General features: G+C 37.1%; 49 protein-coding genes and 1 rRNA gene (1 of these 50 running past the window's edge). 28 read left to right on the plus strand and 22 right to left on the minus strand.

The features are described from left to right. Positions 1-135 precede the first annotated feature (135 nt). Positions 136-244: ribosomal RNA gene (gene rrf, locus AEQU1_RS12885) — 5S ribosomal RNA — on the plus strand. Between the two features lie 123 nt (positions 245-367). Here rrf and AEQU1_RS12890 read toward each other — a convergent pair. Next, positions 368-1,621: a kelch repeat-containing protein gene (locus AEQU1_RS12890; protein WP_111881759.1), complete on the minus strand. Its 1,254-nt coding sequence runs from the start codon at positions 1,619-1,621 to the stop codon at positions 368-370. A gap of 145 nt (positions 1,622-1,766) precedes the next feature. Between AEQU1_RS12890 and AEQU1_RS12895 the strand changes: the two genes are divergently transcribed. Further along, positions 1,767-2,888, plus strand: a complete 1,122-nt coding sequence (locus AEQU1_RS12895; RefSeq protein ID WP_111881761.1) for a sensor histidine kinase — start codon at positions 1,767-1,769, stop codon at positions 2,886-2,888. Then, entirely contained in the window at positions 2,885-3,580 is a 696-nt protein-coding gene (locus AEQU1_RS12900; RefSeq protein ID WP_111881762.1) for a LytTR family DNA-binding domain-containing protein, read from the plus strand. The genes AEQU1_RS12895 and AEQU1_RS12900 overlap by 4 nt, the downstream gene beginning before the upstream one ends. Before the next feature lie 43 nt (positions 3,581-3,623). Here AEQU1_RS12900 and AEQU1_RS12905 read toward each other — a convergent pair whose 3' ends face one another. From AEQU1_RS12905 to AEQU1_RS12965, 13 genes are all read right to left on the minus strand, one after another. Then, positions 3,624-3,848: a DUF6095 family protein gene (locus tag AEQU1_RS12905; RefSeq protein ID WP_111881764.1), complete on the minus strand. Its 225-nt coding sequence runs from the start codon at positions 3,846-3,848 to the stop codon at positions 3,624-3,626. Continuing rightward, on the minus strand, positions 3,841-4,656 hold the full coding sequence (murQ, locus tag AEQU1_RS12910; RefSeq protein ID WP_111881765.1) for an N-acetylmuramic acid 6-phosphate etherase: 816 nt from the start codon (positions 4,654-4,656) through the stop codon (positions 3,841-3,843). Before murQ ends, AEQU1_RS12905 begins: the two co-directional genes overlap by 8 nt. 30 nt (positions 4,657-4,686) lie before the next feature. After that, on the minus strand, positions 4,687-5,484 hold the full coding sequence (locus AEQU1_RS12915) for a DUF4249 domain-containing protein (protein WP_111881767.1): 798 nt from the start codon (positions 5,482-5,484) through the stop codon (positions 4,687-4,689). Positions 5,485-5,488: 4 nt separating this feature from the next. Continuing rightward, on the minus strand, positions 5,489-7,849 hold the full coding sequence (locus AEQU1_RS12920; protein WP_111881768.1) for a TonB-dependent receptor: 2,361 nt from the start codon (positions 7,847-7,849) through the stop codon (positions 5,489-5,491). 64 nt (positions 7,850-7,913) lie between these two features. Next, positions 7,914-10,142, minus strand: coding sequence for an NADP-dependent isocitrate dehydrogenase (locus tag AEQU1_RS12925; protein WP_111881770.1), 2,229 nt, complete (start codon positions 10,140-10,142; stop codon positions 7,914-7,916). Positions 10,143-10,965: 823 nt separating this feature from the next. Next, entirely contained in the window at positions 10,966-11,316 is a 351-nt protein-coding gene (gene rplS / locus AEQU1_RS12930; protein ID WP_111881772.1) for a 50S ribosomal protein L19, read from the minus strand. A 137-nt stretch (positions 11,317-11,453) separates the two neighbouring features. Further along, a complete protein-coding gene (locus AEQU1_RS12935) occupies positions 11,454-13,253 on the minus strand; it encodes a DUF885 family protein (RefSeq protein ID WP_111881773.1) in 1,800 nt (599 codons plus the stop codon). A gap of 52 nt (positions 13,254-13,305) precedes the next feature. Then, positions 13,306-13,980: a tRNA (guanosine(37)-N1)-methyltransferase TrmD gene (gene trmD, locus AEQU1_RS12940; RefSeq protein ID WP_111881775.1), complete on the minus strand. Its 675-nt coding sequence runs from the start codon at positions 13,978-13,980 to the stop codon at positions 13,306-13,308. Positions 13,981-14,050: 70 nt separating this feature from the next. Further along, positions 14,051-15,226 carry a DUF748 domain-containing protein gene (locus AEQU1_RS12945; RefSeq protein WP_111881776.1) on the minus strand — a complete coding sequence of 392 codons (1,176 nt, stop codon included), beginning with the start codon at positions 15,224-15,226 and terminating at the stop codon, positions 14,051-14,053. 123 nt (positions 15,227-15,349) lie between these two features. Continuing rightward, positions 15,350-16,783: a cadherin repeat domain-containing protein gene (locus tag AEQU1_RS12950; protein ID WP_111881778.1), complete on the minus strand. Its 1,434-nt coding sequence runs from the start codon at positions 16,781-16,783 to the stop codon at positions 15,350-15,352. A gap of 10 nt (positions 16,784-16,793) precedes the next feature. Next, on the minus strand, positions 16,794-18,227 hold the full coding sequence (locus tag AEQU1_RS12955; protein WP_111881780.1) for a cadherin repeat domain-containing protein: 1,434 nt from the start codon (positions 18,225-18,227) through the stop codon (positions 16,794-16,796). A gap of 99 nt (positions 18,228-18,326) precedes the next feature. Beyond that, on the minus strand, positions 18,327-19,775 hold the full coding sequence (locus AEQU1_RS12960) for a glyceraldehyde-3-phosphate dehydrogenase (RefSeq protein ID WP_111881781.1): 1,449 nt from the start codon (positions 19,773-19,775) through the stop codon (positions 18,327-18,329). Between the two features lie 138 nt (positions 19,776-19,913). Beyond that, positions 19,914-21,302, minus strand: a complete 1,389-nt coding sequence (locus AEQU1_RS12965) for a trypsin-like peptidase domain-containing protein (RefSeq protein ID WP_111881782.1) — start codon at positions 21,300-21,302, stop codon at positions 19,914-19,916. A 262-nt stretch (positions 21,303-21,564) separates the two neighbouring features. On the opposite strand from AEQU1_RS12965, the gene dapF reads away from it, so the two are divergent. From dapF to AEQU1_RS12985, 4 genes are all read left to right on the plus strand, one after another. After that, entirely contained in the window at positions 21,565-22,338 is a 774-nt protein-coding gene (dapF, locus tag AEQU1_RS12970; RefSeq protein ID WP_111881785.1) for a diaminopimelate epimerase, read from the plus strand. After that, entirely contained in the window at positions 22,335-22,859 is a 525-nt protein-coding gene (locus AEQU1_RS12975) for a GNAT family N-acetyltransferase (RefSeq protein WP_111881787.1), read from the plus strand. The genes dapF and AEQU1_RS12975 overlap by 4 nt, the downstream gene beginning before the upstream one ends. 8 nt (positions 22,860-22,867) lie before the next feature. After that, positions 22,868-23,911, plus strand: coding sequence for an endolytic transglycosylase MltG (gene mltG, locus AEQU1_RS12980; protein ID WP_111881788.1), 1,044 nt, complete (start codon positions 22,868-22,870; stop codon positions 23,909-23,911). A 161-nt stretch (positions 23,912-24,072) separates the two neighbouring features. Continuing rightward, entirely contained in the window at positions 24,073-24,720 is a 648-nt protein-coding gene (locus AEQU1_RS12985; protein ID WP_111881790.1) for a peptidoglycan-binding protein LysM, read from the plus strand. A 5-nt stretch (positions 24,721-24,725) separates the two neighbouring features. On the opposite strand, the gene AEQU1_RS12990 is transcribed toward AEQU1_RS12985, so the two are convergent. From AEQU1_RS12990 to dnaA, 4 genes are read right to left on the minus strand one after another with little or no spacing between them, the layout of a single operon-like run. After that, positions 24,726-25,439 carry an SAM-dependent methyltransferase gene (locus tag AEQU1_RS12990; protein ID WP_111881792.1) on the minus strand — a complete coding sequence of 238 codons (714 nt, stop codon included), beginning with the start codon at positions 25,437-25,439 and terminating at the stop codon, positions 24,726-24,728. 7 nt (positions 25,440-25,446) lie between these two features. Beyond that, a complete protein-coding gene (locus AEQU1_RS12995) occupies positions 25,447-26,826 on the minus strand; it encodes a PQQ-dependent sugar dehydrogenase (protein ID WP_111881794.1) in 1,380 nt (459 codons plus the stop codon). A gap of 52 nt (positions 26,827-26,878) precedes the next feature. Further along, on the minus strand, positions 26,879-27,331 hold the full coding sequence (locus AEQU1_RS13000; protein WP_111881795.1) for a low molecular weight protein-tyrosine-phosphatase: 453 nt from the start codon (positions 27,329-27,331) through the stop codon (positions 26,879-26,881). 54 nt (positions 27,332-27,385) lie between these two features. Continuing rightward, a complete protein-coding gene (gene dnaA, locus AEQU1_RS13005) occupies positions 27,386-28,813 on the minus strand; it encodes a chromosomal replication initiator protein DnaA (RefSeq protein ID WP_111881797.1) in 1,428 nt (475 codons plus the stop codon). A gap of 203 nt (positions 28,814-29,016) precedes the next feature. Between dnaA and AEQU1_RS13010 the strand changes: the two genes are divergently transcribed. Beyond that, a complete protein-coding gene (locus AEQU1_RS13010; RefSeq protein ID WP_111881799.1) occupies positions 29,017-29,421 on the plus strand; it encodes a thioesterase family protein in 405 nt (134 codons plus the stop codon). On the opposite strand, the gene AEQU1_RS13015 is transcribed toward AEQU1_RS13010, so the two are convergent. The 3 genes from AEQU1_RS13015 to ribD are packed head-to-tail and all read right to left on the minus strand — an operon-like array spanning position 29,418 to position 31,947. Then, positions 29,418-30,035: a YigZ family protein gene (locus tag AEQU1_RS13015; RefSeq protein ID WP_111881800.1), complete on the minus strand. Its 618-nt coding sequence runs from the start codon at positions 30,033-30,035 to the stop codon at positions 29,418-29,420. The two genes, AEQU1_RS13010 and AEQU1_RS13015, sit on opposite strands and share 4 nt — an antisense overlap. Then, positions 30,029-30,901 carry an EamA/RhaT family transporter gene (locus tag AEQU1_RS13020; protein WP_181566773.1) on the minus strand — a complete coding sequence of 291 codons (873 nt, stop codon included), beginning with the start codon at positions 30,899-30,901 and terminating at the stop codon, positions 30,029-30,031. Before AEQU1_RS13020 ends, AEQU1_RS13015 begins: the two co-directional genes overlap by 7 nt. Further along, entirely contained in the window at positions 30,898-31,947 is a 1,050-nt protein-coding gene (gene ribD / locus AEQU1_RS13025) for a bifunctional diaminohydroxyphosphoribosylaminopyrimidine deaminase/5-amino-6-(5-phosphoribosylamino)uracil reductase RibD (protein ID WP_181566774.1), read from the minus strand. Before ribD ends, AEQU1_RS13020 begins: the two co-directional genes overlap by 4 nt. Before the next feature lie 28 nt (positions 31,948-31,975). Here ribD and AEQU1_RS13030 point away from each other — a divergent pair, with 28 nt between their 5' ends. The 20 genes from AEQU1_RS13030 to AEQU1_RS13125 all read left to right on the plus strand — a co-directional run bounded on the left by AEQU1_RS13030 (position 31,976) and on the right by AEQU1_RS13125 (position 57,298). After that, positions 31,976-32,461, plus strand: coding sequence for a GNAT family N-acetyltransferase (locus AEQU1_RS13030; RefSeq protein WP_111881804.1), 486 nt, complete (start codon positions 31,976-31,978; stop codon positions 32,459-32,461). Positions 32,462-32,463: 2 nt separating this feature from the next. Further along, positions 32,464-33,318, plus strand: coding sequence for a peptide chain release factor N(5)-glutamine methyltransferase (gene prmC, locus AEQU1_RS13035; RefSeq protein WP_111882054.1), 855 nt, complete (start codon positions 32,464-32,466; stop codon positions 33,316-33,318). Next, positions 33,311-33,901: a TIGR00730 family Rossman fold protein gene (locus AEQU1_RS13040; protein WP_111881806.1), complete on the plus strand. Its 591-nt coding sequence runs from the start codon at positions 33,311-33,313 to the stop codon at positions 33,899-33,901. The genes prmC and AEQU1_RS13040 overlap by 8 nt, the downstream gene beginning before the upstream one ends. Positions 33,902-33,997: 96 nt before the next feature. Further along, positions 33,998-34,702, plus strand: a complete 705-nt coding sequence (locus tag AEQU1_RS13045) for an MIP family channel protein (RefSeq protein WP_111881807.1) — start codon at positions 33,998-34,000, stop codon at positions 34,700-34,702. A gap of 82 nt (positions 34,703-34,784) precedes the next feature. Then, a complete protein-coding gene (ligA, locus tag AEQU1_RS13050) occupies positions 34,785-36,779 on the plus strand; it encodes an NAD-dependent DNA ligase LigA (RefSeq protein ID WP_111881809.1) in 1,995 nt (664 codons plus the stop codon). Positions 36,780-36,837: 58 nt separating this feature from the next. Next, on the plus strand, positions 36,838-37,356 hold the full coding sequence (locus AEQU1_RS13055; protein WP_111881810.1) for a DUF6913 domain-containing protein: 519 nt from the start codon (positions 36,838-36,840) through the stop codon (positions 37,354-37,356). A gap of 2 nt (positions 37,357-37,358) precedes the next feature. Beyond that, positions 37,359-38,234, plus strand: a complete 876-nt coding sequence (gene dapA / locus AEQU1_RS13060) for a 4-hydroxy-tetrahydrodipicolinate synthase (protein WP_111881812.1) — start codon at positions 37,359-37,361, stop codon at positions 38,232-38,234. Between the two features lie 136 nt (positions 38,235-38,370). Continuing rightward, complete coding sequence (locus AEQU1_RS13065; protein ID WP_111882056.1) at positions 38,371-39,180, plus strand: outer membrane protein assembly factor BamD; 810 nt, start codon at positions 38,371-38,373, stop codon at positions 39,178-39,180. 11 nt (positions 39,181-39,191) lie between these two features. Continuing rightward, positions 39,192-39,521, plus strand: a complete 330-nt coding sequence (locus tag AEQU1_RS13070) for a DNA-directed RNA polymerase subunit omega (protein WP_111881814.1) — start codon at positions 39,192-39,194, stop codon at positions 39,519-39,521. 76 nt (positions 39,522-39,597) lie between these two features. Further along, positions 39,598-40,809, plus strand: coding sequence for a bifunctional phosphopantothenoylcysteine decarboxylase/phosphopantothenate--cysteine ligase CoaBC (gene coaBC, locus AEQU1_RS13075; protein WP_111881816.1), 1,212 nt, complete (start codon positions 39,598-39,600; stop codon positions 40,807-40,809). Continuing rightward, on the plus strand, positions 40,802-41,692 hold the full coding sequence (locus AEQU1_RS13080; protein WP_111881817.1) for a DUF4835 family protein: 891 nt from the start codon (positions 40,802-40,804) through the stop codon (positions 41,690-41,692). The genes coaBC and AEQU1_RS13080 overlap by 8 nt, the downstream gene beginning before the upstream one ends. A 105-nt stretch (positions 41,693-41,797) precedes the next feature. Further along, positions 41,798-43,450, plus strand: a complete 1,653-nt coding sequence (gene recN / locus AEQU1_RS13085) for a DNA repair protein RecN (RefSeq protein ID WP_111881818.1) — start codon at positions 41,798-41,800, stop codon at positions 43,448-43,450. A 64-nt stretch (positions 43,451-43,514) separates the two neighbouring features. Beyond that, entirely contained in the window at positions 43,515-44,333 is an 819-nt protein-coding gene (locus AEQU1_RS13090) for an enoyl-ACP reductase (RefSeq protein WP_111881820.1), read from the plus strand. Positions 44,334-44,481: 148 nt separating this feature from the next. Further along, positions 44,482-48,621 carry a T9SS type A sorting domain-containing protein gene (locus AEQU1_RS13095; RefSeq protein WP_181566775.1) on the plus strand — a complete coding sequence of 1,380 codons (4,140 nt, stop codon included), beginning with the start codon at positions 44,482-44,484 and terminating at the stop codon, positions 48,619-48,621. Between the two features lie 316 nt (positions 48,622-48,937). After that, entirely contained in the window at positions 48,938-52,204 is a 3,267-nt protein-coding gene (locus AEQU1_RS13100; protein ID WP_111881823.1) for a T9SS type A sorting domain-containing protein, read from the plus strand. 144 nt (positions 52,205-52,348) lie between these two features. Beyond that, entirely contained in the window at positions 52,349-53,350 is a 1,002-nt protein-coding gene (locus tag AEQU1_RS13105; protein ID WP_111881825.1) for a glycosyltransferase family 2 protein, read from the plus strand. 26 nt (positions 53,351-53,376) lie between these two features. Beyond that, positions 53,377-54,327, plus strand: a complete 951-nt coding sequence (locus AEQU1_RS13110) for a CdaR family protein (protein ID WP_111881826.1) — start codon at positions 53,377-53,379, stop codon at positions 54,325-54,327. A gap of 31 nt (positions 54,328-54,358) precedes the next feature. After that, positions 54,359-54,934 carry a dephospho-CoA kinase gene (coaE, locus tag AEQU1_RS13115; protein ID WP_111881827.1) on the plus strand — a complete coding sequence of 192 codons (576 nt, stop codon included), beginning with the start codon at positions 54,359-54,361 and terminating at the stop codon, positions 54,932-54,934. A gap of 83 nt (positions 54,935-55,017) precedes the next feature. Beyond that, entirely contained in the window at positions 55,018-56,577 is a 1,560-nt protein-coding gene (locus AEQU1_RS13120) for a sensor histidine kinase KdpD (protein ID WP_111881829.1), read from the plus strand. 4 nt (positions 56,578-56,581) lie between these two features. Beyond that, positions 56,582-57,298, plus strand: coding sequence for a response regulator transcription factor (locus AEQU1_RS13125; protein WP_062620724.1), 717 nt, complete (start codon positions 56,582-56,584; stop codon positions 57,296-57,298). A gap of 41 nt (positions 57,299-57,339) precedes the next feature. Here AEQU1_RS13125 and miaA read toward each other — a convergent pair whose 3' ends face one another. Next, a protein-coding gene (gene miaA, locus AEQU1_RS13130; RefSeq protein ID WP_111881830.1) for a tRNA (adenosine(37)-N6)-dimethylallyltransferase MiaA crosses the window boundary here: on the minus strand, positions 57,340-57,671 show its final stretch. 586 nt of this gene lie beyond the right edge of the window; the window shows 332 of its 918 coding nt (coding positions 587-918); its start codon lies off the right edge, out of view; its stop codon occupies positions 57,340-57,342.

The raw sequence follows: 57,671 nt of genomic DNA on the forward strand, positions 1-57,671 counted from the left end.
TCACTTTTCTTCTATTGTTTATTTCCTGATATGTCAAGATATTTGTTGCGCACAGCGCAACGCTTTAGGCTCTAAGCCTTAAGCCACGGGCCCTAAAAAGCCTACAGCTTATAGCTTGTGGCCGATTGCTAAAACTAAGGTGGTTATAGCGACGGGGCTCACCTCTTACCTTTCCGAACAGAGAAGTTAAGCCCGTTTGCGCCGATGGTACTGCATCCTGTGGGAGAGTAGGTCGCCGCCTTCCTTTAAAACCCCCTCCATTTAATTGGAGGGGGTTTTTTTATGTGAAAAAGTAAAGGATTGCCACCAAAATAAAAATTGATTGTGATCGAATTTGAAGTTAGCAATGTAAAACATTTATCCTTCTTTAATTATATACCAACATTTTCTTTGTTTGGGAAATTCCATTTTGAAAAACAGTACAAAAATACAAACCGTTAGAAATATCTAATTCTTCGATTAAAATTGTGTTGTTTCCTAAAGAGATAGTATTGTAGTCTATTTTTTTCACAATTCTTCCTTGTCCATCCCAAATTATTATTTTTAGAGGTCCTTCTTCGGTAAGGCAAAGACTTAGTTTTACTATATGACCTCTCAAGATTTTAAAATTCTCAATACCGCAATCCTTTTCCGAATAATCATTTATTGAAAGACTCCCTTCCTGTGAATAAATCTCGGTCTCAAAAAGATAATCTGTCTGAAAGCCTGAAGCACAGATTAGTTTTGATGTATTTCCAATAAAGACTGAACCGCTGTTTCCTGTTAACCAAGATGTTGGTTTTGGTGCTAATTGCTGCCAATTATCTGTGTCTGGATTATAGAAATAGGTTTCATCAGAGAAGGTTTCAAAAGTATTGTCTGTACTACCACCTGTCATAATCACCCCGTCACGCCAAGTTTGTGCTTCGAAAAATGTCCTGGTCTGTCCGGGAAAAGAGGTTTTTTCTTCCCATGTAATTATAGAACGGTCGTTGGCGTCAATTGTTCCAACCCGGACGGTATTCCAATAATTAGGGGATAAAAAAGCATCGCTGCCACACATATACACCAGTTTATTATTGTGAATTGCAAAGCCTCCCCAACTTATACTAGTTCCGGGAGGCAACATTGGCGTTGCTTCCCGCCAACGATTGTAATTGCTATTGTACAAATAGGTTTTGTGCTGATATCCACCAACAACATAAATTAAACTATCTTGATATGATACTGCTCTGGCATCAACGATATTTCGAGGAAAGTCTGCGGCATCAGTCCATGTATCAGTTGCGATATTGTATTTGCGTACTTTTTTTATAGCATTTCCTGGCGTGGTCAACAGACCACCAATCATATAAATAGTATCTTTCAGAACTGCTATCGACCCGCCCAATAACTGTGTTGGTGGGGGAGCAACATTTGTCCAAGTATCATTACTTAGCTGATACCGCTGTGTAATTGGTGTAATTATACCATCTTGATTTCTACCTGAAACCATATAAAGATATCCGTCACCAGCTTTGCTGTAACCAATTGTTTGCCCTGCACGTATTCGCTCTGGAATATCGGCACCGGAGATCCATTGCGCGGTCATATTTGGAATTGTGAGTAAAATGAATACAAGGTAAAATAGATAAGTTTTCATAATGATTGTTTTAGAATTCACTTAAAATTAATTCATTATAAAGCTCAAAATTTCAGATAGTTACAGACACACGCTATTAATCAATGAAAAGCATTTTAACGTTTACAAATGGTCGTTGTTCTTAATAATTTAAACAAACACGTCATTGGGAGATACAAATACGTTGTTTGTAGCAACTTATGAAAATCTAAATGCAAAACCGTATTTTTATGCCATGCAAAAAAGATGGACAAAACACGTTTTCTTTTGGTTGGCGTATCATTCCTTTGAAGTTTATACAGATTTTTTATGGATGCTGAACCAATACAGTCTTTCAGTTTGGGAAGCTTTCAAAATGTCCTCTATCGCAGAAACTGTAATTCTCTTGGCAATCAAGTTGCCAATGGTTTATATAATGTTTCACTTTCTTTCAAAATATACTGTAGAAAAACCGAATCGATTTAAATTGATCTTTTCGCTCAGCACAGTACTTATTTTGTTCAGCATTTTGGCACAGTTCATTATAGTGTATCTGTTCTTGCCAACTATTTATAAAAACGTTGATGTAGCGGAAACATTTGCTTTCCAAGGGATAATCAACTCATTTATGGACAAGGTATTTATAGCGTGTTTGGCGATTGCGCTAAAGCAAATGTCCAACAGTCAAAGGCTTCGCGAAAGAGAGGGATTGCTGGTAAAAGAAAAATTGAAAACCGAATTGAACCTTCTAAAATCTCAAATAAACCCACACTTTCTGTTCAATACATTAAATAATATCTATTCTCTGGCGCGGAAAAAATCTGATAAAACTCCTGAAGTTGTACTGAAACTTTCAAAACTCCTTCGGTTTGTAATGTATGAAACACAGCATCAATACATACCTATAAAGAAGGAATTAGATTTTTTAAAGGATTATATTGAATTGCACAAAATACGTTATAACGAAAGGCTAAGAATTGACTTTAACTATGAAGTGGATGATTTAAGTACGCAAATAATGCCACATATTCTTACTCCTTTTGTTGAAAATGCATTTAAACACGGGGCAAGTCAGTCTACGGAAGCAACATTGATATCAATTGAATTGAAAATTTATCAAAATCAATTGAATTATAAGGTGGAAAATTCATTCGAACCAACGCATTTGGATAATGAAGAAAACGGCATTGGATTAAGAAACTTACAGCGCCAATTAGAATTGATGTATAAAAATTTTAGTATGGAGACAAAAAATAAAAATCAAAGGTTCATTGCAGAACTTTCAGTGAATTTAATCCAAAAAGTATGACTATTAGATGCCTAGTTGTAGAGGACGAGCCATTGGCTACCGATGTGATGGTTGATTTTATTAGCCAAGTTCCATTTTTAATTTTAGAAAAAACGTGTACAGATGCCCTTGCAGCAATGAAGATTTTGAATGAACGGAAAATCGATTTGATATTTCTCGATATCCATTTGCCAAAATTGAAGGGGTTGGACTTTTTAAGCACACTAAAAAACCCTCCAATGATTATTATAACAACTGCATATCACGAATTTGCGCTGAAAAGTTATGATTACCATGTGCTGGATTACCTTCTAAAACCAATCGAGTTTAGCAGATTTATGGTTGCGGTACAAAAAGCTGCAAGCCAAACCAATAAAGAAGTCTTTACGATTGAAGAGACGGCAAAAGACGGATTGTTTTTTACCGTCAACAAAAAGAAAGCACGCGTGGCCTTTCATTCAATCATTTATATTGAAAGTCAACGCGAGAATGTAAAAATTGTGACTGAAACGAACATTCTCCAAACTAGAATCGCCATTAGTGAATTGGAAAAACAACTGCCCGATAGCTTTGTTCGCATTCATCGGTCATACATTGCGTCAAAACAAAAAATAGATTTTGTGGAGGGACAGGAAATTGAAATTCGCGGAAAGCGTTTGCCGATTGGTAGAAGTTATAAAAATGAAGTCCATTCGGCTTTGGGCATTAAATAAAGCGATGTCTTAATTTTTTGAAGGATAAATAAAAGAATCAAGATTAAAAAATAGATTTTAAAATTGTATTTATTCCTTTAAATAAAAGATAAATTGCCCCGGCACCAGCAACTATTCCAAAGAAAAGAAACACGAAAAACATAAAGGTTTCTTTATTTAGAAAAGATAGGGTTAATAAATAAGGACTTAAAAAAAGTAAAGGCAAAGCAAAAGCCATAAATTTTAGGCCTTTTTTCAATATATCAAAATCTGTATGTTCTTTACCCATTTTGAAAATTATTTATAGCGTTCCGAACATTTTTATGTTTTTCCAAAAGTATTTGAGCCTCAGTTTCCGAAATATTTAGTTCTTCCATGATCATTCGTATACCGCGATCCACGAGCTTATTGTTGCTCAATTGCATATCTACCATTTTATTTCCTTTTACTCTTCCCAATTGAATCATCGCAGCGGTTGAAATCATATTGAGCACCAATTTTTGAGCAGTTCCTGCTTTCATTCGTGAGCTTCCGGTAACGAATTCTGAACCTACAATTACAACAATAGGAAATTGTGCCGTTGTAGCCAACGGACTTCCTTCATTACAAGTTATACAACCTGTGGAAATATTTTTTTCATTACATTTTTTAAGTGCTCCAATTACATAAGGAGTAGTTCCTGAAGCTGCAATGCCTATAACAAAATCTTTTTCTGTGATATTTTCTTTTTGGAGATCTTCCCAGCCTTGATTTTCAGAATCTTCTGCAAACTCTACTGCCTTTCTAATGGCGATATCGCCTCCCGCAATTAAACCAATAACTAAATTGTGAGGAACTCCAAAGGTGGGGGGGCATTCACTGGCATCAACAATGCCTAAACGACCACTGGTTCCTGCGCCAATGTAGAAAAGTCTTCCGCCAGATTTCAATTTTTCAATAACTTTTTCTGTGAGTCTTTCTATCTGTGGAAGTGATCTCTCAACAGAATCAGCAACGGTTTTGTCTTCGCTATTTATCTTTTGAAGCAATTCAGAAACGTTCATTTTTTCTAAATGATTGTATTTTGAATTCAATTCGGTCGTTTTTATAAAAGGCATAGTCAAATTTACGATTTTGAAATAAATTAATTACTGTACAGTATAATTAAGTGTTGACACTTCAGAAACCTTAAAATATCCCAATGGATAATTATCTGGATTTGTTTGGTTCACAATATTGCCACGTACAGTAGCTGGCTGTGTTTCAAAAGGGCCACCACCGCCGCCAGTTTGTTGTAAAAGGATAAACATAAAATTATAATACGCTTCACTTACACCGTAAATATTGAATTGTACTTCATCTCCCGGCGCCAAATCTTCCACCAAGTAATATCCAAAAATAGTATTACCATCAAAAAATTCATCGTTATAAACATCAAGAGCGTCACCTCTTTCAGAAAGACCTTCAAAAAAATAAAAATTTTGTTCTCCAGCTGGATCGGTAAAAAATGCTTTTAGTTCAATGTCTTCTCCTGTAAAACCTCCATCGTCACGTTGCTCAACAAATTCTAAAGGAGAAACGGTGTAAAGCGTTTCTGTGGCGGAATATGTTTCTTCTTTATATACTATGTTTAAAGTGTATTCCACATTAAGTTGTGGCGAGAGGTTGGAGTTGTAGATTCCGTTTTGGGAATACATAAACGGATATATTAAGCCGTTCTCATCAGTAACGGTAATTTCTGCGTCTGTAACAAAAGGAATGTTATTGTCAAAAAATGGAGCAGTAGTAGTTAGTCTAACTGCACTGCTAGCATTGCCGTTTTCCCAAACATTTAAATTTGCTTCAATTACTAGTCTGGGAGCGGCTTCATTAAGTTCAACATCAATAACATCTTCACAAGAAGTTACTATTCCGAAGAAAAACACCATTAAAAATAACTTCTTCATATTCTTAAAATTTAAAGTTATAGGTTACTGAAGGAATTATCCCAAAAATTGAAAGTCGCACAGCTTCGTTTTGTCCAATATCTGTATTTTCTCGAAACGAAACTGAAGCAGCATTCTTTCTATTGTACGCATTATAAATGCTAAAAACCCATTCGCCTTTCCAGCGTTTGGTACTTTCGGGTTTTGGTGTCCAAGTTGCAGAAAAATCCAATCGGTTATAAGATGAAAGTCTACTGCTGTTGCGAGCTTCATAAACTGGAACTACCACGCCGTTGTATTCATATTGTCCTTCTGGATAGGTGGTAGGTATTCCTGTTTGAAAGATAAAATTTGCGCCAAAAGACCATTTTTTTGAAAGTTCATATTGGCCCGTAATTGAAATATCATGCGTTTTGTCCCACGCTGAATTATACCAATCGCCATTATTTATTCCGCTTTCAATAGAAGTTCTTCCAGGGGTGCGTTGTTCACTTTTGGAAAGCGTATATGCCATCCATCCCTGTAGTTTTCCAGTATTCTTTTTAAAAAGAATCTCCAAGCCATATGCTCTTGCTTCCCCATTTAAAAGAATTTGCTCTACGGCATCGTTGGCTATTAAATCGGCATCATCAATATAATCCAATCTGTTTTGTACTTTCTTGTAGTAGGTTTCTACTTCTAAGGAATAATTTTTAAAATTCCTGAAATATCCCAACGCTACTTGATCTGCCAATTGGGGTTCAATATACTTGCCGCTCGGGGCGTAAATATCAAACGGAGTGGGGGAAGTAGTGTTGCTAATTAAATGTATATATTGAGTCATTCGATTATAACTAGCTTTGATTGAAGTATCGTCATTCAGCAAATAGGAAATAGCAAATCGCGGCTCTAAATTAGCAAAGGACTTTATGGTTTCACCTCTACTAAAAGAAACAGTATCATTTGGTTTTGCTTTCTGGTAAATATCTAAGCTTTGATTGTAAATAATTGGGTTGTCATTTTCATATAAAAAGAATTCATCTTGTCCCAAACGATTGAAAGTTGATAACCGAAGTCCTGCCTTTACAGAAATTTTATCAGAAAGTTCAATTTCGGCATCTACATAAGCAGCATTTTCCCAAGCATATTTATCGGTCAGTTTGAAAGCGTTAATTCCAGAATCTTGTGTTGTTGGTGTTACATTTCCGGGATTGAATTTGTAATAAATACTATTTATACCGTAGCGCAAATCTATATTTTCTGAAATGTAATTTGTAAAATCGTATTTCAGATTAAGATTGCGTACACCACTATCAAAATTAAATTCAACAAATTTCAGTTCCAAGCCGTAATAGTAATCGGAATAAATCACCGATAGGTTTGAAAACAATTTATCTGAAAAAAGATGGTTCCATCGAAGGTTGAGTGTGGTGTTTCCGAAGCTATTCGCGAAGCTGTCCGATATTTCAAACACATCCCTTCCAAAGTATCCTGACAAAAAGAGGCGGTTATTATCATTGAGGTTGTAGCTAAGTTTAGTGTTCAAATCATAAAAATAGGCGATGTTGTCATTGTCAAATAGCGGAAGAAATAAATGTGCATAACTACTGCGGCCACCCACCAAAAATGATGCAACGTCCTTTTTTATAGGACCTTCCAAAAGCAATCTACTTGCAACAAGTCCAATACCCCCACTGGCGTGATATTCCCGTTTATTCCCATCTTTTTGGTAAATATCCAAAACCGAAGAAATGCGTCCGCCATATCGCGCGGGAATTCCCCCTTTATAAAGTGTTAAATCTTTAATGGCATCGGGATTAAAAACCGAAAAGAAACCGAACAAATGCGAAGAATTATAAAGCGTAGCCTCGTCTAACAAAATCAAGTTTTGGTCTGCAGCACCACCGCGAACGTTGAAACCGCTGGCACCTTCGCCTGCACTGGTAACACCGGGAAGTAGTGTGATGGCTTTTATAACGTCTACTTCACCTAAAACCACGGGCACTTTTTTAATAGTATTGATGGAAAGAACATTCGTACTCATTTGTGCATTGCGAATGTTCAGCTTTTCAACATCAGTTTCAATAATTACCTCATCCAAGCTTTCGGTATCTGTAGCGAGTTCCAAATCCTGTTTTAAATTTTCTAAAAGTGAAATTTGAATTTTTTGTGCGGCAAAACCGATGCTGCTATAAATAATTTCATAATCACCCTTGGGAAGCGTTATAGAGTAATAACCGTATTGATTTGTAACTGTTCCCGTTTGTAGGGAAGGAATAATCACATTTACGCCGAAAAGTGTTTCCCCAGTTTCAGCTTCGGAAATGGTCCCGCTGATTGTGAATTTTTCTTGTGCGAATGCTGTAAGGCTTCCGAAGAAAATTAGAAAAGTGAGTAATTTTTTCAAATGTTTGATTCTTAGATATAAAAAAACCTTCAGCTACACTGAAGGTTTTAAAACGTTTAGGTTTTTACTTTATTTCTGAAAGTATGTTATTAAAAGTTTTGCTCGGTCGCATTGCTTCAGAAATCAGCTTTTCGGTTGGCTCATAGTAGCCGCCAATATCTACTGACTGTCCTTGAACCGCGATCAGTTCACTATTTATTTGGGTTTCGTTTTCCTTTAATTTTTTTGCAATTGGGCTGAATATTTTTTTCAAATCTTCATCTTTGTTTTGTTGCGAAAGAGCTTCTGCCCAGTACATGGCTAAATAGAAATGACTTCCGCGATTATCAATTTCATTCACTTTTCGCGAAGGTGATTTACTATTTTCAAGATATTTTTCAGTTGCTTCATCCAAAGCATCTGCTAAAACTATTGCTTTTGGATTGTTGTATTTAGTACCCAAATGTTCTAAAGAAACTGCCAAAGCCAAAAATTCACCCAAAGAATCCCAACGTAGATGATTTTCTTCCATAAACTGTTCAACGTGTTTTGGGGCAGAGCCTCCAGCTCCCGTTTCAAATAAACCGCCACCGTTCATCAACGGGACGATGGAAAGCATTTTTGCGCTCGTACCCAATTCCAAAATAGGGAAGAGGTCGGTCAAGTAATCTCGCAGTACATTTCCAGTTACTGAAATAGTATCTTTGCCAGCTTTTACGCGTTCCAAAGTATATTCTGTAGCTTTTTCGGGAGAAAGAATTTTAATGTCTAACCCGTCGGTATCGTGTTCAGGAAGGTATTTTTTTACTTTTTTAATGAGTTCCGCATCGTGGGCGCGATTTTCATCCAACCAAAAAATTGTTGGGTTTCCAGTTGCTCTGGCTCGATTAACTGCTAGTTTTACCCAGTCTTGAATAGGCAAATCCTTTACTTGGCACATTCTCCAAATGTCACCTTTTTCAACAGCGTGTTCTATGATTACTTTTCCGGAAGCGTTTAAAACCTCAACTTTTCCATCAGCGGAAATTTCAAAAGTTTTATCGTGGCTTCCATATTCCTCGGCTTTTTGTGCCATCAAGCCTACGTTTGGAACTGTTCCCATTGTAGTTGGATCAAAGGCTCCGTGTTTTTTGCAAAATTCAATAGTGGTTTCGTAAACCCCTGCGTAACTACTATCTGGAATTACTGCTTTGGTATCGTGACTTTTTCCATCTGGACCCCACATTTGTCCTGAATTTCTAATCATGGCCGGCATGGATGCATCTACAATAACGTCACTTGGAACGTGAAGGTTGGTAATACCTTTGTCGCTATTCACCATTGCCAAATCTGGTTGTTCAGTCATTATCTTTTTAATGTCCTGCAGAATAGCGTCTCTTTCATATTCGTTTAATTTGGAAAGTTTGTTTTCCAGATCGCCCAAGCCATTATTAGCATCAACTCCTATTTTTTTAAAGGTATCAGCATATTTTTTAAACAAATCCTCAAAATAAACCTTTACTGCATACCCGAAAATAATCGGGTCGCTCACTTTCATCATCGTTGCTTTCAAGTGAATAGAAAATAGTACTTTCTTATCTTTGGCATCTTTTATTTGTTCCTCCAAAAAGGAAACCAATGCTTTTTTGCTAAGCACTGTTGCGTCGATGATTTCATCTTTTAAAACTTTCAGGTTATCTTTTAAAATTGTTTTATTTCCATTGTTTTCCACCAATACAATACTCAAACTATCATCGCTAGTTAAGGTTAATGATTTTTCATTGTGAAAGAAATCGCCGTGCTGCATTGTGGAAACGTGGCTTTTGCTGTTGCTACTCCAAGCACCCATACTATGAGGATGTTTTTTAGAGAAATTTTTTACTGCTTTTGGAGCGCGACGATCACTGTTTCCTTCACGAAGTATTGGGTTTACTGCACTTCCTTTTACTTTGTCATATTTCGTTTTAATTTCCTTTTCCTCTGGAGTAGAAGCAGTTTCGGGATAATCTGGAATAGGGAATCCTTTCTTTTGAAGCTCTTCAATAGCCTCTGTAAGCTGCGGAAAAGAAGCACTAATGTTTGGCAGCTTAATAATATTTGCTTCGGGTGTTTTTGCAAGTTCTCCCAGTTCTGTTAAATCATCATTAACACGTTGGTTTTCTGAAAGGTATTCAGGGAAAACGGTCAAAATACGAGCGGCAAGTGAGATGTCGCGGCTTTCAAGTTTTATATTGGCGGGAGAAGTGAATGCTTTAACAATAGGTAAAAAAGAATAGGTTGCTAAAGCGGGTGCTTCATCGGTTTTTGTGTATATAATTTTGGAAGAGTTTATCATAGATTTTTTTGAAATATAATGGTTGACTTTTTACAATTTAAGGAATACAAATATAACGATTTGAGAGGGCTTTTAAAAGCTAATAAAGGTCTTAATTATTTAATTCAATTGAGGGTTGTTAATATTAAGTGTTGAATATTAAATGGGGGTTATTCATTCTAAATTCAAAATTTTACTATGAGTTATTTATGACTTATATAAGGGAAGCCTTATGTGTTAGGATTACAATAATGACAGTGTTATGTCGAGATTCGGGATGGAAAACAATGATTTAAAACAAGAAAAGCCATATCACTGTATAAAATACATTGTGATATGGCTCCTTGTAAAGCAAACCGTTACCAACCAATTCACCGAGGTGAATTCCAAGGCAAGTTTATTATACCCTTGCGGTTGTGATTTACTTACACGGGTTTCGTTTTGTAATTTTAATCTTCCGTGAGGTTGATTCCATTTTCAAAAACTGACCCAAAACTTTTTTCAATCTCAGTACTAATAATCTAAAGATCGTGAGTGCCTCAAGCAATTAAAAAAAGCCTATAAAGTGTTTTCTTTTTATTTTTTCAAATCTAAAAACTAACAATCTTGAGAGCGTTAGCTTCATTAATAATTTGAAAAAAATATTTGTAAAAGAACGTAACTTTTGTTTATCATTTTGGCTATTATACCATTTTGATACTGCTAATATAGAATGTAAATTCTAATATACAACAAAACATAACCCATTAATAGTCCACCGTTTACAAACATGGCTTATAAACAATTGTTCATAAAAAAAGCCCTGTAATAACAGGGCTTTTGATAGTTTTCAACAAAGAATGAACTACATACGTTTTTCTTTGATACGGGCTTTTTTACCAGTAAGACCTCTAAAGTAATAGATACGAGCTCTACGCACGCTACCTTTTTTATTAATCTCGACTTTTTGAAGTGCTGGCATATTAATTGGAAAAATACGCTCTACACCAACGGTACCACTCATTTTACGAATTGTAAAAGTTTTGGTAATCCCTGATCCTTTAACTTGGATTACAACTCCTCTAAAGAACTGGGTTCTTGTTTTTTCACCTTCACGGATTTCGTAGTATACAGTAATAGTATCACCAGCTCCGAATTCAGGAAATTCTTTTTTTGTAACAAATTCGTCTTGTACAAATTTTATTAACGCTTCCATTTTGTAGTTTGATAAAGTTTAAATTAAAACAACGTTCGCGGTTCTCGCCAGAGGTTGAATTAAGTGGGTGCAAAATTAATCATTTAATCTTATGAAGCAAGGTTTTACTCTTTTTTTTGCTTTACGAAAGTTTAAGTTTATTTAGAATCATTTATCCATTTATCAATCTTGTTCTCAAGCAATTCCAAGGGAATACATCCAGTTTCTAAAACTTGATTGTGGAATTCACCAATTTTGAATTTATCGCCCAATTCTTTTTCTGCTTTATGGCGTAGTTCCAAAATCTTAAGTTGACCAATTTTGTATGCCAATGCTTGTCCGGGGTTTGCCATATACCTTTCTATTTCAGAAATAATTCCGGCTTCTGGTTCGGCTTCGTTTTCTAAACAATATTGAATAGCTTCCTCGCGCGTCCAGCCTTTGGAGTGCATTCCTGTATCAACAACTAAACGGACGGCACGGTGCATTTCAGCGCCTAGCATTCCGAAGTATTGGTAAGGGTCTGTATAAAGACCAAGTTCTTTTCCTAAAGATTCGCTGTAAAGCGCCCAACCTTCGCCGTAACCGCTGTAGAAAAGCGTTTTTCGAAACATAGGCAATTCGTCATTTTCCTGCGTTAAGGAAATTTGATAATGGTGGCCAGGAATAGCTTCGTGCAAGAATAAAGATTCATCGCTGTAAACATTATATTCCGAAGCATTTGGAATGGGAACATAAAAAATTCCGGGACGCGTTCCGTCCAAACTACCGGGATTGTATTCAGCACTTGCAGAATTTTCGCGAAATTTTTCAGTTTGTTTTACTTCAAAAGCAGTTTTGGGCTTATTGTCGAAAAGCACATCCAATTTTGGTTTCATCGTCTCATAAATAGCATAGAAATGATCGATGATTTGTTGCGGTTCTTTATAGGGCATTAATTCTTTATTAGTGCGAACAGAATTGAAAAATGCTTTCAAATCGCCTTTAAAACCTATTTGCTCTTTCACCTTTTCCATTTCGGAGGAAATTCGCGCCACTTCATTTAAGCCTAATTGATGGATTTCATCAGCTGTCATTTCAGTGGTTGTATATTTTTTTATTTGGTGTTTGTAATATGCTTCACCGTTGGGAGTATCTGCAATTCCGGTGGTAGATCTTGCAGCTTTTAAATAATCGCCAGCCATAAAATCGTGAAGACTTTGGTAGGCAGGAATCACTTTTTCGGAAACCATTTTTGAATAGGCTTCGGTAAGTTGTGTTTTGTCTGCTTCAGAAAAGGTATCTGGGAAATTTTTTATCGGGGAATAGAATAGGTTCTGATCCAATTTAGGCTCAGTCATTGCCTTAAGTTGCGGCACCACTTTTAAGATCAACGATTTAGGAAGCATATATCCAGCTGCCATACCTTCTTTCATTCGGCTTTCGGCGGAATTTAACCATATAACATAACCGTCCAAACGTTTTAGCCAATTTTTATAGTCTTCAACCGTGTTGAAAGGTTGTGCGCTGCTTCCGCTAGCCAATTGCCCCATCACCAAATTGACAGTCCACATTTGATTAATAGGAAAATAGGTGTCATTTTTAAAAGTGAGTGATTCCAGATTGATGTTGCATTCCCACAGTAATATATCTTTGCTCATCTTTTCGGTTTCGCTTAAATCTGTGTCATCAAATTTTGAAACTTCTTCTTTATAGTTTGTGTAATAATTTTTTAACTGAGAATCGTATTCATCCGAAAGGAAATTTGGGAAGCTGTCATTATAGCGCGTATCTCCTGAAAAAGTTGCATTAAGCGGATTTAGCTCTAAGCCTTCTTCGTAATAATTATCGAGCATTTTGTTGAAATCTGCGCTCACGGTATTTTCTGTTTTTGTGTTTTCTTTATCCTTTGATTCGTTTTTGCAAGCGGCGAAAAGAAATACCGCAAGTAGCATCGTTAAAATTTGTTTGGTCTTCATTATATATTGGTTTTAGTTGATTTTTGATTGCTACCTTGGCAAAAAGACTACTTTACTTGAGTAAATCCGGCCTGCGTTCCTTAGTACGTTTATATGCCTCATCTTCCCGCCACTCTTCAATTTTTCCGGTATTTCCGCTTGTTAATATTTCGGGAACTGCCCAGCCTTTATATTCTGCAGGACGTGTATAAACGGGTGGCGCTAATAAATCATCCTGAAAAGAATCTGTCAAGGCACTAGTTTCATTGCCCAAAACGCCTGGAATTAAACGGATTATTGCATCACAAACTAAGGCTGCGGCAAGTTCACCACCGCTTAATACGAAATCGCCAACTGAGATTTCTCTGGTAATGAAATGATCACGCACACGTTGGTCCACACCTTTATAATGTCCGCAGAGAATGATGATGTTTTCTTTCAGTGAAAGCTCATTGGCAGTATGCTGATTAAACGTTTTGCCATCGGGCGTCATATAGATTATTTCGTCATAATCGCGTTCCGCTTTTAATTCTGAAATACATTTATCTATGGGTTCTATCATCATCACCATTCCCGCGCCGCCGCCAAACTGGTAATCGTCTATTTGATTGTAAGAGCTGTTGGACCAATCACGAAGGTTGTGGGTGTGTACTTCCACTATGCCTTTTTCTATGGCTCGTTTTAGGATTGAAACTTCAAAGGGGCTTTTAAGCAATTCGGGTAGGACAGTGATTATATCAATTCGCATTATGAATGTTCTTGTATCCCAAAAAAGGCTTTGGGAATATTCCGTAAAAATAAGTATTTACGGCCTAAAATCAACCTTTCTTTGCTTCGCGCTCTTTTTTGCGCTCCTCGCGTCTTTGTTCTCTTTCTTTTTTGCGTAGCTCGCGTTTTTGTTCGCGTGTAATTTCACCTTCTTTAAAGGCGTCTTTATAATCAATTTCATTATCCACATCTCCTGTAAACGCTTTTATCCAAGCGTTTTTGAAAATATTCACAACAGTAGGTAAAACTCCCGCTTCCACATTATTTAGATCGCCTTCAAAGGGAACTTTAGTGGCTAAAGTATCTGTACCTTGGTTTTTTAATAAAAATTTAAAGAATCCTACAAAGCCTTCCCATAAAACATCGAGGAAGCTGTCTCCTTCTCCTATAAGTTCGGTATTGGTTAAAAGTGGTTTTACGTAGCCAATTATGTGTCCATCGGCAATGGCGACTTCGCTGTAAACTCCAAATTTCCCTTTGTCAAAATCTATTCCAGCATAATAGTTAGTAAAATCATTTAAAGCCGTTGCATCTGCATCTTCCAAGGAAAAGGAAAGGTCCATATCTGGGATTTCTTTCACCAAATTCATATTTCCTTCCAAAGCAACTTTTCCTTTTCCTATTGAAACGCCACTTGCACGAATAGGTGAGGGGAGGATGCGTTCTTTTTCAACTACGTTGCGGAGGTTATCTGCGGTTAGTTCCAGTTTGTCTATCTGTAAATCTATATTGGGTTCTGCGGAAAGTTGTACAAAGGCTACTTTTCCGTCGTGAACCTCAAAATGGTTTATGTCTATAGGTACAATATCAGTAAGTGCTTTGGTCCAATCATCTACATTTGCATCGCCACTTTCTTCTTTTTGGTCTTCGAAAACATAGATTACTTCAGGGCTGGTCATTATAATTTCACTTACAATTTTACCTTTGAAAAGTGATTTCCATTCAATTGAAATATCGCTTTTGGGAAAGTTCAAAAAAGGAACTTGTGATGCTGCAGTTCCTTTGCTTAGGTACATTCCATTAATAACATAAGCTCCCCGAATAAGGGAGATATCTACATCTTCAACTTGCCCGTAGTATCCTGGAATGTTTGCTAAAACCTTATTTATATTATTTTTTACGAGAATGGGGAGGTATAAACGAAAGGCGATTAGCAGGACTAAAATTATAATTGGAACCGTGTATCGCTTTTTTTTAAGACCTCTTCTTTTTTTCGTGTCAGACATTCTTCTGGAGTAAATAATTTTAACAAATTTGATCGAAACGATGGAAATTAACAGTTAACGAACTCATAAAAAAATTCCTGCACGTGCAGGAATCTTTCTTTTCAAAATTTAATAAAGTAACTTTTATAAGCTGCAATTGCCGTCTATGATGTCTTGTTTTGTTGGGTTGAAGGCATTAAGATAAACAGTATATGAAGTGACATGTCCATTTATCATTAAATTTTGTAAATCGCAGAAGTCAGTAAGATTTAAATTATGTATCACTTTTAAAGTCAAGTAAATGTTTGATAAGTTATTTAACCCATTTAAACTTGTTAAACCTTCATTATCTTCGATTTCTAGGTTTAAACAATCTGTTAAATTATTTAATCCCTGAAGATTTGTTAGAGAAGGATTTCTTATAATAGATATTCCTTCTTCAAGAGTTGTAATATGCTCAAGACCTTCTAAACTTTGAAGCATATCGTTATGAGAAATACCTAGACTGCTGGTTGGAGTTATATTTTGAATTCCATTTAGGTTTATGAGAGATGAATTGTAATTTATACCTAAAAAAGGTATTGTTGCATTCAAATTTTGAAGACCATTTAAATTCTCAAGAGCCGTATTACCGTTAATTGTAATACTACCCCCCACATTTGTTAAGTTGCTGAGTGCGTCTACATTGGTGATGGAAGGACAATAATTAATTGTTAATTGCTGTCCTATTGAAATTAGATTTCCTAACCATTCTAGATTATAAATTAAAGGATTAAGATACAACTGCAAAAAACCGTTAACACTCGATATTTGATTTAAGCCGTCTAAATTTACTAATGAGTCGTTGTTGTAAATAAATAGTGTTCCGCTAATTGCTGTTATATTGTTTAGGCCAACAATATTTGTTAATAATGGGTTGTTAAGGAAATTCAAATCTCCACCCAGATGCCTAATATTTTCTATTCCTGCTGTTGAAGTTAAATTCCCATTAAATCCGATTAAAAAATTATTATCTATTCTTTCCAAGGCGTTTAAAGGAGACAAATCATGAATATCACTAAATCCTGTTCCATCTCCAATTCCAATAAATAATGCTCCAGTAATATGTGTATAATTGTTAGCCCCAAAATTATTTACTTCATCCTGTGTTTTTAAATTTACATTCCCCTCATAAATATTCTCCTCCAACAAATCATTCAAAGTAATAGTAACAATAGCATTTTTAGAAATAGCTCCATTCACAACTTTTACGGTTCCAATGATTGTTGGGTTTGTTTCAAAATCAAAAAGCGTTTCATCTGCAACTTTTAGCTCTCCAGAAATTGCATCAATAGAAAAAGCTCCTGAGGGAGCCTGTTCAGTAATTGAAAAGGAAACCGTTCCTTCATTTGTACTTCCCAAAACACTTCCAATTATTTGCCCATTTATTGGATTTTCATCCATCGTTAGAGAAAAATCACTGGTTGACACGGTTACTGGTGTTTCTTCCTGAGTTGGTTCATCACTGTCCTTGGAGCAGGAAATGAAAATGAAAAATATGAAAGCGGCTGCTATTCTGAAAGGTAAAATTCTATACATAGTTTCATTTTTAAAGGCTACAGTTGCCGTCTATTATATCTTGTTTTGTTGGGTTGTAGGCATTACTTTCTGCAATAAAACCAAAATTGCTATGTAAGGTCAAAACGCTTCGCAACGTACAAAAGTCAGTGAGTAACATATTATTATAGCAACGAATATATACAAAACTTTCAAGTCCCTCCAACCCATTTAAACTTGTTAGACTTTCATTATCTTGAACCAAAAATGAATTGCCGGCTCTTTCTAAGTTATTGATACCTTGCAGGTCAGTAAGTGAGTTGTTGTTTCTAATTTCAATTCCGTTGTTAACTGCCGTAATTGCTCCAAGTCCATCTAAACTCTGTAGCGATTCATTGTTATTTATTGCCAATTCTTGAAAGACACCAATATTTTCCAGCCCTTGAATATTTTGAAGTGCAGTATTGCCAATTATATCCAAAAAAGCAATATCATCCGAAAAATATTGAAGTCCATCTAGATTTTCTAATGAAGTGTTGTTTTGAATCCTTATGGATCCATAGGCATCGGTAAAATTCCTTAAATTACTTAATGCGTTTATATTTCTAATTGAATTGCAGCCTATTAAACTAATTCCATTCCCAATTTCCGTAAGGTTTTGGAGCCAATCAATATCTGGCAATGCTGGACATAAAATTATTTGAAAATTATATTCGATTTGGGTAATTTGGCTCAAACCTGAAACATCGGTGAGTACTTCGTTGTTAGAAATGAAAATTCCAGGAATGGAAATAATGTTTTCAAATCCTTTAATGCTCTCTAATGAAGGATTTGTATAGATTGCTATTTGCCCTAAAATAAAATTTACATTGAGCCCTACAGTTGTTGTTAATACGGTATTATTTTTAATTTGTAGGCTATTGTTTACAATTCCAATACTATGTAGCGGGGATAAATCTGTAATATCAGTAGTTCCATTTTCATCGGGGTGACCAATAAGGAGTAGGCCATCTATTTGTGTGTAATTATTTGCTCCAAAAAGGTTTACTTCTTCCTGTGTTTTTAAAATAACATCTCCCTCATAAATATCTGCTACGTCATTTAGGTTAATAACAATAGAAGCATTTTCAGCAACCGCTCTATTAGCCACCTTAATTGTTCCCGTAATTATAGGATTCGTTTCAAAATCAAAAAGCATTTCGTCAGCAACTTTCAATTCACCCGATGAAGCATCAATAGTAAATGCTCCCGAAGGATTTTGTTCAGTAATTGAAAAAGTAACAGCTCCTTCATTAGTGCTTCCTTGAACGGTTCCGATTGATTGACCGTTGGTTGGGTTTTCATCCATTGTTTTCGAAAAATCTGAAGTGGTTACACTTGTTTCAGAAGGAGAAGGATCATTGCTGTCTTTGGAGCAGGAGTTTAATAGTATAACTGTAAAAACGAATAATACCCTAAGGGTAATATAGTTGACTGAAAATTTCATAAGAAAATGTTAAAAGAAGGGAGAAAGCCAAATATAAACAAAAAATCCTGTGGGCAAAACCACAGGATTAATTTTATAAAAAAAAGAGGAATTCAGCTATTAATAATAGGTAAATCTTCTAACCTGCGCAATATATTTTGCCAAGCGGATTACTTGATGGCTGTATCCATATTCGTTATCATACCATACATAAAGCACCACGTTTTTACCATCTTCCGTAACAATCGTTGCATTACTGTCATAGATGGCAGGAGCAGAAGAACCAACAATATCACTTGAAACAAGTTCGTTGTTCATAGAATATTTTATTTGCTCTACCAAATCGCCTTCCAAAGCATATTTTTTCATCGTAGAATTAATGCCGTCCAAAGTTGTTGGAGCAGCCAATTCAAGACTCAAAACTACCAAAGAACCGTTTGGAACAGGAACACGTATAGCGTTTGAAGTAAGCTTACCAGCTAAAACGGGCAATGCTTTTGCAACAGCACTTCCGGCGCCGGTTTCCGTTATTACCATATTTAATGCTGCAGCGCGGCCACGGCGGTATTTGCTGTGCATGTTATCTACCAGATTCTGGTCGTTTGTGTATGCGTGAATGGTTTCCAAATGGCCACGAACTACTCCGAAAGAATCCTCAACGGCTTTCAAAATAGGGGTAATGGCATTGGTAGTACAGGAAGCTGCTGAAAAAATATCAACCGTATTCGGGTCATATTCATTTTGGTTTACACCGTGAACAATATTCGGCACACCTTTTCCGGGAGCGGTAAGCAATACTTTTGAAGCACCTTTTGCTTTTAGGTGTCTGCCCAATTCCTTATCATCGCGGAAAGCGCCGGTATTGTCAATAACCAAAGCATCCTCGATGCCGTATTTTGTGTAATCTATATCTTCTGGATTGTTTGCAGAAATAATATGAACAGTTGTTCCATTTATAATCAAGGCACTGTTCTCAAGATCAGTGCGTACTGTTCCAGGAAAATCCCCGTGAATGGAATCGTATTGAAGCAAGGAAGCTCTTTTGTCCAAAACAGTTTGATCCATCTTTCCGCGTACAACGATAGCACGAAGGCGAAGTTGGTTACCTTGTCCAGTTCTGGTCATAAGCTCACGTGCCAATAAACGGCCGATACGTCCAAAACCGTAAAGAACTACATCTTTAGGAACAATGTTTTTGGTTTCCTTGGCATTTTTCAATTTGTCTGAAACGAATGCCAAAGCGTTTGAATATTTGTCGTCTTCCAAATGGAACTCATAGGTAAGTTTACCGATGTCCAATTTTGCTGGCGGAAGATCCAAAGTTTTGATAGCCTGTGCAATTTCAACAGAGTCGAAAATGGAGATTGGCTTTTGAACGAATTCGCCCGCATATTCGTGAAGGTTTAAAATTTCACTCACATTGCGGTCTATAAGTTGGTTGCGAAAAAGTACCAATTCAATGGACTTGTCGTACCAAAGGTCGCTAATGATTTTAATAAATTCTACTGAGGCTTTCCTGCGGTCAGTTTGAAAAGACAGTTCTTTTTCATAAACGTCATCAAAACTCATAAGGATGTATTTTTAAGGGGTTTAAATTTGTTGCAAAAATACTTATTTCAATCGTTGTAAAGAAATAATTGTGAAAAATAAAAACACCGCTGAAAGTTTTGATTTTCAGCGGTGTTTTCAATAATTATATTAATAATTCTATCTAAATATAAATGAGTTTATATTACCGGCAGTATCCATAAAAGTCATTTTTATGGGTGTGCGATTATCACGTTCTGTCATTATTCGTTTTACATCATTTATATCTTTCACGGTTTCATCATTCAATTGCGTAATAATAATTCCTTCCAATTTGTATTGTGCAACATCGGGCGTTAATGCTCTAGTTACGGTAACACCATTTTTTAATCCGCGTTCTTTTAATTCTGCAGGAGTGGTGTTTTTAACTTCTAGACCCAGATCGTCTATTGAAAAAGTTTCAAGTTTTACAAGAGTTACTGGAATTGTTTTTTCACTTCCATTGCGAACTACAGTTACTTCAACAACATCGTTCGGTCTTTTTGAACCAATATATCCCGCCAAATCTGCAAATTTGTTGACGGTTACGCCATCAAGTTGTTTGATTATATCACCTTCTTTAATTCCGCCTTTATCTGCGCCGCTGCCTTTTTCGATACCGCCAACGTAAACGCCTTGGGTTTCGTCAACTCCTAATTTATTTGCTAAATCTGAATTCAAATTACCTACTTGTATTCCCAAAATGCCCCGTTGTACATTTCCATATTCTAAAATATCCTCAATCACTTTTCGCGCATTATTTGAGGGCACTGCAAAAGAATATCCCACATAACTTCCGGTCTCGGAGGTAATCGCGGTATTTATTCCTATCAATTCCCCACGAGTATTTACCAAAGCACCGCCACTGTTCCCGCGGTTTACGGCTGCATCAGTTTGAATGAACGATTGCGGATTGCCGTCAAACTGATTTAAATCACGGGCTTTTGCACTTATAATTCCAGCAGTAACCGTTGAGGTTAAGTTAAAAGGATTCCCAACAGCAAGCACCCATTCGCCAATTTTGACATTGTTTGAATCACCAAAAGGGATAAATGGAAAATCGGCATCGCCATCAATTTTTATTAAGGCGATATCTGTTGTTGGATCTGTACCAATCAATTTCGCGGTGTATGTCTTATTGTTATTTAATGTTACTTCAAGATTTGCAGCATTGGCAATTACGTGATTATTGGTAACAATATAACCGTCGGGAGAAATGATTACACCACTTCCGCTACCAACCATAGCTCGCGGTTGGCCGCCACCCTGAAAATATTCCATAATATTTGTGGGTTGCCGGCTTACAGTCGTGTTTTTAACGTGAACTACTGCATGTACTGTTTTATCGGCAGCATCAGTAAAATCGGTATTCATGCCCTCGGCCGTCGAGGAAAAATTGGTGGGAATAAAATTTGAATTTTGTTGTGGGGCGAAGGAAATGTGTTCCTTTTCTTCGAAGAATTTATAGCCTCCAAGTGTGATTGCACCTGCAAAAAGTGCTACCAGAAATAAACGGACAGTTTGTTTCATTGTGTAAATTTTTTAATTAATACTGATTTAAATAAATTCAAAAACTTTTTATTCAAGTTTTGCATTTTTAAACTGTTTTTAGAATTTCGGTCCTGAGAAGAACGGAGGAGGGAAATTCTTTTTGAAGAAACATTTTTTAAATACTTCCACAAATTTAACAACGTTGGATTGAAAAAAGTATGCCACAAAGCTGTATTTAACTTGTATTTAACGTGAAAACTTTCCCGAAACTCGCTTCGGCTTTTTATATCTTTGCGCAGATATGGAATTCACTTTTTATAAATACCAAGGTACTGGCAATGATTTTGTGATTATCGACAATCGGGATGAATTTTTTCCGAAAGAAAATACGGAGTTGGTAGCTAAAATTTGCAATCGCCGTTTTGGCGTGGGTGCCGATGGGTTACTTTTGTTGGAAAAACATCCTTCGGCAGATTTCAAAATGGTTTATTACAATAGTGATGGAAATCTTAGCTCTATGTGCGGAAATGGCGGGAGATGTATTTCACATTTCGCAAAATTTCTGGGAATCATTTCTGAAAAAGCTACTTTTGAAGCTGTGGATGGAATGCACGAAGCTACCATTAAAACAGATTGGGTTTCACTGAAAATGAATGATGTTGAAGAAGTAAACGTTTCAGAAACCTACACTTTTTTAAATACCGGATCACCACATCACGTTGAAATGGTTACGGAACTTCAGGATTTTGATGTTTTTTCAAACGGAAGAAGTATTCGCAATAAAACATACGAAAAAGAAGGCTCCAATGTAAATTTTGTGGAGCAGAATGACGACGCGGTTTTTTCGGTCAGAACTTATGAAAGAGGCGTGGAAGACGAAACACTTTCCTGCGGAACAGGTGTTACCGCCGTTGCAATTGCAATGTTTGAATCTGGTAAAACTTCAGAAAATAAGGTTACTTTAAAAACGCTCGGGGGCCAACTGCAGGTTCGTTTTGAAAAGGAAGGCTCACAATATAAAAATGTATATTTGGAAGGACCGGCAATACAAGTTTTTAAAGGAATTTGGAAATGATGACACTAAAAGGAGAAAACATATTTCTGCGCGCTTTGGAACTTTCAGATTTGGATTTTCTTTACAATTTGGAAAACGACGAATCGCTTTGGGAAGTGAGCAATACCACAACGCCGTATTCTAAATATATTCTAAAGCAATATCTTGAAAATAGCCATCGCGATATTTACGACGTAAAACAATTGCGTTTAGTAATTTGTATAAGTGAAAACGAAGCAGTTGTCGGATTTATCGATTTATTCGATTTTGACCCAAAACACAATAGAGTAGGGCTTGGAATTGTAATTTTTTCCGAAGAAGATAAACGGAAAGGTTTTGCTTCGGAAGCAGTAAAACTTACGTGTAATTATGCTTTTAAGCATCTAAACACGCACCAAATTTTCGCTGGAATCACTGAAGAAAACAAAGAAAGTATTCAACTGTTTAAAAATGCTGGTTTTGAAAGAAGCGGTATAAAAAAGGATTGGGTTTTTTCCGAAGGAAAATATAAAGATGAGTATGTATATCAGTTAATTCGTTAATAAAAGGAATGTATATAAAAAAGATATTGGTAATTATAGTACTACTTGGCGCCGTTGGAATGGGCGCTTTTGCTTGGTATGTTTACAACACCGCTTTTTCCGGAAACACTGCTTTCAACAATAAAGAGGCGCACATATATATTCCAACCGACGCAACAATTGATGATGTGGTTACTGAACTTGAGCCACTTTTGAGAGATGCTGATTCGTTTTATGCGGTTGCCGATCAAAAAAAGTATTCTGGAAATGTAAAACCTGGCCATTTCATTATAACTAAAGGAATGACTAATAATGATATTGTAAATGTTTTGCGCAGTAGAAATATTCCTATAAATATAAAATTCAATAATCAAGAACGTTTGGAGGATCTTGCGGGACATATTTCGAAACAAATTGAAGCAGATAGCGTTTCCCTTTTGGAATCGATGCGCGATCCACAATTTTTGAAGGAAGAGGGTTTAAGCGAAGAAACCGCACTTTGTCTTTATATTCCGAATACGTACGAGTTTTATTGGAACAGTTCGGCAGAAACCTTTCGAAATAAAATGAAGGCTGAATACGAACGTTTTTGGAATGATTCAAGAATTCAAAAAGCAAAAAGCCTAAATCTTTCCAATGAACAAGTAATGTCGTTGGCGGCAATTGTTCAAAAAGAAACGGCGAAAGTAGATGAACGGGCGCGAGTTGCAGGAGTGTATATAAATAGGTTGAAAATAGGAATGTTGCTTCAGGCAGATCCCACGGTAATTTATGCAATGAAACGCGAAAGCGGCGATTATAATCAAATAATCAAAAGGGTACTGTATGCAGATTTAGAATTGGATTCGCCATACAACACATATAAATATGCTGGAGTTCCGCCTGGCCCTATTACGATGCCTGATATTTCTTCCATAGATGCAGTATTGAATCCGGAAAAGCACGATTATTACTATTTTGTGGCTGATGTAACAAACTTTGGGTATCACAAATTTGCAAAAAACTTGGCTCAGCATAATGTTAACAAAGTAGAATATGTTCGTTGGGTAAATAGCCAAGGGGTGAATAGATGATTTTTCATGAACCTTTCTAATTGTTCCAAAAGCCCTTTAAAGATAGGGGGTCTTTTTCTTTTCACACTAATTTAACAGCCTATAAATCAGATTTTTAAAAAAAGCCTTATCTTTGCGCGCTGAAACGAGGATGTAATTTTGCATCCGAATTTTAAAACTTGATGAAAAAAAGAATATATCTAATTGCAGTATTACTTGTTGTTACCGTACTAGTAGGGACAGGTTTCATTTCAAAAGATAGTTACGACTTTTCGGCATTTAGCACTGAAGGATTAGAGTTGGACTATAATGTTCCCACAGAAGCAGAATTTATACCGTTAATGGCTCCTGTGACCCCAAAATTTTATTTGTTTTTGGGTAAATCTTATGTAGGATTTAAAGAAGCTCTTGGTTTTAAAGAATCAAGAGGAGATTACCAAATCGTGAATGATTACGGTTATATGGGGAAATATCAATTTTCAAGAGCCACTTTGCGAATGATGGGGCTTAAGGATACTGATGATTTTTTAGATAATACCCGTCAACAGGAGGCTGCCTTTTTGGCTTATACTTCCTTAAACAAATGGGTACTCCGAAAAGACATTAAGCGTTCTGTTGGAAAAACCATTGGTGGTGTGAAAATAACCGAATCTGGAATTTTAGCAGCAGCACATCTTGCGGGTGCCGGTAATGTTCAAAATTTTTTAAGAAGCGGCGGTGTAAATGGTTTTGAAGATGCCAATGGCGCTTCTATTCGTTATTACCTAAGAATGTTTTCTGGTTATGATACGTCGCATATTGTGCCGAACAAGAAACCAAGAATAATGTAAAAACGTTATCCTTGAATAATAAATAAGGTGGGTCTTTTATGAAGGTCCACCTTTATTTTTTTCCATAATTCAGCAGGAGCGGTCTTTATAAATTCTGAAGGTAGTGTGATATCGCACGCCACGCATATTTTTGTTTGTGCGCTGAGGTTTTCAGTCAAGCTTTGCAGCATCTGGTTATTTCTGTAAGGTGTTTCTATAAAAAGCTGTGATTGGTCAAAATCCTTTGAAAGCTTTTCCAAACGTTTTAATTCTGCTTTTCTTTCTCCTTTATCGATGGGCAAATAACCATTGAATGCAAAATTTTGCCCATTAAATCCACTAGCCATCATTGCCAATAATATTGAAGATGGCCCAACAAGAGGAACTACTTTTATTCCTTTTTCATGTGCATAATGAACGGCTCTGGCACCGGGATCTGCAATTCCGGGGCAACCTGCGTCGCTAATAACACCCACGTCAAAACCATCTAAGCACGGGTTTAGCATAGGAGAGATTTCTTCCTCAAGTGTAAATTTATTTATTTCTTGAATTTTTAAAGTGGATTGTTGCTTTTCGGGAACAATACTTTTTATGAAACGCCGTGCATTTTTTTCGTGCTCTACAATATAATGATCAATTTTTTCAATTGATGTTTTTACAGTAATGGGAAGCACTGCTAAAGCTGGTACATCTCCCATTGGGCAGGGAATTAAATATAAGTTTCCTTTTTTTGTGGTCATTCAAGAATTATTGAATTATTAATTTTTTTACGGTTGCTTGCCCTTTTTCCGAAGTTATTTTCGCAAAATAAACTCCCGAATTCAAATTTGAAATGGAGATTGTTTTGTTATTGGTTAAAATATTCTTTTCAGAAAATACAATTCTGCCTCTTATATCATAAAGGGAAATTGTTTGAATAATGTTATTTTTCAAAGTAAAAGAAACATTTTCTGAAGCTGGATTGGGAAGCATATTCAGTAAGTTTCCTAAAGAAAAATCTTCGGTACCAGCAATTACGCCTCCTTTTATTTTATAGATAGAACCGCCAATATCGATAATATAAAGCTCTTTGTTTACGTCTTCTCCAAAAGATACCCAATTGCCCGGAAAATCTCCGCGATCAATTAAATTTCCCGCGCTGTCAACAGTGCCAATAAGACCGCTACAATAATCTGCGAAAAAATAAAGTCCCACGATATCTGAATATATTGAGCCTCTGTATACATAACCTCCAGATATGGAACAACCATTTGAATGAGAGTATTCTGCGATGGGAAATGTTAATTCAGATTGCTGAGGGCAGTCTTGTGTATTAAAAGGATGCGTCCCCTCATAACAACGCCAACCGTAATTTAGCCCAGCCTCCGAAACATTAACTCGGTTTATTTCTTCCCAATTCCCTTGCCCTACATCCGCAATCCAAAGATTGTTATCGGTTAAATCAAATGAAAATCGCCAGGGATTTCTCAAGCCATAGGCCCAAATTTCTTTCTTTATGCCAGGATCCGGATTTCCTGCAAATGGATTATCTGCTGGAATTCCATAGTTATTTCCTCCCGATGGATTGTCAACGTCTATACGCAATAATTTTCCGAGTAATTCAAAAATATTTTGGGCCCTATTTCCTGGATCGCCACCACTTCCTCCATCGCCAGAAGAAATATAGAGATAACCATCGGGCCCAAAAGCCAAGTTTCCTCCATTGTGGTTTGGAAATGGTTGTGCATATCCAATAATAGGTAATTCAGAATTATCATCAGCCACATCAGGATTTCCGGGGTCTACAGAAAATCTTGAAACTTGAGTGTCACCGTTTGAGTTAGTATAATTTACATAAAAATAGCCATTGTTAGCATAATCGGGGTGAAAGGCGAGCCCAAGTAGGCCACGTTCATTTCCGGTTGAGATAATAGTGGAAATATCAAGAAAAGGCATTGGGTTTATTGTTCCGTCACCTTGTATAATTTTTATTCTCCCTCCTTGTTCAACAACAAAAAGGCGATCGTCATTGACGTGTTGTAAATTTAAAGGATCGCTAAAACCGTCTTTGAAAAGTTCAATGTCAACTTGAGCAACGGAAAAAAATGAAAATAAAAAAGCGACTAAAGCGGGAAGTATTTTTTTCATGGCTTTTCTTTAGGGAAAGTACTAAAATAGCAAAATCAGCCGGATATATGCGTTAAAGTCGTTCAGCAATTTGCTCGCAAGCTTCATCAAGCATTTTGAAAACATTTTCAAAACCGCTCTCTCCGCCAAAATAAGGATCGGGAACATCTACGTTCTCCCCCGGAAAAATTTCATCGAGAATTAGTCTAACTTTTTCTTTATGTGAATCGGTTTGCGCCAATGCCAAAACATTCTCTTTGTTGGAATTATCCATTACATAAATCATATCAAAATCATCAAAATCCTTTGCACTAAATTGTCTTCCGCGTTGGTTTGTGATATCAATATTATATTTTTTCCCTACGGCAATACTTCGTTTATCAGGCTCATCGCCAATGTGCCAATGTCCTGTTCCGGCAGAATCAACAAATACTTTTGAAGTATTGATCTTTGATTTTAAAATACCCTCCGCCAAAGGGGAGCGGCAAATATTGCCAAGGCAGACCATTAAAATTCGAGTTTGCATTTTTGGAAAGTAAAAAGATTTATATTCCGAATAAAAGTAAGGAATGTAGAAAAATTAAAGCGTCAACTTTTTGTTAAGGTCTTCAACATACTTACGGAATTGCTTATCTGTAGTTGAAAGGTTGTCAACAGTTTTGCATGCGTGAAGCACGGTTGCGTGATCGCGCTGCCCAATTTGGGAACCGATTGAAGCAAGGGAAGCTTTGGTGAATTTCTTTGCAAAAAACATTGCTAATTGACGCGCCTGCACTATGTGTCGTTTTCGAGTTTTAGATTGCAATGTGTCCACATCCATTTGGAAGTAATCACTTACTACTTTTTGAATGTAGTCTATAGAAACTTCGCGTTTGGTGTGTTTTACGTAGTTATCAACAATCTTGCGGGCAAGGTCAATTGTAATTTCTTTTCTATTAAAAGAGGAATGTGCAATAAGCGAAATAATGGCACCTTCCAGTTCGCGAATATTTGTTTTGATGTTGTTCGCCAAAAATTCTACAATCTCATCAGGCATTTCGACCCCATCGCGATAGAGTTTGTTTTTGATGATTGCAACACGGGTATCGTAATCTGGATGGTTCAACTCTGCCGAAAGGCCCCATTTGAAACGAGACAGTAAACGTTGTTCAATGTCAATCATATCAACCGGGGCTTTGTCGCTGGTTAAAATTACCTGCTTGCCGTTTTGGTGTAAGTGATTGAAAATATGAAAGAAAACATCTTGTGTTCCAGCTTTGCCGGAAAGCAACTGAATGTCATCAACGATCAGCACATCTATAATTTGATAGAAGTGAATAAAGTCGTTACGGTTGTTCTTTTTTACCGATTCAATATATTGCTGTGTAAATTTTTCCGCTGAAATATAAAGAACAGTTTTTTCGGGGTATTTGTCTTTTATATCAACACCTATTGCGTGGCCCAAATGTGTTTTTCCCAAACCAACGCCACCAAAAATTAGTAGTGGATTAAAGGAAGTCCCGCCGGGTTTATTGGCTACAGCTAAACCAGCTGAACGTGCCAGACGGTTTGATTCGCCTTCCAAAAAATTCTCAAAATTATAATTTGGATTTAACTGAGATTCAATCTTTACATTGCGAATTCCAGGAATAACAAATGGATTTTTAAGCTCCGGACTTTTATTTTTAAGCGGCACATCAACTTCTTGTGATTGCATGTTGCTCCGATTGGAACTTGGTATTTTTTCTGTGAATGGTTGTTTGTTGCCATAAGTATTTTCCATCCGTATGATGTATACTAATTTGGCATTGGTACCCAGCTCTTTTGTAAGGGCAACTTTCAAAATTTTAACATAATGTTCCTCAAGCCATTCGTAAAAAAATTTGCTGGGAACCTGTATACTGAGAGCATTATCAGTTAACTTTACGGCTTTAATTGGCTCGAACCAAGTTTTGTAAGCTTGCGAAGTAATATTATCTTCGATGAAGGCCAAACAATTGTTCCAAACCGATTCCGCAGTTTTGCTCATAGTTAAAATTTGTCTTTTGTTTTTTAAAAGGTGTGGCCAAAAAATAGTGGATGGAGTGTTTCCGAGCTATTTCTTAACAGTGCAAATATGTGAACAAAAAAGTTATAAAAAAAACTACATTAGGGTTGAATTTTCAGTTTTTTTTTACCATACTTCCCTTTTGATAAAACTACAAAAAAACTTTGTTTAATTAACTAAAAATTTTGAAGAATACAGATACAAAGATTAGAGTACGTTACGGAGAAACTGACCAAATGGGAGTAGTTTATTACGGTAACTATGCCCAGTACTTAGAACAAGGACGTACTGAATGGCTCCGCGAACTTGGTTTTTCATATAAATGGATGGAAGCCAATAACGTACATCTGCCTGTTGTGCATTTAAGCATTGATTATAAGCAACCTGCGTTCTACGATGACTTGTTAACGGTAAAGACAAGCTTGAAGCAAATGCCATCAGTTAAAATTGAGTTTCAATATGAAATTTATAATGAATCCAAACAACTTTTGGTCACTGCTACTACTGTTTTGGTTTTTGTGAACAGTACCACCAAAAAGTTGATGAAAGCACCACACTATTTAATTGAAAAATTGAATGAAAATAGTTAATTTTCTAATCGTTTAATAGTCACTTTATAAGTGTTTTTAAATAACTCATAAAGTCTTTCAGCCTCTTTTTTGCGAACAGCAATTTTGAACTCACAATTGAGTTCCATTTTTTGATCTGCGAGTTTTATATCTTCATCTTTGATTATCCGCATTACAGTATTCATTTCAGGATATTCAAATTTTAAAAGAAAATTTTCATCGATCGTTCTTTTAACAATTCTGCAATTTTCTAAAGCCATTTGCGCTGTGGTTTTATAAGCCTGAATCAAACCGCCCACCCCAAGTTTTGTGCCGCCAAAATAGCGAATTACTACCGCCAAAACATTAGTGACATCAAAAGATTGTAATTGTCCGTAAATAGGCATTCCAGCGCTATTTGAGGGTTCGCCGTCATCGTTGGCGCGGTAGTGTTCGTAATTTTTGCCTAATTGCCACGCGTAGCAAAAATGTCGGGCGCTGTGGTGCTGCTTTTTTAGAGTTTCTATATATTCTTTTACCTCTTCTTCCGACGAAACCGGAAAGGCGTAACCAAAGAATTTACTTCCCTTCTCTTTAAAAAGAACTTCTTCCGAAGGTTTTATAATGGTTTTGTATGTGTCTTTCCCTTTTACCATTTTTCCAAAGCGATCAATAAAATTCCCAAAACTGCAAGTCCAATTCCAATCCAATTCTTCAATAATAGTTTTTCTTTAAAAAGTAAAATTCCAAGTAAAGTTGAAATCATTACAATCGCTACGTTGTTTATTGTGAAAATGCCTGAACTGTCAAATATTCCACTTCGCAGTGCCTTTACTAAAAAGTAAACTGAAAAGTAATTTGGGATTCCTAATGCAATTCCTCCGATAACATTTTTTATTTGAAATTGAAATTTCCCCTTGCTTATCTGTAAAATTAAAATTACAATTCCAATAATGGCGGCCATTCCATAAATAGTTGCTGAAAAGATCGGAATATCATTTTCTGCTATAAATTCGCCCTCTAAATATTTAATAGCTGTATCAATAATCCCGCTGCCCAAGAAGACCAATATTGGAAAGATGAAATTGGAAGGCTTTATCTTTAAGCCGTCTTTTGTTTTTATTGAAGCCATGTAAACAGCTACTAGTGCTAAAATAATTCCTATAATTTTAAAAGCACCAAGACTCTCTTTATAATAAAACAATCCAAACAAAATTGGAATAACAACGCTCATTTTTGTTGCAACTGACACAACGGAAAGTCCGCTGCGCTGTGTTGTTATTGCCATCAAGTTAAAGACAGTTATAAACATAGCGCCCAAGCCCAACGCAAAAGGAAACCAAGAAAATTGTGGTATATCAGTAATATTTATTGCGCTTTCCTGAAGAATAACACCGCAGAAGCAAGCTGTAAAATAATTCATCACGATAGCCTGCATAGTGTTTATTTTAAACCTTGCAAAAAGTTTAAAAACCACAAAAATCATTGTGGACGAGAGGATGCTAAGCGTTAATGCTATCAAATACTTGAGTTTTTAAAAATTCGCAATGAATCATTTTTTATATTTTTATCGGAAATCAACATGCCTTTAAAAGTTGGCGCTTTAATTCCTTCTCCAAAAGAGATGCCTCCGTTAAAGACCAATGTTTCATCCCAAAGATTTGCGTCAATGAAAGATTGAAGTGTTTTCGCGCCTCCCTCAATGATAACCGATTGAATATTTCTTCGGAAAAGGATTTCGCAGATTTGCTGTGGAATATCTTTGGAAAAATCAATCTTTTCAAGGTCTAAATTTTCCGAAGTGTTGTTTTCATTTTCATTGATAATAATCGTTTTTGAACTTGTATCAAAAACCGATAAATCCTGCGGAATTTTTATATCTCTGTCAATAACAATTCGCACCGGATTTTCTCCTGCCCATTCCCGTGCCGTAAGCGATGGATTGTCTTGTAAAACGGTGTTTGTTCCCACTAAAATTGCTTGTTCTTCGGCCCGCATTTTGTGTACAAGTTGTCTTGAAAATTCATTGGTGATCCAAACAGGTTTTGTTTCGTTTCGGGTTTCGGTTTTTGGAGCGATAAAACCATCAATTGTCTGTGCCCACTTCAGAAAAATATAGGGTCGTTTTTTATGGTGAAAGGTAAAAAACCGTTTGTTCAGTCCATCACATTCATTTTCCAAAACACCTACAATCACCTGGCAACCAGCTTCCATCAATTTTTTAATGCCGCGTCCTGCTACTTTTGGATTTGGGTCCAAACTGCCAATGATAACTTTTTTAATACCTTTTTCAATAATCAAATCTGCGCAGGGTGGCGTTTTTCCGAAATGACTGCAAGGTTCCAAACTCACATAGATAATTGCCTCTTTTAGCAATTGTTTGTTTTCAATACTTTTTATGGCGTTTACTTCGGCGTGGGGTTGCCCAGCTTTGTAATGCCAGCCTTCGCCAATAATTATATCATTGTGAACAATCACGCTACCCACCAATGGATTTGGATAGGTAGTTCCCAGTCCGTTTTTGGCAAGTTGGATGCAGCGCAACATATATTTTTCGTGTATCTTCACAGCGTAAAAATACAAGGATTTAATTAGAATGGACACACCAATAATTCGTCTTATTGAAAAGAAGGACAATTCCCAAATAGCCAAAGTAATACGCAGCGTTTTGGAAGATTTCAATGTACCAAAAGTAGGTACTGCTTATGCCGATGCTGCATTGGATTGTATGTTTGAAACCTACCAAAAACCAAATACTGTTTATTTTGTGGTAGAAGAAAACGGTAAGGTTATCGGTGGCGCAGGCGTTGCAAAGTTGGATAATTTTGACGGTAACGTTTGCGAACTTCAAAAAATGTACTTTCTGCCCGAAGCTCGTGGAAGAGGAGTAGGTATGCAAATGATGGAATTTTGTTTGACTAAAGCGCGCGAGTTTGGTTTCGAAAAAATATATCTCGAAACGATGGAGTATATGACCCACGCCCAAAAACTATATAAGCAAGCAGGTTTCGAATATATTGAAAGTGCATTGGGAGATACGGGCCATTACTCTTGTCCAGTTCATATGTTGAAAACATTATAGTTTTGACTTTAAAAGAATTAAAAACAGACTTCAAAAATTCTCTAATAGGTTTATATCCTTCAGAAGAAATACAATCGTTTTTCAATATTCTTTCTGAAGAATATTTATGTCTTTCCCGAATAGAAATCGCTTTAAATCCTGAAAGGAATATTTCTGAAGAAGCTTCCGAAAAATTTCAGCGGGCGTTGCTTCGCCTTAAAAATAATGAACCCATTCAATATATAATAGGAGAAACTGAGTTTTACGGACTTCCTTTTAAAGTGAGTAGCTACACTTTAATTCCTCGTCCCGAAACGGAGGAATTGGTTGAATGGATTATAAATAATTCAGAATTCAGAATTCAGAATTCAGAATTGTTGGATATCGGCACGGGCAGTGGGTGCATTGCGATTTCAATCGCTAAAAATTCAGCCAATTCAAAAATTTCGGCCTTGGATATTTCAAAAGAAGCTTTAGAAATTGCCCAAGAAAACGCGAATCTAAATAATGCTGAAGTTGAATTCTTTCAAGCCGATATTTTAAAAACGAAAACACTTCCGAAGCAATACGATATAATAGTTTCAAACCCACCATACGTTCGTCAATTAGAAAAAAAACAGATGCGGCAAAATGTTCTAAAATACGAACCCGAATCTGCTTTATACGTAAGCAATGAGGATCCGTTGCTTTTCTATAGAACAATTTCCCATTTGGCAAAAAACCATTTGAGGCCCAACGGAAAACTTTTTTTCGAGATTAATGAGTACCTTAGTGAAGAATTAACTGCGCTGTTAAATAGCGAAGGCTTTAGAAATATAGTTATTAAAAAAGACATCTTCGGCAAAGACCGAATGATAAAATGTAGTTTAAATGATTAATCTTGAAAAAATATGCGTTTTCTGCGGAAGTAGTGAAGGCAACGACCTAGCCATAACCGATGCAGCTATAAAACTTGGAGAAATATTTGCCGAGCGAAATATCACATTGGTTTATGGCGCTGCCAAAATAGGGGTGATGGGCATAATCGCCAAAAGTGTTTTGGATAACAACGGAAAGGTAATCGGCATCATTCCAAACTTTTTAAAGAAGAAAGAAGTAGTTCATTTAGGCCTCACCGAACTCATCACTACTGAAAACATGCACGAGCGGAAGATGAAAATGCAGGAAGCAAGTGACGGTTTTATTGCCCTACCCGGTGGTATGGGAACGCTGGAAGAGCTTTTTGAGATTATAACCTGGCTACAACTTGGGCTGCACCAAAAACCAATTGGCCTACTGAACATAAACGGTTTTTATAATGATCTTATAAAAATGCTCGAAACCATGGTGCGTAAAGGTTTTCTTTCCATGGACAATTATCGCCTGCTTTTGGTGGATTCCAATCCACATCAACTTCTTAAAAAAATGGAGGAATTTAAAAGGCCCGAAGTTCCGAAGTGGCTAAATTCTGACAGAACTTAGTCCATTATTAACAATAAAGCCTTCCTTTTCAACAAATCATAATTAATAAGCTCATTTTCTTAAATTTAAGATGTCTAACCACTTAAATAACTGAAAATGAATTCTTCAAAAAAGTATTTTGCCGAAGCACTCGGCACCTTTGCATTAGTTTTATTTGGCTGTGGAGCTGCAACTATTGCTAGCGTAACTCATTCAGGACCTGCAGGAATTGGTCTTTTGGGTATTTCTCTTGCTTTTGGTTTTGCCGTGTTGGTTATGGTCTACACCATTGGTCCAATTTCAGGATGCCACATTAATCCAGCAATCTCAATAGCTATGTTGGCAGCGGGTAAACTCTCGGCCAAAGATACAGTTGGCTATATTATTTCGCAATGTATTGGAGCCATTGCTGCGTCAGGCTTACTCTATGTTTTGGCTACGGGAAGTGCAGGTTTCTCAATGCCCGAATGGGGCTTGGGAGCTAATGGATGGGGGCCTGGTTATCTCGGTGAGTATGATATGAAATCGGCACTGATAGCAGAGTTTGCATTCACCTTTCTCTTTTTGATGGTAATCTTTGGGGCAACCGCTTCCAAACACACATCGCCAATGATGGCAGGTCTTGCCATAGGTATTTCCTTGGCATTAATTCATATGGTTGTTATCCCGATTACGGGAACATCCGTTAATCCAGCCCGTAGTTTGGGTCCAGCGCTTTTTGCAGGCGGAATGGCTTTGCAACAGCTTTGGCTTTTCATTGTAGCTCCTATTGCAGGAGGACTTTGTGCTGCCTTAGTTCGCAATATTTTTTTGGATGATTGATTTTTAAGTTTTGTTGAAAATTTCATTAATAAACCTCATAGTTTTTAAAAAGCTGTGAGGTTTAAAATTTTATATTTGTTCTATGAATATTGAACAGCAAATTAAAAGCCTTCGCAACGAACTCCGCGAGCATAATTATAACTATTACGTATTAGATACCCCAACCATTTCCGACTTTGAATTTGACCAAAAATTAAAGCAACTTCAAGACTTGGAAAAAGCGCATCCCGAATTTTACGATGCCAATTCGCCCACGCTTCGCGTAGGTGGTGAAATAACCAAGAATTTTGAAACCATTCCGCATACTTATAGAATGTATTCCTTGGATAATTCTTATTCAAAAGAAGACCTCGAAGACTGGGAAAAGCGAATCGAAAAAATGGTAGACGGCAAAGTAGAATTTACGTGCGAACTTAAATACGACGGTGCTTCAATCAGTTTGACTTATGAAAACGGTAAGCTGAAAAAAGCAGTAACTCGTGGCGACGGTTTTCAAGGCGATGACGTTACTGCAAACGTAAAAACCATCCGTTCAATTCCTTTGCATTTGAAGGGAGATTTTCCATCACTTTTTGATATTCGCGGTGAGATAGTTTTGCCTTTTGAAGGTTTCGCAAAGATGAACACCGAAAGAGTTGAATTGGGCGAAGAACCTTATCGAAATCCACGTAATACCGCTTCCGGCAGTTTAAAATTGCAGGATAGTTCTGAAGTAGCTAAGCGTCCGTTAGATTGTCTTTTATACAGTTTGAAGGGGGAGCGGCTTCCAATAAAAACACAATTTGAAAGTCTTGAAAAAGCAAGACAATGGGGTTTTAAAGTTCCCGAAGCAGCTAGGCTTGCGAAAAACTTGGATGAGGTTTTGGAATTTGTAAATTATTGGGATGTACACCGCCACAAACTTCCATACGAAACCGATGGAGTGGTGGTAAAGGTGAACAATTTACAACAACAGGAAGAACTCGGTTATACTGCAAAATCACCGCGCTGGGCAATGGCCTATAAGTTTAAAGCTGAACAAGTTTCTACGGTTTTAAACCAAATTACCTATCAAGTGGGAAGAACCGGCGCGATCACACCTGTTGCAAATTTGGTACCTGTTGAATTGGCTGGGACTATTGTAAAACGCGCTTCATTGCACAACGCAGACCAAATAGAAAAGCTCGATATCCGCGAAGGCGATACTGTTTTTGTGGAAAAAGGAGGTGAAATAATTCCGAAGATAATTGGGGTCGATTTTACGCAGCGTGATCCAAGTTCAAATTCTACAAAATACATAACTGAATGCCCCGAATGTGGAACACCATTGGTCCGGAATGAAGGCGAAGCGCAGCATTACTGTCCAAATGCGGAAGGATGTCCGCCACAGATTATTGGGCGCATCCAACATTTCATTTCCCGGAAAGCAATGGATATTGAAGGATTGGGCGGAGAAACCGTTGCGCTTTTGGTGAACAACGGTTTAATTAATAATTATGCTGACTTGTACTTATTGAAGGAAGAGCAGATAATTCCTTTAGAGCGGATGGCGCAAAAAAGTGCCGAGAATATGATAAAAGGAATTGAAGCATCAAAGGAGATTCCTTTCGAAAGAGTGCTTTTCGGTTTGGGAATTCGTTATGTGGGTGAAACCGTTGCAAAAAAACTGGCTAAGCATTATAAAACAATTGATGCCTTAAAACATGCTTCCGAAGAAGAATTAATAACCGTTGATGAAATAGGCGAGCGTATTGCCCAAAGCGTAGTTTCCTTTTTCGCTTCCGAAGAAAGTAGTGCAATCATTGAACGCTTAAAAAATTATGGGGTTCAATTGGAGATTTCTGCAGAAAAACTCGCCAACCAGACAAATACTTTAAATGGAAATACATTCGTTGTTTCTGGTGTTTTCACAAAAGTTTCCCGCGATGAACTAAAAAAACTGATTGAGGACAACGGTGGAAAAATTTCCAGTTCTATATCTGCAAAAACAAATTATGTGGTTGCGGGCGATAATATGGGCCCGAGCAAGAAAACTAAGGCAGAAAGTCTGGGTGTGGCAATCATTTCCGAAGACGATTTTTTACAAATGATTTCTTAATTGAAAGAAGAAAAGGCTTGAAAAAAACTATTTTTGCAACTCAAAAGTTTGGCTCTCCATGTTGAAAAAAATAAAACACCATTCTTTAAAAAAACATACAGATAAAAGTTTAATGCAACGCGATATTTCGCAGCGCAACGCCCCTTTGAAGTATTTAGGGTTTTTGGTTGACGAAGCTTTTTTTGACAATTTTGAATTGTTTTATGAATTTGGAAAAGAACTTGGTTTGCAGCGAAAAGATGTAAAATTGTTCACTTTTGTTGAAACACGACGAAAAATTCCATCGCTTCGGCAAAATCAGATAACCAATAAAGAATTCACATGGCGCGGCGAAATACAAAACCAAAATGCACAGGAATTTCTAGATTTTCCTTTTGATGTGCTAATTGGTCTTTATAATGGCAAACACGATTACCTGAGCGCAATGGTTGCCCAGAGCAGAGCAAAATTCAAAATAGGTTTTAATGGAGCAGACGAACGACTTTATGATTTGTTGTTGACCGTTGATATTCAAAAGCCAGAACTTTTTAAAAGTGAAGTAAAAAAATATTTGCAAATCTTTAAAAAAATAGATTAAATATGAAAGAATTAATAGGAATCGGCGTAGCATTGATCACTCCTTTTAAAAGCGATTTTTCCGTAGATGTGGATGGATTAAAAAAAGTTGTGAATTTCAATATTGAAAACGGAATCGACTATTTAGTTGTGTTGGGAACAACTGCCGAAAGCGCAACGCTGTCAAAAGAGGAAAAGCAAATTGTGATTGACACAATTGTTTCTGCAAACAGCGGGCGTATACCCTTGGTTTTGGGTATTGGCGGTAACAATACACAGGAAGTGATCGCTGAAATGAAAACTCGTGACCTTTCAGCTTTCACGGCTATTCTTTCGGTTTCTCCATATTACAACAAACCAACACAGGAAGGTATTTATCAGCATTTTGCAGCCATTGCTGAATCTGCTCCGCTTCCGGTAATATTGTATAATGTTCCAGGAAGAACAGCTTCAAACATGCTTCCGGAAACTGTAATTCGGTTGGCGCATGATTTTGAAAAAATTGTTGCCATCAAAGAAGCGGCGGGCGATATTGTACAAGCAATGCGACTGATTTCTGGCTGTCCGAAAGATTTTCTTGTAATTTCTGGGGATGATATGATAACATTGCCAATGGTACTAGCCGGTGGAGCAGGAGTAATCTCGGTAATTGGCGAAGGTTTTCCGAAGGAATTTTCAAGAATGGTGAAACTCGGTTTGGATAAAAAAGTAGATGAAGCCTATAAAATCCATTATAAAATAGCGCCAGCAATCGACTATATTTTTGCTGAAGGAAATCCCGCTGGAATAAAGGCGGTTTTTAAATCTTTGGAAATTTGTGGTGACACGGTAAGGCTTCCTTTGGTGGGAGTTAGCGATGGTTTGAGAGACAAAATTGAAGCTTTCTCTAAAAATTTCTAAAATAATTCTTTTTGTTTTGTAGTTAAATATTTCAAAAGGCTTGCAAATAATAGCCTTCAGCGCAATATTTTAGCCAAATAATAAGTTTGTTCAATCATGTTTAATTCCCTATTTTTGCACGATGTTTTTTAAGCCCATGCGATTACCCATTTTTATCATTCTCTGTCTTACTATTTTTCTTTCGTCTTGTAGCCAATACCAAAAGGTGCTTCGGAAAGACGATATGAGCAAAAAATATGTTTTTGCTGATTCTCTTTACAGAATAGGAAAATACAAAAAAGGTCTTAAATTGATGGAGCAGTTGGTTCCTGCCTACAGAGGGAAGCCTCAAGGTGAGAAACTAATGTTTATCTACGCAAACACTTATTACAATTTAGAAGATTATTATCTTTCTGGGTATCAGTTTGAGCGTTTTACGCAGGCGTATCCTCAAAGTGATAGTGCCGAAGTGGCTGCCTTTAAAGGAGCTAAAAGTTTTTATCAACTTTCTCCAAGATATTCTTTAGATCAAAAAGATACTGATAAGGGGCTTGAAAAGTTACAGGAATTCATCAACCAATATCCCAATTCTGATAAAAGAATGGAGGCGAATGCCCTTGTTGCCGAGCTTAGAAATAAATTAGAAAAGAAAGATTATGAAACTGCAAAGCAGTATTTAAGAGTAGAGGATTATAAAGCTGCTATTGGCGCTTTTGATAATTTTATTACTGACCATCCTGGGTCATCTTTTAGAAAAGATGCCTTTTACGGAAGGTTTTTAGCAGCATATAAACTTGCAATAAACAGTGTGCCTGTTTTAGTTCAGGAACGTCTTATTACTGCAAAAGGATATTACAATAATTTTATAAAATATTACAAGGATACAGACTTGGCACCTGAAGCTTTAGAGCTTTATCAGGATATAGAAAGCAGAGTTGTTCCAATTGAAACAGAACCCACTATTTAATTTATTTTACTATGGATATTAAAAATTCAGATGCACCCATCAATACCGTTACGCTTGACAAGAACTTGATCGATGCGCCAACAAACAATATTTATGAGGCTATTTCTATTATTTCAAAAAGAGCCTCTCAAATAAACGGCGACATCAAAAAAGAATTACTTGAAAAGCTTGATGAGTTTGCTACTTACAACGATAGTTTGGAAGAAATTTTTGAAAACAAAGAACAAATAGAGGTTTCAAAATTCTACGAAAAACTGCCTAAGCCACATGCACTAGCAGTACAAGAGTGGTTGGAAAATAAGATTTACTACAGAAATACTGTAGACGAAGTAGTTGAATAATTGGCTTCTTAAAACCCTTTAAAGGGAATATTTTGGGAATACCCCTAATTGATTACTCACAACTTAAAACTGAAACATGTCTGTTTTGAACGGGAAAAATATCTTGCTTGGCGTTACCGGCGGGATTGCCGCGTACAAAGCAGCTTTTTTGGTTAGGCTTTTAGTGAAAAAGGGAGCTAATGTAAAAGTTGTAATGACGCCTTCTGCGAAGGAATTCGTTACACCGCTTACGCTTTCCACCCTTTCCAAAAACGAAGTATTTTCTTCTTTCACAAACGAAGAAAACGAGAATGCCCAATGGAACAACCATGTTGAGTTGTCTCTTTGGGCAGACTTATTTTTAGTGGCTCCCGCCACTGCAAACACGCTTTCAAAAATGGCCAATGGCACGTCTGACAATCTTTTGCTAGCTTGCTACCTCTCTGCTAAATGCCCAGTTTATTATGCGCCAGCAATGGATTTAGATATGTATAAACATCCAACAACGGCGGCGACTTTTGAGAAACTGAACAGCTTTGGAAATATCCAAATTCCAGCTGCTTTTGGCGAACTCGCCAGCGGTTTGATAGGACAGGGCAGAATGGCTGAGCCAGATGAAATAGTCTCTTTTTTAGAAAATGATATTCTGAAAAAACTTCCCCTTCGCGGTAAGAAATTTTTGATTACTGCTGGTCCAACATACGAAGCAATTGACCCCGTTCGTTTCATTGGAAACCATTCCAGCGGGAAAATGGGTTTTGCCATTGCGGAAGCCGCAGCTATGTTAGGCGCTGAGGTTATTTTAATATCAGGCCCGACTGCTTTAAAACTTGAGAACGATTTCGTTAAAATAATCCACGTTACTTCAGCCGCAGAAATGTATGAAGCTGCGCACGAATATTTCGATCACACTGACATTGCTATTTTAAGCGCTGCGGTAGCTGATTATCGTCCTTCTGAAGTGGCTTCGGAAAAAATTAAAAAGAAAGACCAAGCGTTGACACTTCAACTTACAAAAACCAAGGATATTCTTGCTTCACTCGGCGAAATAAAGAAAAAACAATTTTTGGTAGGCTTTGCGCTGGAAACGGAAAACGAGAAAGAAAACGCAAAATTGAAACTCAAAAAAAAGAATTTAGATTTAATTGTGTTAAATTCGCTTCGCGACAAAGGCGCAGGTTTTAAAACCGACACCAACAAAATTACTTTGATAACCAAAGACAATAAAGTGCTTCCTTTTACTGTTAAATCTAAAAAAGAAGTAGCAAAAGATATTTTAGAATATATTATAGAACATACAAATGCGTAAAATTTTACTTTTCTTATTATGTACTATTGCTGTGTTTTCAGCAGAGGCCCAAGAACTTAACTGTACGGTAAACATTGACGCTGAACAAACCGGACAGCCTAATTTACAAATATTTCGAACCCTCGAAACCCAATTATTGGAATTTGTAAACAACACAAAATGGACCGATAAGGAATACAAAAACCAAGAACGAATAGATTGTAATATGACTTTGGTGATAAGCCAATATGATGGAGATACTTTTAACGCCACATTGCAAATTCAATCGTCAAGACCTGTTTTTGACTCTACTTATGACAGCCCTGTTTACAATTATTACGATAAGCAGGTAAACTTTACGTATAAGGAATATGAACCGTTAAATTTCAATATGAATAGTTTTGGTTCAAACCTTGTTTCTGTAATTGCATTTCACGTATATACAGTTTTAGGTTTGGATGCAGATACTTACACGCCAAATGGAGGCGAGCAATATTTTGAAATTGCAAAACAAATAACTAATACAGCGGCTTCAAGTCCATTTACTGGATGGAAAGCAAACGATGGAACACAGTCTAGGTTTCGTTATAACGATGCGTTGCTTTCTACAGTTTATAAAGAATTTCATGAAGCGATGTACCAATACCACCGCCAAGGCTTAGATGTTATGTCTACAAACCCAAAAGATGCAAAACAGAAAATTGCCGAAGCAATCAACAAATTGAAAGGCATTAATGACAGGCGTCCAAACTCCTTTTTAGTTCGCACCTTTTTTGATGCAAAAAGTGATGAAATACAAGCTATTTTCAGTGGAGGACCTCAAGTAGATATCACCAAGTTAGTTGAAAACCTTAACAGAATGGCACCTACTAAGCAAAGCAACTGGGCTGAGATAAAGTTTTAAAACTTAAAAAGAAATCACGGTCTTTTTAATTATTGCTTTTCGTTTAAACCTAATGGCTTTAATATAACATCTTTTCATTAATTTTAAGTTCCAAAACCCAATTTAGTGATAACAACACTTGCCATAAAAAACTATGCGCTTATTGAAGATATTCGTGTGGAGTTTAATGAAGGTTTAACAATTATTACTGGCGAAACTGGTGCAGGAAAGTCAATAATTCTTGGGGCATTGGCACTTTTACTGGGAAAAAGGGCAGATTTAAGTAGTGTAAAAGACGCTTCCAAAAAATGCGTTGTTGAAGGGCATTTCTCCATTAATAATTATGGGCTTCAAAACCTTTTTGAAGAGAACGATTTGGATTATGAACCACAAACAATCATACGTCGTGAAATTCTACCAGGGGGCAAATCCCGAGCTTTTGTGAATGATACGCCCGTTGCTTTGTCACAGCTTCAAGCACTGGCGCCTTACTTAATTGATGTTCACAGTCAGCACGAAACTCTTGAAGTGGTTTCGGAAAGTTTTCAAATGGAAGTGATTGATGCGTTAGCGGGCAATAGCTCACTTCTGAAATCATATAAAATACAGTTTGAGGAATTAAAAAAAATTTCAGAAGAACTCTCCGCTTTAAAACTTCAAAAGGAAAGTGCCTCGAAAGAATTGGATTATAACACTTTTCTTTATAACGAACTTCAGCAGGCAAATTTAAAAAAACTGAACCAACAAGAACTTGAAGAAACCTTTGAAACACTTGACAATGCCGAGGTAATTCAAGAAGCACTTGCAAATGTTAATCAACTTTTGGAAGAAGAAAAGCTGGGCGCTTTAGAAACTGCAAAGGAAGCCCGAACTGTCTTGGGGCGCATTAAAGAATTTTCAAAAACAGTTGAAGATTTTTGGCAGCGTTTAAATAGTGTTATTATTGAATTGGAAGATATTGCAATTGAAGTTAATAATTCCGCAGAAAAAATTGAGGCCGATCCTGAAATGCTTTTTCAGGTAAATGAAAAATTACAAACACTGTACAAGCTGCAGCAGAAACACACTGTTTCTTCTGTTTTAGAATTAATTGAAATAGAGGAGCGGCTTGAAGATAAAGTGAATACCACTTTAGGTCTGGACGGCCAAATTGAAAATCTGGAAAAACAAAAAAGTATCGTGCGGGAAACAGCGTTGAAAACAGCCGCGCAGCTTCACAATAAAAGAGAAGAAGCAATTCCGGTTCTTAAAAAGAAGCTTGAGGAGACACTCTTTCCTTTAGGTTTGCCCAATGCAAGATTTCAGTTTGAGCTTATCGCTTCCGAAGATTTTAAAACCAATGGAACCGATGCGCTGCAATTATTGTTCACGGCAAACAAAGGATTGGCTTTTGGGCCATTAAAAAAAGTTGCTTCTGGGGGTGAAATGAGTCGGATAATGCTCGCTATAAAAGCTGTTTTGGCTGAATATAAAAAACTGCCAACCATTGTTTTTGATGAAATAGACACAGGGGTTTCAGGTGAAGTTGCAAACAAAATGGCTGATATTATGTATAGAATGAGCAAAAAAATGCAGCTGTTGAGCATTACCCATTTACCGCAAATTGCTGCTAAAGGCGACCATCACATAAAAGTTTACAAAGAAGATAAAAACAACGTTACGGCGACCCACTTAAAAATTTTAAACAAAGATGAGCGCATTGTTGAAATAGCGCAAATGCTGGGAGGCAAAAATGTTTCCGAAGCAGCAATAGCAAATGCAAAAGAATTATTGAATTAAAATGTATCTTTACTTCTTATATTTAAGACATAAAAAAAACTATTCAACGAAAAAAAACTAAAACATGTCATATAATTTACTGAAAGGAAAACGGGGAATCATTTTTGGGGCATTGGATGCAAATTCCATTGCCTGGAAAACCGCAGAGCGCATTCACGAAGAAGGCGGGAAATTTGTACTGACCAATGCGCCTATTGCTTTAAGAATGGGACAAATAAAAGAACTGGCAGAAAAGACCAATTCTGAAGTTGTTCCTGCCGATGCAACTAGTGTTGAAGATCTTGAAAACTTAGTTGCAAAAGCAACTGAGATTTTGGGAGGAAAACTGGATTTTGTACTGCACTCTATAGGTATGTCCGTAAATGTTCGCAAGGGAAATCACTACACCAACCAGAATTATGATTTTACACATAAAGGTTGGGATATTTCTGCGGGCTCTTTTCACAAAACGATGCAAGTTCTTTATCAAAAAGATGCCATGAACGAGTGGGGGAGTATCATAGCACTAACGTATATGGCTTCTCAGCGCGTTTTCCCAGATTATAACGATATGGCGGACAACAAGGCATATTTGGAAAGCATTGCGCGTAGTTTTGGATATTTCTTTGGAAGAGATAAAAAGGTTCGGGTGAATACTATTTCACAATCGCCAACGCCAACTACAGCTGGACAAGGTGTTAAGGGCTTTGATGGCTTTATTAGTTACGCAGATAAAATGTCACCGTTAGGAAACGCTACCGCATTGGATTGTGCAAATTATACCATTGCAATGTTTAGTGATTTGACTAAGCGTGTAACACTACAAAATTTATATAATGATGGAGGTTTTTCTAATATGGGAGTGAGCGATGCAGTTATGAAAGACTTTGTGGACGGGAACTAAATTTCCGGGTATATTGAAACTCTTTAAATCCTGTCCATTTTTTGGACAGGATTTTTTTTTGAAATTCGCGAAGTAGTTGTTGATAATGTTTGGTGTTAACGTTTTTTTAAATACTTTTAGGGGATTATTAACTAAAATTTATCAAATTATGAGAAGAAGTACTATTATTGGGTGTTTCGTCGGTTTGCTCGCGCTAACGATGAATGCTCAAGTTACTCAACCTTCTACTTCGCGATCCGATACGAGGACGACTGTAGAGAATCAGAAAAAACCTGCAGCTTCCGTTCAGGAATTGCTGGTAAGGTATCAAAACGTGGGAAGCAAGCCGGGTGCTGTTTCTGAATATTTTACCATAGAGGAGCAGCAAATGTTGCTTTCATATTTCAGTAACCAGAAATCTGCTAATGCTGCACATACTATTAAGGGCGTTAGTACAAATAACTCTGCCGTAGCTAAAGAACTTGTTGTTTCAGATTCACAGCGCGCAGCTTTCAAAAACCCATACACTCCTTTATTTGTAGCTTCCGATGTTAAGGATAATTCTGCAGAAGCAAAAGGAATAGTAGTTTCTGCGGAAAATAGAGCTGCCATATACCAACAAACACAGCCATTATTTATAGCTCCTGTTGCTGTTACTGCAGAAGATGAAGCTGAAATTTTAGCTGCTGCACAAAGAAGCGCTAATACAGATATTGAGAACATTACTGTAACTCGCAGCAGAACGATACTTTCTGATATTATTCCTACTGCAGGTGCTATAGAAACATTTACTCCAGCAGTTGGAGATAACTTCTTCGATCCAGGAGGACCAGGAGGGAGCAGTACAGGCGGTACGCCAGGTAACTACCCAAACTGTGGTTGCGACACTGTTACCACCCTTGATGGTGCTACGGAAGTTGATTTTCAATTTTTTAGTGTCTTTGCAACTTTCGATTACTTAAGAATTTATGATGGTGCAGATACATCGGGAACTGTTTTGTATGATAATAGTTCTACTGGTGCAAATAGTGGAGATATAACCCTTGCCGATATGATAGGTTCTAATGGTTCATCCACTTTTACAGGTACCTCAGGCAGTCTTACGTTTTTCTTCCATTCTTCAACTGTTGTTGATTACGGTGGATGGGATGCAGAGATAACCGCGGTTTCAGGTGGTGGTGGTGGAACTGTTTGTTCGCAAAGCCATCCATTTGGAGCAGTTGCTGCAGGTGCATCTGGATCTTCTGTTGATTCAACATTTAAAACTGCTGCAGATCTTGTAGTAGCAGCAGGTGAGGATTTTACATTGGATACTATTGAAGTTCCTTTTCTAACATTCGCACCACTTGATCCTCCAACAACAGCAAACATCGTATATTACGAAAATGCTGGTGGATTACCAGGCGCTATTATAGGCAGTGAAACTGTGGTTCCGACCATTTTGAGTTCAGGCCCTTGGGCAAACCCTGCGGCTTTTCAGTTTTTGACCAGTTTGGCAGTTACTCCATTTACTTTTACCGGTGATGCGTCTGTTGACAAAACATATTGGGTAGAGATAAGTATGGGAACGGCTACTAATCAAGCAACTGTTTTTTGGGAATACACAAATGACATTCCTGTAGAAGGTGAGCCATATGCTAAATTTGATTCTACTATAGGCACTTGGGCTATAGACGATCCAACACAAGAAGTGGTTTACGACTTTAGCGGTAACTGCGAGCCGATGAGTGGCGGTGGAGTAGCATGTTCTCAGGATCATCCATTTGGAGCTGCTGCTGCAGGTGCATCTGGATCTTCTGTTGATTCAACATTTAAAACTGCTGCAGATCTTGTAGTGGTAGCTGGTGAGGATTTCACATTGGATACTATTGAGGTTCCTTTTCTAACATTCGCACCACTAGATCCTCCAACAACAGCAAACATCGTATATTACGAAAATGCTGGTGGATTACCAGGCGCTATTATAGGCAGTGAAACTGTGGTTCCGACCATTTTGAGTTCAGGCCCTTGGGCAAACCCTGCGGCTTTTCAATTTTTGACCAGTTTGGCAGTTACTCCATTTACTTTTGCCGGTGATGCGTCTGTTGACAAAACATATTGGGTAGAGATAAGTATGGGAACGGCTACTAATCAAGCAACTGTTTTCTGGGAATACACAAATGACATTCCTGTAGAAGGTGAGCCATATGCTAAATTTGATTCTACCATAGGCACTTGGGCTATAGACGATCCTATACAGGAAGTTGTTTATACTTTTAGTGGTCAATGTGACCCAATGGGGGGTGGTGGTCCTGGACCGCTTACTACTGTATATGGTATTAACAATGCAAATCAAGACCTTATAGGTTTTGGAGTAACAACTCCAGGAACAACTGAGGTTTTTGGAACTTCACCTATTACAGATCCTGCTCTTTTTGAAAATGCCGGTGCAATTGATCCTGCAAATCCAACTACTGGTTATGCATTAGATAATGGCGGTAATTTTTATTCTTTTGATGTTACCACAGGTTTTTATACTTCATTAGGAAGTATTCCTGGTGACTGGGTAGGTATGGAATTTGATCGTAGCAGTGGAATACTTTATGCTATTGCGGGCGCAGACCTTTATACCATAGATCCAGTGGCAGTTACTGCCACATTGGTAGGTGCTACTGGTATTAATCCAGCTGATCTTCCAATTGCATTGGCCATTGATGGTGCTGGTGTAGGATATACCTATGAGATAGTGACGGACAATCTATATTCAATAGATCTTGCCACTGGTACAGCAACACTTATTGGCAATATTGGTTTTGACGCTAATTTTGGTCAAGGTATGTGTTATGATCCAACGACAGATATGGTTTACATGTCAGCTTTCAACGGTGGTTCATTTGCTGCTGAATGGCGATCTGTAGATCTTTCAACTGGAACAACTAGTTTAATAGGTCCAATTGTAACTCCTGCCGCAACTACTCAAGTTGCTTGGGCTTCAATAGGAGAAACTTTACCTCCTCCAGCATGTCCAGAACCAACAAACTTAATGGTTACAAACATTGGTGCAACTTCTGCAGATCTTTCTTGGGATGCAGAACCAAATGCAAGCAGTGGATATATCTGGTATGTTTTTGATCAAGGAGCAAACCCAACAACTGATACCCCAGTTGCAACTGGAACTACAGCAGCGGGTGTAACTACTGCAACAGCTTCAGGTTTAGGCGGTGGCTTCAATTATGACTTTTATGTGGTTGCAGATTGTAATACAGATGGACTAAGTCAATATGCTGGACCAATAACATTTGCTACCCCACCAGCTTGTGGAGGTAAATTTTATGATACTGGCGGACCAGGCGGAGACTATCAAAACGATGAAAACGTTACAACCACGATTAATCCAGCTAATGCGGGCGAACAGGTTACAGTTACCTTTACCGCTTTTGATGTAGAATCATCTTGGGATGCACTTTATGTATATGACGGTCCGGATGCTAGTTTCCCAATTATTTCTAGTGGTAATCCAGCTACAAATAGTGGATTCCCTGCAGGAGGTTATTACGGAACCACCATACCTGGACCATTTGTTTCTTCGGATCCAAGCGGAGCGCTTACTTTCGTATTTAGAAGTGACTCTTCTGTGCCACGTACAGGATGGGAAGCAGATGTTACTTGTGCGCTATCACCTCCACCGAACGATTTGATAGTGAATTCAATTGACGTTGATGAGATAGGGTTCCCTTATACTGACCCTGCAGTACATATGCCTGCTGCAACTCTTGAAGGCGGCAATCCTGTGAATTGTGATCTTACTGGCGCCAACGGTGTTTGGTACAACTTTGTATCTGCCGGAAACGGTACTGCAAATGCGATGATCGTTACTCCTGGCGGAGCTAGCTCAGTAACGTTCTATACCGCTCCTAACGAGAATGCGGTTGAGACCGACCTTACCCTTGTTCCACAACAGACCAACCAGTGTCTACCAGGAACTTCAGCATCGATCTTTACCCTTGCCGGTCAAGCGTACTATGTATTCGTGCTTAACAGTGGTGCGGTTACCGACATCATGATTGACGGAACGAACTTAAGTACTTCGGACAACAGTATAGCTGGTTTCAGTTATTACCCGAATCCAACCACTGAGGTTCTTAACTTGAGCAGTGTTGACAACATCGAGCGCGTATCCATCTACAACCTTTTAGGTCAGATGGTTATTGACAGCCGCGTTGATGCCACCACATCTCAAATGGATGTTTCTGCACTTAGTACAGGCACCTATTTGATGAAGGTTACCGTTAATGGACAGGTAGGTACTTATAAGTTGGTGAAGGACTAATTCCTAAAAACCTTTTTAATAATACCCAGCCACCCGCCAAAAGCGGGTGGCTTTTTTTATGGTTTATTAAAATTTATAGTAACTATATGATTTTTTAAATTGAATTATGGGTAGCGAGAGATTATTCTAAATAAAATTTAATTGATCATATTTAAAAAAAAATAGATATTGTTTTTTTTCCTGAAAATCTTACTAGTTGTTAATTTAATAGAGTATCCCTAATGTGTTGAAATTCTTATTGATAAAAGCTTTGATATTCGGTTTTTTTGGAATAGTTTTAATTCTTTAAACCAAATACTAACTAAATTATTTAATTATGAAAAAAATTACTATGCTAATTTTGCTGATGTTATGTGCTATAGGTTATAGCCAGACTGATGCAAAGTCGATGGGAGTAAGTAGCCCCGTCACTGTTAAGACACAGCAGAATAAATCACAAGCTGTTCAGCAACCTCAAAAAGGTTCGTCTGCTACAGATTTAGGTGATAGCAATTCTCGCGCAAGGAACACGAACGTTCAGTATCAACCTACTGCTATAGCGCCGGTTGCCTACTTTAGAAATAATGCTGCGCCAATGGGAGAAGTTGTTGAAGGAATGAGTTCAACTACATTCAATCCAAACCTTCGTATTCCTTTAACTGGAAACTATGGTTATCCTGCTAATAATGCAGTTGCTGCATTGGTTTATGACAATGGGCCTCATTACAATATTGCTGGACCGCCTCCTGTAAGTATGTTGCAGGATACTTCCTTGGGAATGTCACTTTTTGGTTTTGGATGTCAATTTATTAATTCAAATAGTATTGCTGATGATGTAATACTTACAGCTGACTATGACATCAATTCTGTAGACGTTTATGCTTATCAGACAGGTTCGGTACCTCCTTCAGTAAATGCACTTTATATGCAGGTATGGGATGGTGACCCTAGTGGTGGTGGAGCTTCTGTTATTTGGGGCGACCTTACAACAAATATTATGTCTAACGTAGCTTCAAGCACAGCATTTAGACAATTAGAAAGCGTTCCCGGAGGTACAACACGAGAAATTCAGATAGTTACTGCTAATACTACTGGATTATCTCTTACTGCTGGCACCTATTGGATTGAGTATACATTTGCTGGTTCAGGGGCTTCTGGTCCTTGGGCGCCACCAATTGTGATTACTGGAAATGCTACAACAGGAAATGCTATGCAAAATTTAGCTGGTGTTTGGGGCCCTGCAATTGATGCTGGATCTGGAACACCTCAAGGTATGCCTTTCCAAATGTATGGTGACCCAATTGGCGGCGGCGGCGGTGCTTGCGGAAGCCCAATACTAGAAGTAAACCAAGATTCTACAGATACTTGTATGGCTAATATTACACAAACTGATTTAGCCCAGTCTTATATTCCAATTGAGCCAATTGCGGCTGGAGCTGGTATAATGTTTGATGTTGCCTCTACTGGACTCGATGTAGATTTATCATTATGGGATGGTCTTCCAAATGCAGGAGGTACTATGCTTGCGAGTGGAACAAGTCAAACAGACGGTACAGTATGGACCGATGTTTTTTGGGATCCTGTTGTGAATGTTACCGTTGGAAATACTTACTATATAGTTATTGATGGGGATCCATTGTTGCCTTGCGTTGCGGGTGATACTTCTGACCCTTATCCAGGTGGAAATGTTTTTGCCAATGCTGGTTATAATTCTTTCCCAGGTTTCGATTATACTTTTAGAACCTATAGCTGTGATGCTTCTGGTGGCGGGTGTCCTATAGTTAGCGACTGCAACTTGAGTGATGTTACTCCAGATGATGCTAGTAGTCCAAATGTTTGGGACAGACCTTTTGCTGATGGAACATGCTGTTCAGGTTTGGGTCCTGTATCTTATGACGTTTATGGTCCATTTACAGTGGATGTTACTGGTCTTTATACCATTGATAGTGATCAGGATAGCGGTGCTTGGGATGGCTATATCTTTTTATATGAGACTTGTTTTGACCCACTAGATCAAACTACAAATTATATAGCGGGAGATGATGATGGTCCTGCAGGTATTGGAACATCTCAGATATTGGATGTGAATCTTACTGCAGGGACTGAGTATTATTTTATCACTACTGGATTTTCTGCTGGAGATTTTGGTGCATTTACAACCACGATTACTGGTGTTGGTACAGCTAGCTGTGGTGGTCCTGTTGTGACCTATGACGACTGCTCAGGTGCTATCGCAGTTGCTTGTGGTGACAGTGTAGTTGGAGAGACTTTGACTGCTACGGATTCAGGCGGAAATGCTGCTCCAGACGTGTTTTATAAGTTTACAGGAACGGGATCTCCACAGTTGGTTACTATATCACTTTGTGCTGCAACCGACTATGATTCAGTTCTTCGTGTATTTGACGATTGCGACCTTCTAAACGAACTTGCTTTCAACGATGATTTCTGTGGTCTTCAGAGCGAGGTTACCTTCCAGTCTGATGGTATCTCTACTTATTATATAATGGTTGAAGGTTTTGGAAGTAATTCTGGTAATTTCAGTCTTGATGTTACTTGTACCGAACCATTACCGAATGATGGATGTGAAGGAGCTATTGCAGTAAACTGTGGTGACTCCGTTACTGGAACAACTGTTGGTTCTACCATAGATACCGCACCTACTTGTGGTACTCCTATCACTTCACCAGGTGTTTGGTATACTCTTGATGATAACAGCGGACTTCCTGGTGACATTACTCTGTCATTGTGTAACGGTACTGACTTCGATTCTAAAATATCTGTTTACAGCGGCAGCTGTACAGCACTTGTTTGCGTTGATGGTAACGATGACGCCTGTGGACTTCAGAGTGAAATCTCTTTTGCGAGCGATGGGAATACCAAGTTTTACATTTTGATTCACAGCTTTGGCGGTGCAACGGGTAATTTCACACTTGATGTGACTTGTACACCAACACCTCCACCGAACGATAGGATTGTTAACTCTATCGATGTTGATGAAATAGGCTTCCCTTATACAGACCCAGCAGTAGCTATGCCTGCTGCTACTACCGAGAACGGTAGTCCTGTGAATTGTGATCTTACTGGCGCCAACGGTGTTTGGTACAACTTTGTATCGGCCGGAAACGGTACTGCAAATGCGATGATCGTTACTCCTGGCGGAGCTAGCTCAGTAACGTTCTATACCGCTCCTAACGAGAATGCGGTTGAGACCGACCTTACCCTTGTTCCACAACAGACCAACCAGTGTCTACCAGGAACTTCAGCATCGATCTTTACCCTTGCCGGTCAAGCATACTATGTATTCGTACTTAACAGTGGTGCGGTTACCGATATCATGATTGACGGAACGAACCTAGATACTTCGGAGAATAGTATAGCTGGTTTCAGCTATTACCCGAACCCAACTACTGGCGTTCTTAACCTGAGCAGTGTTGACAACATCGAGCGTGTATCCATTTACAACCTTTTAGGCCAGATGGTTATTGACAGCCGCGTTGATGCCACCACATCTCAGATGGATGTTTCCGCACTTAGCACCGGTTCTTACCTAATGAAGGTTACCATAAATGGACAGACCGGCACTTACAAGGTAATGAAGGACTAATCTTTTTAGAAACATTAATTTATAATACCCAACCACCCGTCATTGACGGGTGGTTTTTTTATAATGAATTTATTACATCAATAAATTATATGAAAAGCTACACACGAAAGTGGGTGGCTTTTTTTATTTGACTAACTTTGCGCAATGAAGCGAAATTATTCCTTTATAATTCCAGTATTCAACCGTCCTCAGGAAGTAAGGGAACTTTTGGAGAGTTTTATAAATTTAAATTTTCAGGAAGATTTTGAAATAGTTTTGGTAGAAGATGGCTCAACAGAAACTTCGGAAGAAGTGGTTGAGGAATTCTCCAAAAACCTTTCTATTTCGTATTATTTTAAAAAAAATACCGGCCCTGGAGATTCACGAAATTTTGGAATGAAGCAAGCAAAGGGTAATTACTTCATAATTCTCGATTCTGATTGTTTGTTGCCTCCCCATTATCTAATTACGGTAGATTCATTTCTAAGTAAACATTTTTATCATTGCTTTGGTGGTGCAGATGCAGCCCACAGCAGTTTTACACCTTTGCAAAAAGCAATAAATTATGTAATGACTTCTTTTTATACTACTGGGGGAATTAGAGGAAGTAAAGCAAGCGTTAACCGTTTTGAGCCAAGAAGTTTTAATATGGGTATTTCACAGGAAGCGTTTGAAAATACGGGTGGTTTTGCAAAAATACATCCAGGGGAGGACCCCGACCTTTCACAACGCATTTTAAGAGCAGATTATAAAACTACATTTTTACCCAATGCGTTCGTTTATCATAAAAGACGCATTTCTTGGCAAAAATTCTATACACAGGTCAAAAAATTTGGACTTGTTAGGCCTATTTTGAACCGATGGCATCCTACGGCTAGTAAAGTTACGTTTTGGTTTCCGACGGTATTCGTTTTTTTTACACTATTTTCTGTGTTGTTTTCCCTTCTAATATCCTTCTTTTTTATAGTTCCAATTCTTCTATACTTAATGGTGATATGGATTGATTCTTCCATAAAGAATAAAAGTATCTATATTGGGTTACTATCCATAGCTGCCGTTTTTGTTCAATTTTTTGGATATGGAATTGCTTTTCTGAAATCAAGTATTTTAATAAACCTTCTAAAGAAAGATCCGCAGAAACAATTTCCCTCTTTATTTTTTAAGTAATTTTAGTGACTGTCAATTAAACTATTATGACGAAGGGATTTTTTAAAAATAATAAAAACTCAAAAGTAAAACGCTTTTTGTTTTTTTTGGTTCTGGCTACAATTTTTTGGGTTTTAACTAAATTCAGTAGGGAATTTACCTCTACAATGCAGGCAAGGATTAATTATGAAAATATTCCCGAAACTGCTGCATTGGCTGGAAATAATATTAATGATATTACATTTGACCTTACAGCAAACGGCTTCGAAATTTTATTCTATAAATTTAAGAAACCAACTATTGAAGTTCAGGTTAGCAAATATTACACGAATGAAAAGAAAGGTTTTACAATCTCCAAAAATGATTTGTTACGTCTAGTTGCCTCTAATTTTAATAGAAATTTGGCCATCAAAAATCTTTCGGTTGAACAATTGGAAGTTCGTTTAGATCCAATTGTTTTAAAGAAAGTACGGGTTGTCGCAATGACAGATATATCTTTTAAAAATGGTTTTAAGGCAGTAGATAGCATAATCGTTTTTCCTGATTCGATTACTATATCTGGTCCTTCCGGAAGTTTAAAAAACATTAAAACCATTGCAACAGATTTAATTTCACTTAAAGATGTGGAAAAAAATATTTCGGAAACAATTAAAATTTCAAAGCCAAGCAAGGAAGTAGTTTTGGTTAAACCGAACAAAGTGGGAGTAAAATTGGAAGTAGCAGAATTTTCCCAAGGAAAATTTACGCTTCCAGTTGAGGTTATTAACTTACCCCCAGATGTGGAAATAAAATTGGTTCCACAAGTAATAACAATTTCTTTTGATGTTTCTGTAAATGATTTTGCAAAAATCACAAAAGAAAATTTTAGAGTAGTTTGTGACTATTCCAAAAGGAATGAAAATGAAAATTTCATGTTGCCTTTTCTCGAAAAGAAACCTCAAAATATTATCAATGTAATGTTCGAGCCCAAGAAGATTGATTTTTTCGTATTTAAATAAATTTCATTTCTACAAATAAAAATTTTAAAAGATGAAAATAGTTGGTTTAACAGGTGGAATTGGAAGCGGAAAAACAACTGTCGCAAAATTATTTTCGGAATTGGGAGTGCCTGTGTATATTGCAGATATTGAAGCCAAAAAATTAACAAACTCTTCAACGGTCATTCGCCGTAAGCTAACTAAACTTTTAGGCGATGAAACTTATTTAAACGGTACTTTAAATCGGAAATATGTTGCCGAAAAAATTTTTACGGATGAAGCTCTTCTAAATGCGGTTAATGCAATAATCCATCCTAAAGTTGCAGCTCATTTTAAGAAATGGGTCCTGAAACAAAAAACGAATTACGTATTAAAGGAAGCTGCAATTCTTTTTGAAAACGGCAGTTACAAAGATTTTGATGTAGTTATTTTAGTTACTGCTCCAAAGGATTTACGCATTGAAAGAATAAAAATGCGCGACAAAGCTACGCAGGGTGAAATTGAACAACGGATGAACAATCAGTGGAGCGATTCCAAAAAGAAAAAGCTAGCAGATATAGTTATTGAAAATATTGAAATGGATGCTACGAGAAAGCAAGTGGAATCAATTCATCATTCATTAATATAGGGGCTCTTTAAAATTGTCTTTTCTTTTGTTAACATTTGGTTAAATGAACAAGTAGCTAAATGTTAAAATCTTACTTTTGAGGTATGAACAAAAAGCTATTCGTATTGCTTATAGCGCTCATGAGCCTCTCATTATTGGGAATAGTATTTGTTCAGGGATATTGGATATCAAATGCATATCAAACCAAAACAGATCAATTTACCATTAATGTAAAACAGGTTCTTTTGTCTGTTGCAAAAGAAATTCAGTTACGGGAGAATGAAGCCTATTATCAAGTTTACAGTGCCTATATAGATAGCATACAGGTTCCCGATAATGCGATTTTCACAGAATTGGCCTATAGAATTCAGAATAAGGCCACGAATGAAACATATATTTTTACCGACGGAATTTTAGAACAGGATTACAAACTTTCCTCAGGTCTTATGAATACAGATACCGATAGTATTCAGTTTACAAAGTTAACTAACAGGAAGACTAAGACCAAAATTTCTAAAAGCATAGATGGAACTACTACCACTGAGACACGAGTAGAGTCTTTTTCTAGAATGAAGGATTATGAGCGAAAGCAGTTTGAGGATTTTGTTGGTAATGTAACTGCGCTAACTCCAATATATAAGAGAGTAGATGCAGCCCAGATTGACGAATTGATCACAAAGGAGCTTAGGGAGAGAGGTTTAAATTCCAAATTTGAATTTGCTGTTTATAGTAATAATTTGGAAACCAAGGTTCGCTCTAAAGATTTTAAGTACGTTGAAAAGAGCAATTATAACGTGCCACTTTTTGTTAATGAAGACAAAAATGGGTATGAGCTTTATGTGAATTTTTCAGAAAAGGAAAAACTGGTTTTAAATAGCATTTTGGGAATGGCCATTCTTTCTCTGGTGTTTACTTCGGTAATAATTTTAGCATATTCCAGCGCTATTTCACAAATATATAAGCAAAGACAAATTTCTCAGATTAAGACTGATTTTATAAATAATATGACCCACGAGTTCAAGACGCCAATAGCTACCATAAATTTAGCACTTGATTCTCTTAAAAATCCTAAAGTAAAGGATAATAAGGAGTTTTTGGATCGTTACTTGGGAATGATACGGGACGAAAATAAACGAATGCACGCACAAGTTGAAAATGTATTGCGGATTTCAAAACTTGAAAAGAACGAGTTAGACTTGCCAAAGGAGCGTTTTGATTTACAGGAAATTGTGGAAGACGCAATTTCGCATGTAAGTTTGATCGTGGAAGATAGGGGCGGATATATCAAAACACATTATGGAGCTCTCAAATCTACAGTATTGGCCAATGAATCACACCTTAGCAATGTGATTGTTAACTTGCTTGATAATGCTATTAAATATTCTGAAGATGAGCCAAAGATTGATATTTATTCAGAAAATGTAAAAAACAGTATTATCCTCAAAATAAGAGATCAAGGAATGGGGATGACAAAGCAAGTTCAGAAAAAAATATTTGAAAAATTTTACAGAGAACACTCTGGCGATATACACAACGTGAAAGGACACGGCCTTGGACTGGCATACGTAAAGCGCATCTTAGATGATCACGATGCAGAAATATACGTTGAAAGTGAAAAAGGAAAAGGCAGCACTTTTATAATAAAACTACACTTAATATCTTAAAATTATGGAAACAGAAAACAAAAAAATCCTTCTAGTTGAAGACGATCCCAACTTTGGGACAGTACTAAAAGATTACCTTGCCATGAACGATTACAACGTTACGCACGCAAAAAATGGCATGGAAGGTTTTGAAAAATTTAAAAAAGACGATTTCGATCTTTGTATTCTTGATGTAATGATGCCGTACAAAGACGGTTTTACATTGGCAAAGGAAATTCGCGAGAAAAACGAAGATGTGCCTATTATATTCTTAACGGCCAAAGCCATGAAAGAAGATGTATTGAAAGGTTATAAAGTTGGGGCAGATGATTACCTCAATAAACCTTTTGATAGCGAAGTGCTTTTAATGAAAATTAAGGCTATCATTCAAAGAAAAGCTACAGATTCTATAGCAGATAGCAAACAATTTGAATTCCAGGTTGGTAATTTCCATTTGAACTCTAAATTGCGCTTTTTAACTTATAATAAGGAAACTCCAATAAAACTTTCTCCAAAAGAGAATGAATTATTACGTCTTTTGGCACTTCACAAAAATGATTTGATGCCAAGAGAACTTGCTCTGACTAAAATCTGGAGGGATGATAACTATTTTACCTCAAGAAGTATGGATGTTTACATTGCTAAACTTCGTAAATATCTTAGCAAAGATGATGGTGTTGAAATAATCAACATTCACGGAGAAGGTTTCCGTTTAGTGGTGAAGAGTGAAGTTGACAATTAAATTCTATCTTCTATCATTAAGATAAGTGTAAAAAAACGCCTTTATGAGGCGTTTTTTTCTTTTATATAGAGTAGGATTTCTGAAACATCAGTATCGTGATTGAACCACTGAATCGCTTCATTTTTCTTGAACCAGGTATTTTGCCGTTTTGCAAACCTGCGTGTATTTTTCTTTATTTCTGAAATGGCTTCTTCTTTGGTAATATTTCCTTCAAAATATTCAAAGAGCTCCCGGTAACCAACAGTTTGTAACGCATTTCTTTGTTTATGGGGTAGAAGTGAATTTGCTTCTTCAAGCAATCCTTCATTTATCATTTTATCAACACGTTGATTAATGCGTTCATAAATTAATTCCCTTTCTGCTGTCAAGCCGA

The organism is Aequorivita sp. CIP111184, from assembly GCF_900489465.1.
Classification (GTDB): domain Bacteria; phylum Bacteroidota; class Bacteroidia; order Flavobacteriales; family Flavobacteriaceae; genus Aequorivita.

What these genes read in the sequence shown, in the direction of transcription:
- AEQU1_RS12890 (WP_111881759.1), bottom strand. Translation starts at nt 1,621, where the DNA reads ATGAAAACTTATCTATTTTACCTTGTATTCATTTTACTCACAATTCCA.
- AEQU1_RS12900 (WP_111881762.1), top strand. Translation starts at nt 2,885, where the DNA reads ATGACTATTAGATGCCTAGTTGTAGAGGACGAGCCATTGGCTACCGAT.
- AEQU1_RS12905 (WP_111881764.1), bottom strand. Translation starts at nt 3,848, where the DNA reads ATGGGTAAAGAACATACAGATTTTGATATATTGAAAAAAGGCCTAAAA.
- murQ (WP_111881765.1), bottom strand. Translation starts at nt 4,656, where the DNA reads ATGCCTTTTATAAAAACGACCGAATTGAATTCAAAATACAATCATTTA.
- AEQU1_RS12915 (WP_111881767.1), bottom strand. Translation starts at nt 5,484, where the DNA reads ATGAAGAAGTTATTTTTAATGGTGTTTTTCTTCGGAATAGTAACTTCT.
- AEQU1_RS12925 (WP_111881770.1), bottom strand. Translation starts at nt 10,142, where the DNA reads ATGATAAACTCTTCCAAAATTATATACACAAAAACCGATGAAGCACCC.
- rplS (WP_111881772.1), bottom strand. Translation starts at nt 11,316, where the DNA reads ATGGAAGCGTTAATAAAATTTGTACAAGACGAATTTGTTACAAAAAAA.
- AEQU1_RS12935 (WP_111881773.1), bottom strand. Translation starts at nt 13,253, where the DNA reads ATGAAGACCAAACAAATTTTAACGATGCTACTTGCGGTATTTCTTTTC.
- trmD (WP_111881775.1), bottom strand. Translation starts at nt 13,980, where the DNA reads ATGCGAATTGATATAATCACTGTCCTACCCGAATTGCTTAAAAGCCCC.
- AEQU1_RS12945 (WP_111881776.1), bottom strand. Translation starts at nt 15,226, where the DNA reads ATGTCTGACACGAAAAAAAGAAGAGGTCTTAAAAAAAAGCGATACACG.
- AEQU1_RS12950 (WP_111881778.1), bottom strand. Translation starts at nt 16,783, where the DNA reads ATGTATAGAATTTTACCTTTCAGAATAGCAGCCGCTTTCATATTTTTC.
- AEQU1_RS12955 (WP_111881780.1), bottom strand. Translation starts at nt 18,227, where the DNA reads ATGAAATTTTCAGTCAACTATATTACCCTTAGGGTATTATTCGTTTTT.
- AEQU1_RS12960 (WP_111881781.1), bottom strand. Translation starts at nt 19,775, where the DNA reads ATGAGTTTTGATGACGTTTATGAAAAAGAACTGTCTTTTCAAACTGAC.
- AEQU1_RS12965 (WP_111881782.1), bottom strand. Translation starts at nt 21,302, where the DNA reads ATGAAACAAACTGTCCGTTTATTTCTGGTAGCACTTTTTGCAGGTGCA.
- dapF (WP_111881785.1), top strand. Translation starts at nt 21,565, where the DNA reads ATGGAATTCACTTTTTATAAATACCAAGGTACTGGCAATGATTTTGTG.
- AEQU1_RS12975 (WP_111881787.1), top strand. Translation starts at nt 22,335, where the DNA reads ATGATGACACTAAAAGGAGAAAACATATTTCTGCGCGCTTTGGAACTT.
- mltG (WP_111881788.1), top strand. Translation starts at nt 22,868, where the DNA reads ATGTATATAAAAAAGATATTGGTAATTATAGTACTACTTGGCGCCGTT.
- AEQU1_RS12985 (WP_111881790.1), top strand. Translation starts at nt 24,073, where the DNA reads ATGAAAAAAAGAATATATCTAATTGCAGTATTACTTGTTGTTACCGTA.
- AEQU1_RS12990 (WP_111881792.1), bottom strand. Translation starts at nt 25,439, where the DNA reads ATGACCACAAAAAAAGGAAACTTATATTTAATTCCCTGCCCAATGGGA.
- AEQU1_RS12995 (WP_111881794.1), bottom strand. Translation starts at nt 26,826, where the DNA reads ATGAAAAAAATACTTCCCGCTTTAGTCGCTTTTTTATTTTCATTTTTT.
- AEQU1_RS13000 (WP_111881795.1), bottom strand. Translation starts at nt 27,331, where the DNA reads ATGCAAACTCGAATTTTAATGGTCTGCCTTGGCAATATTTGCCGCTCC.
- dnaA (WP_111881797.1), bottom strand. Translation starts at nt 28,813, where the DNA reads ATGAGCAAAACTGCGGAATCGGTTTGGAACAATTGTTTGGCCTTCATC.
- AEQU1_RS13015 (WP_111881800.1), bottom strand. Translation starts at nt 30,035, where the DNA reads ATGGTAAAAGGGAAAGACACATACAAAACCATTATAAAACCTTCGGAA.
- AEQU1_RS13030 (WP_111881804.1), top strand. Translation starts at nt 31,976, where the DNA reads ATGGACACACCAATAATTCGTCTTATTGAAAAGAAGGACAATTCCCAA.
- AEQU1_RS13040 (WP_111881806.1), top strand. Translation starts at nt 33,311, where the DNA reads ATGATTAATCTTGAAAAAATATGCGTTTTCTGCGGAAGTAGTGAAGGC.
- AEQU1_RS13045 (WP_111881807.1), top strand. Translation starts at nt 33,998, where the DNA reads ATGAATTCTTCAAAAAAGTATTTTGCCGAAGCACTCGGCACCTTTGCA.
- ligA (WP_111881809.1), top strand. Translation starts at nt 34,785, where the DNA reads ATGAATATTGAACAGCAAATTAAAAGCCTTCGCAACGAACTCCGCGAG.
- AEQU1_RS13055 (WP_111881810.1), top strand. Translation starts at nt 36,838, where the DNA reads ATGTTGAAAAAAATAAAACACCATTCTTTAAAAAAACATACAGATAAA.
- dapA (WP_111881812.1), top strand. Translation starts at nt 37,359, where the DNA reads ATGAAAGAATTAATAGGAATCGGCGTAGCATTGATCACTCCTTTTAAA.
- AEQU1_RS13065 (WP_111882056.1), top strand. Translation starts at nt 38,371, where the DNA reads ATGCGATTACCCATTTTTATCATTCTCTGTCTTACTATTTTTCTTTCG.
- AEQU1_RS13070 (WP_111881814.1), top strand. Translation starts at nt 39,192, where the DNA reads ATGGATATTAAAAATTCAGATGCACCCATCAATACCGTTACGCTTGAC.
- coaBC (WP_111881816.1), top strand. Translation starts at nt 39,598, where the DNA reads ATGTCTGTTTTGAACGGGAAAAATATCTTGCTTGGCGTTACCGGCGGG.
- AEQU1_RS13080 (WP_111881817.1), top strand. Translation starts at nt 40,802, where the DNA reads ATGCGTAAAATTTTACTTTTCTTATTATGTACTATTGCTGTGTTTTCA.
- AEQU1_RS13090 (WP_111881820.1), top strand. Translation starts at nt 43,515, where the DNA reads ATGTCATATAATTTACTGAAAGGAAAACGGGGAATCATTTTTGGGGCA.
- AEQU1_RS13095 (WP_181566775.1), top strand. Translation starts at nt 44,482, where the DNA reads ATGAGAAGAAGTACTATTATTGGGTGTTTCGTCGGTTTGCTCGCGCTA.
- AEQU1_RS13100 (WP_111881823.1), top strand. Translation starts at nt 48,938, where the DNA reads ATGAAAAAAATTACTATGCTAATTTTGCTGATGTTATGTGCTATAGGT.
- AEQU1_RS13105 (WP_111881825.1), top strand. Translation starts at nt 52,349, where the DNA reads ATGAAGCGAAATTATTCCTTTATAATTCCAGTATTCAACCGTCCTCAG.
- AEQU1_RS13110 (WP_111881826.1), top strand. Translation starts at nt 53,377, where the DNA reads ATGACGAAGGGATTTTTTAAAAATAATAAAAACTCAAAAGTAAAACGC.
- coaE (WP_111881827.1), top strand. Translation starts at nt 54,359, where the DNA reads ATGAAAATAGTTGGTTTAACAGGTGGAATTGGAAGCGGAAAAACAACT.
- AEQU1_RS13120 (WP_111881829.1), top strand. Translation starts at nt 55,018, where the DNA reads ATGAACAAAAAGCTATTCGTATTGCTTATAGCGCTCATGAGCCTCTCA.
- AEQU1_RS13125 (WP_062620724.1), top strand. Translation starts at nt 56,582, where the DNA reads ATGGAAACAGAAAACAAAAAAATCCTTCTAGTTGAAGACGATCCCAAC.